62 protein-coding genes and 2 tRNA genes are annotated in these 57349 nt (G+C 44.9%); 53 read left to right on the forward strand and 11 right to left on the reverse strand.

What is annotated here, in order from left to right; all coding sequences use genetic code 11:
* Positions 1-239: 239 nt before the first annotated feature.
* Positions 240-656, reverse strand: a complete 417-nt coding sequence (locus HOP45_RS19490) for a GNAT family N-acetyltransferase (protein WP_181351098.1) — start codon at positions 654-656, stop codon at positions 240-242.
* A 216-nt stretch (positions 657-872) separates the two neighbouring features.
* Here HOP45_RS19490 and HOP45_RS19495 point away from each other — a divergent pair, with 216 nt between their 5' ends.
* The 4 genes from HOP45_RS19495 to HOP45_RS19510 all read left to right on the forward strand — a co-directional run bounded on the left by HOP45_RS19495 (position 873) and on the right by HOP45_RS19510 (position 2494).
* On the forward strand, positions 873-1040 hold the full coding sequence (locus HOP45_RS19495; RefSeq protein WP_181351100.1) for a DUF6366 family protein: 168 nt from the start codon (positions 873-875) through the stop codon (positions 1038-1040).
* 86 nt (positions 1041-1126) lie between these two features.
* A complete protein-coding gene (locus tag HOP45_RS19500; RefSeq protein WP_181351102.1) occupies positions 1127-1501 on the forward strand; it encodes a GNAT family N-acetyltransferase in 375 nt (124 codons plus the stop codon).
* 159 nt (positions 1502-1660) lie between these two features.
* Complete coding sequence (locus tag HOP45_RS19505; protein ID WP_181351104.1) at positions 1661-1972, forward strand: GNAT family N-acetyltransferase; 312 nt, start codon at positions 1661-1663, stop codon at positions 1970-1972.
* A 111-nt stretch (positions 1973-2083) separates the two neighbouring features.
* On the forward strand, positions 2084-2494 hold the full coding sequence (locus tag HOP45_RS19510) for an NUDIX hydrolase (protein ID WP_370458072.1): 411 nt from the start codon (positions 2084-2086) through the stop codon (positions 2492-2494).
* Positions 2495-2814: 320 nt separating this feature from the next.
* Here the strand turns inward: HOP45_RS19510 and katG are convergent, their stop codons facing one another.
* The 4 genes from katG to HOP45_RS19530 form a co-directional block, all read right to left on the reverse strand.
* Positions 2815-5055 carry a catalase/peroxidase HPI gene (gene katG / locus HOP45_RS19515; RefSeq protein WP_181351105.1) on the reverse strand — a complete coding sequence of 747 codons (2241 nt, stop codon included), beginning with the start codon at positions 5053-5055 and terminating at the stop codon, positions 2815-2817.
* Positions 5056-5435: 380 nt separating this feature from the next.
* Positions 5436-6242: an AAC(3) family N-acetyltransferase gene (locus HOP45_RS19520; RefSeq protein ID WP_181351106.1), complete on the reverse strand. Its 807-nt coding sequence runs from the start codon at positions 6240-6242 to the stop codon at positions 5436-5438.
* A 566-nt stretch (positions 6243-6808) separates the two neighbouring features.
* The gene (locus HOP45_RS19525) at positions 6809-7135 is read right to left on the reverse strand and encodes a DMT family transporter (protein ID WP_181351107.1); all 327 of its coding nucleotides are present in this window, start codon (positions 7133-7135) and stop codon (positions 6809-6811) included.
* The gene (locus tag HOP45_RS19530) at positions 7111-7479 is read right to left on the reverse strand and encodes a DMT family transporter (protein WP_181351108.1); all 369 of its coding nucleotides are present in this window, start codon (positions 7477-7479) and stop codon (positions 7111-7113) included. The genes HOP45_RS19525 and HOP45_RS19530 overlap by 25 nt, the downstream gene beginning before the upstream one ends.
* Positions 7480-7579: 100 nt before the next feature.
* Between HOP45_RS19530 and HOP45_RS19535 the strand changes: the two genes are divergently transcribed.
* The 12 genes from HOP45_RS19535 (at position 7580) to rsmI (ending at position 16696) form a co-directional block, all read left to right on the forward strand.
* Entirely contained in the window at positions 7580-8419 is an 840-nt protein-coding gene (locus HOP45_RS19535; RefSeq protein ID WP_181351109.1) for a LysR family transcriptional regulator, read from the forward strand.
* Positions 8420-8616: 197 nt separating this feature from the next.
* Positions 8617-8802: a sigma factor G inhibitor Gin gene (locus HOP45_RS19540; protein ID WP_181351110.1), complete on the forward strand. Its 186-nt coding sequence runs from the start codon at positions 8617-8619 to the stop codon at positions 8800-8802.
* A 106-nt stretch (positions 8803-8908) separates the two neighbouring features.
* Positions 8909-10336, forward strand: coding sequence for an aminotransferase class I/II-fold pyridoxal phosphate-dependent enzyme (locus HOP45_RS19545; protein ID WP_181351111.1), 1428 nt, complete (start codon positions 8909-8911; stop codon positions 10334-10336).
* 22 nt (positions 10337-10358) lie between these two features.
* Positions 10359-11000: a dTMP kinase gene (tmk, locus tag HOP45_RS19550; RefSeq protein WP_181351113.1), complete on the forward strand. Its 642-nt coding sequence runs from the start codon at positions 10359-10361 to the stop codon at positions 10998-11000.
* A 51-nt stretch (positions 11001-11051) separates the two neighbouring features.
* Positions 11052-11381 carry a cyclic-di-AMP receptor gene (locus tag HOP45_RS19555; protein WP_181351115.1) on the forward strand — a complete coding sequence of 110 codons (330 nt, stop codon included), beginning with the start codon at positions 11052-11054 and terminating at the stop codon, positions 11379-11381.
* Between the two features lie 723 nt (positions 11382-12104).
* Positions 12105-12545 (forward strand): YaaR family protein, encoded by a 441-nt coding sequence (locus HOP45_RS19560; RefSeq protein WP_181351117.1) that lies wholly within the window; start codon positions 12105-12107, stop codon positions 12543-12545.
* Between the two features lie 12 nt (positions 12546-12557).
* Positions 12558-13544: a DNA polymerase III subunit delta' gene (holB, locus tag HOP45_RS19565; protein ID WP_181351119.1), complete on the forward strand. Its 987-nt coding sequence runs from the start codon at positions 12558-12560 to the stop codon at positions 13542-13544.
* Between the two features lie 4 nt (positions 13545-13548).
* Positions 13549-14376 carry a PSP1 domain-containing protein gene (locus tag HOP45_RS19570; protein WP_181351120.1) on the forward strand — a complete coding sequence of 276 codons (828 nt, stop codon included), beginning with the start codon at positions 13549-13551 and terminating at the stop codon, positions 14374-14376.
* 16 nt (positions 14377-14392) lie between these two features.
* Positions 14393-14737: a DNA replication initiation control protein YabA gene (gene yabA, locus HOP45_RS19575; RefSeq protein WP_181351121.1), complete on the forward strand. Its 345-nt coding sequence runs from the start codon at positions 14393-14395 to the stop codon at positions 14735-14737.
* A gap of 87 nt (positions 14738-14824) precedes the next feature.
* Positions 14825-15577, forward strand: a complete 753-nt coding sequence (locus HOP45_RS19580) for a tRNA1(Val) (adenine(37)-N6)-methyltransferase (RefSeq protein ID WP_181351122.1) — start codon at positions 14825-14827, stop codon at positions 15575-15577.
* Positions 15558-15830 carry a GIY-YIG nuclease family protein gene (locus HOP45_RS19585; RefSeq protein ID WP_181351123.1) on the forward strand — a complete coding sequence of 91 codons (273 nt, stop codon included), beginning with the start codon at positions 15558-15560 and terminating at the stop codon, positions 15828-15830. Before HOP45_RS19580 ends, HOP45_RS19585 begins: the two co-directional genes overlap by 20 nt.
* A complete protein-coding gene (gene rsmI / locus HOP45_RS19590; protein WP_181351124.1) occupies positions 15827-16696 on the forward strand; it encodes a 16S rRNA (cytidine(1402)-2'-O)-methyltransferase in 870 nt (289 codons plus the stop codon). The genes HOP45_RS19585 and rsmI overlap by 4 nt, the downstream gene beginning before the upstream one ends.
* A gap of 110 nt (positions 16697-16806) precedes the next feature.
* On the opposite strand, the gene HOP45_RS19595 is transcribed toward rsmI, so the two are convergent.
* Positions 16807-17082 carry a transition state genes transcriptional regulator AbrB gene (locus HOP45_RS19595; RefSeq protein WP_181351126.1) on the reverse strand — a complete coding sequence of 92 codons (276 nt, stop codon included), beginning with the start codon at positions 17080-17082 and terminating at the stop codon, positions 16807-16809.
* A 417-nt stretch (positions 17083-17499) separates the two neighbouring features.
* Here HOP45_RS19595 and metG point away from each other — a divergent pair, with 417 nt between their 5' ends.
* The 3 genes from metG (at position 17500) to HOP45_RS19610 (ending at position 21822) form a co-directional block, all read left to right on the forward strand.
* Complete coding sequence (gene metG / locus HOP45_RS19600) at positions 17500-19461, forward strand: methionine--tRNA ligase (RefSeq protein WP_181351128.1); 1962 nt, start codon at positions 17500-17502, stop codon at positions 19459-19461.
* Positions 19462-19540: 79 nt separating this feature from the next.
* Positions 19541-20311, forward strand: coding sequence for a TatD family hydrolase (locus HOP45_RS19605; RefSeq protein WP_181351129.1), 771 nt, complete (start codon positions 19541-19543; stop codon positions 20309-20311).
* Positions 20312-20538: 227 nt separating this feature from the next.
* Entirely contained in the window at positions 20539-21822 is a 1284-nt protein-coding gene (locus tag HOP45_RS19610; RefSeq protein ID WP_181351131.1) for a G5 and 3D domain-containing protein, read from the forward strand.
* An 87-nt stretch (positions 21823-21909) separates the two neighbouring features.
* Here the strand turns inward: HOP45_RS19610 and HOP45_RS19615 are convergent, their stop codons facing one another.
* The gene (locus HOP45_RS19615; protein WP_181351133.1) at positions 21910-22257 is read right to left on the reverse strand and encodes a DUF3139 domain-containing protein; all 348 of its coding nucleotides are present in this window, start codon (positions 22255-22257) and stop codon (positions 21910-21912) included.
* A gap of 241 nt (positions 22258-22498) precedes the next feature.
* Between HOP45_RS19615 and rnmV the strand changes: the two genes are divergently transcribed.
* The 14 genes from rnmV (at position 22499) to mfd (ending at position 35910) form a co-directional block, all read left to right on the forward strand.
* Positions 22499-23062, forward strand: a complete 564-nt coding sequence (gene rnmV / locus HOP45_RS19620) for a ribonuclease M5 (RefSeq protein WP_181351134.1) — start codon at positions 22499-22501, stop codon at positions 23060-23062.
* Entirely contained in the window at positions 23052-23924 is an 873-nt protein-coding gene (gene rsmA, locus HOP45_RS19625) for a 16S rRNA (adenine(1518)-N(6)/adenine(1519)-N(6))-dimethyltransferase RsmA (RefSeq protein ID WP_181351135.1), read from the forward strand. Before rnmV ends, rsmA begins: the two co-directional genes overlap by 11 nt.
* Before the next feature lie 66 nt (positions 23925-23990).
* Positions 23991-24860, forward strand: a complete 870-nt coding sequence (yabG, locus tag HOP45_RS19630) for a sporulation peptidase YabG (RefSeq protein WP_181351136.1) — start codon at positions 23991-23993, stop codon at positions 24858-24860.
* 190 nt (positions 24861-25050) lie between these two features.
* Positions 25051-25308, forward strand: a complete 258-nt coding sequence (veg, locus tag HOP45_RS19635) for a biofilm formation stimulator Veg (RefSeq protein ID WP_181351137.1) — start codon at positions 25051-25053, stop codon at positions 25306-25308.
* Between the two features lie 155 nt (positions 25309-25463).
* Positions 25464-25637 carry a small, acid-soluble spore protein, alpha/beta type gene (locus HOP45_RS19640; RefSeq protein WP_181351138.1) on the forward strand — a complete coding sequence of 58 codons (174 nt, stop codon included), beginning with the start codon at positions 25464-25466 and terminating at the stop codon, positions 25635-25637.
* 79 nt (positions 25638-25716) lie between these two features.
* Positions 25717-26586 (forward strand): 4-(cytidine 5'-diphospho)-2-C-methyl-D-erythritol kinase, encoded by an 870-nt coding sequence (gene ispE / locus HOP45_RS19645; RefSeq protein WP_181351139.1) that lies wholly within the window; start codon positions 25717-25719, stop codon positions 26584-26586.
* 55 nt (positions 26587-26641) lie between these two features.
* The gene (gene purR, locus HOP45_RS19650; RefSeq protein WP_181351140.1) at positions 26642-27460 is read left to right on the forward strand and encodes a pur operon repressor; all 819 of its coding nucleotides are present in this window, start codon (positions 26642-26644) and stop codon (positions 27458-27460) included.
* A gap of 197 nt (positions 27461-27657) precedes the next feature.
* Positions 27658-27948, forward strand: coding sequence for a septation regulator SpoVG (gene spoVG / locus HOP45_RS19655; protein ID WP_181351142.1), 291 nt, complete (start codon positions 27658-27660; stop codon positions 27946-27948).
* A 208-nt stretch (positions 27949-28156) separates the two neighbouring features.
* Positions 28157-29536: a bifunctional UDP-N-acetylglucosamine diphosphorylase/glucosamine-1-phosphate N-acetyltransferase GlmU gene (gene glmU, locus HOP45_RS19660; RefSeq protein WP_181351144.1), complete on the forward strand. Its 1380-nt coding sequence runs from the start codon at positions 28157-28159 to the stop codon at positions 29534-29536.
* Positions 29537-29551: 15 nt separating this feature from the next.
* Entirely contained in the window at positions 29552-30505 is a 954-nt protein-coding gene (locus tag HOP45_RS19665; RefSeq protein ID WP_181351145.1) for a ribose-phosphate diphosphokinase, read from the forward strand.
* A gap of 73 nt (positions 30506-30578) precedes the next feature.
* A complete protein-coding gene (locus HOP45_RS19670; RefSeq protein WP_181351147.1) occupies positions 30579-31232 on the forward strand; it encodes a 50S ribosomal protein L25/general stress protein Ctc in 654 nt (217 codons plus the stop codon).
* Positions 31233-31459: 227 nt separating this feature from the next.
* On the forward strand, positions 31460-32023 hold the full coding sequence (gene pth / locus HOP45_RS19675; protein WP_181351149.1) for an aminoacyl-tRNA hydrolase: 564 nt from the start codon (positions 31460-31462) through the stop codon (positions 32021-32023).
* Positions 32024-32104: 81 nt separating this feature from the next.
* Complete coding sequence (gene fin / locus HOP45_RS19680; RefSeq protein WP_181351151.1) at positions 32105-32335, forward strand: anti-sigma-F factor Fin; 231 nt, start codon at positions 32105-32107, stop codon at positions 32333-32335.
* 35 nt (positions 32336-32370) lie between these two features.
* Positions 32371-35910 carry a transcription-repair coupling factor gene (mfd, locus tag HOP45_RS19685; RefSeq protein WP_181351153.1) on the forward strand — a complete coding sequence of 1180 codons (3540 nt, stop codon included), beginning with the start codon at positions 32371-32373 and terminating at the stop codon, positions 35908-35910.
* Between the two features lie 197 nt (positions 35911-36107).
* On the opposite strand, the gene HOP45_RS19690 is transcribed toward mfd, so the two are convergent.
* Positions 36108-36320 (reverse strand): hypothetical protein, encoded by a 213-nt coding sequence (locus tag HOP45_RS19690; RefSeq protein WP_181351155.1) that lies wholly within the window; start codon positions 36318-36320, stop codon positions 36108-36110.
* Between the two features lie 203 nt (positions 36321-36523).
* Between HOP45_RS19690 and spoVT the strand changes: the two genes are divergently transcribed.
* The 8 genes from spoVT to HOP45_RS19730 all read left to right on the forward strand — a co-directional run bounded on the left by spoVT (position 36524) and on the right by HOP45_RS19730 (position 42302).
* Complete coding sequence (gene spoVT, locus HOP45_RS19695; RefSeq protein ID WP_181351156.1) at positions 36524-37057, forward strand: stage V sporulation protein T; 534 nt, start codon at positions 36524-36526, stop codon at positions 37055-37057.
* A 108-nt stretch (positions 37058-37165) separates the two neighbouring features.
* Complete coding sequence (locus HOP45_RS19700) at positions 37166-38749, forward strand: putative polysaccharide biosynthesis protein (RefSeq protein WP_255437769.1); 1584 nt, start codon at positions 37166-37168, stop codon at positions 38747-38749.
* A 2-nt stretch (positions 38750-38751) separates the two neighbouring features.
* On the forward strand, positions 38752-40221 hold the full coding sequence (gene yabN / locus HOP45_RS19705; RefSeq protein WP_181351160.1) for a bifunctional methyltransferase/pyrophosphohydrolase YabN: 1470 nt from the start codon (positions 38752-38754) through the stop codon (positions 40219-40221).
* A 5-nt stretch (positions 40222-40226) separates the two neighbouring features.
* Positions 40227-40484, forward strand: coding sequence for an RNA-binding S4 domain-containing protein (locus tag HOP45_RS19710; RefSeq protein ID WP_181351193.1), 258 nt, complete (start codon positions 40227-40229; stop codon positions 40482-40484).
* Between the two features lie 56 nt (positions 40485-40540).
* Positions 40541-40840 carry a sporulation protein YabP gene (yabP, locus tag HOP45_RS19715; RefSeq protein ID WP_181351162.1) on the forward strand — a complete coding sequence of 100 codons (300 nt, stop codon included), beginning with the start codon at positions 40541-40543 and terminating at the stop codon, positions 40838-40840.
* Positions 40837-41427 carry a spore cortex biosynthesis protein YabQ gene (gene yabQ, locus HOP45_RS19720; protein ID WP_181351163.1) on the forward strand — a complete coding sequence of 197 codons (591 nt, stop codon included), beginning with the start codon at positions 40837-40839 and terminating at the stop codon, positions 41425-41427. Before yabP ends, yabQ begins: the two co-directional genes overlap by 4 nt.
* A gap of 18 nt (positions 41428-41445) precedes the next feature.
* Positions 41446-41823 carry an FtsB family cell division protein gene (locus tag HOP45_RS19725; protein ID WP_181351165.1) on the forward strand — a complete coding sequence of 126 codons (378 nt, stop codon included), beginning with the start codon at positions 41446-41448 and terminating at the stop codon, positions 41821-41823.
* Positions 41824-41903: 80 nt separating this feature from the next.
* On the forward strand, positions 41904-42302 hold the full coding sequence (locus tag HOP45_RS19730) for a S1 domain-containing RNA-binding protein (RefSeq protein WP_181351167.1): 399 nt from the start codon (positions 41904-41906) through the stop codon (positions 42300-42302).
* A 404-nt stretch (positions 42303-42706) separates the two neighbouring features.
* On the opposite strand, the gene HOP45_RS19735 is transcribed toward HOP45_RS19730, so the two are convergent.
* The 3 genes from HOP45_RS19735 to HOP45_RS19745 form a co-directional block, all read right to left on the reverse strand.
* Positions 42707-42778: transfer RNA gene (locus HOP45_RS19735), tRNA-Glu, on the reverse strand.
* Between the two features lie 22 nt (positions 42779-42800).
* Positions 42801-42874, reverse strand: a tRNA-Met gene (locus HOP45_RS19740).
* Positions 42875-42977: 103 nt separating this feature from the next.
* The gene (locus tag HOP45_RS19745) at positions 42978-44402 is read right to left on the reverse strand and encodes a Na+/H+ antiporter NhaC family protein (RefSeq protein ID WP_181351168.1); all 1425 of its coding nucleotides are present in this window, start codon (positions 44400-44402) and stop codon (positions 42978-42980) included.
* A 289-nt stretch (positions 44403-44691) separates the two neighbouring features.
* Here HOP45_RS19745 and spoIIE point away from each other — a divergent pair, with 289 nt between their 5' ends.
* The 12 genes from spoIIE (at position 44692) to HOP45_RS19805 (ending at position 57240) form a co-directional block, all read left to right on the forward strand.
* Positions 44692-47139: a stage II sporulation protein E gene (spoIIE, locus tag HOP45_RS19750; RefSeq protein ID WP_181351170.1), complete on the forward strand. Its 2448-nt coding sequence runs from the start codon at positions 44692-44694 to the stop codon at positions 47137-47139.
* A 61-nt stretch (positions 47140-47200) separates the two neighbouring features.
* A complete protein-coding gene (locus tag HOP45_RS19755) occupies positions 47201-47935 on the forward strand; it encodes a VWA domain-containing protein (protein ID WP_181351172.1) in 735 nt (244 codons plus the stop codon).
* Positions 47907-48836 (forward strand): serine/threonine protein kinase, encoded by a 930-nt coding sequence (locus HOP45_RS19760; protein ID WP_181351173.1) that lies wholly within the window; start codon positions 47907-47909, stop codon positions 48834-48836. The genes HOP45_RS19755 and HOP45_RS19760 overlap by 29 nt, the downstream gene beginning before the upstream one ends.
* A gap of 91 nt (positions 48837-48927) precedes the next feature.
* Entirely contained in the window at positions 48928-50328 is a 1401-nt protein-coding gene (gene tilS, locus HOP45_RS19765; RefSeq protein WP_181351176.1) for a tRNA lysidine(34) synthetase TilS, read from the forward strand.
* An 11-nt stretch (positions 50329-50339) separates the two neighbouring features.
* A complete protein-coding gene (gene hpt, locus HOP45_RS19770) occupies positions 50340-50879 on the forward strand; it encodes a hypoxanthine phosphoribosyltransferase (RefSeq protein ID WP_181351178.1) in 540 nt (179 codons plus the stop codon).
* Between the two features lie 120 nt (positions 50880-50999).
* The gene (gene ftsH / locus HOP45_RS19775; RefSeq protein WP_181351180.1) at positions 51000-53054 is read left to right on the forward strand and encodes an ATP-dependent zinc metalloprotease FtsH; all 2055 of its coding nucleotides are present in this window, start codon (positions 51000-51002) and stop codon (positions 53052-53054) included.
* A gap of 181 nt (positions 53055-53235) precedes the next feature.
* Complete coding sequence (hslO, locus tag HOP45_RS19780; RefSeq protein ID WP_181351182.1) at positions 53236-54120, forward strand: Hsp33 family molecular chaperone HslO; 885 nt, start codon at positions 53236-53238, stop codon at positions 54118-54120.
* A gap of 142 nt (positions 54121-54262) precedes the next feature.
* Positions 54263-55189, forward strand: coding sequence for a cysteine synthase A (gene cysK / locus HOP45_RS19785; RefSeq protein WP_181351183.1), 927 nt, complete (start codon positions 54263-54265; stop codon positions 55187-55189).
* Between the two features lie 164 nt (positions 55190-55353).
* Positions 55354-56178, forward strand: a complete 825-nt coding sequence (folP, locus tag HOP45_RS19790; RefSeq protein WP_181351184.1) for a dihydropteroate synthase — start codon at positions 55354-55356, stop codon at positions 56176-56178.
* 2 nt (positions 56179-56180) lie between these two features.
* Positions 56181-56543, forward strand: coding sequence for a dihydroneopterin aldolase (gene folB / locus HOP45_RS19795; RefSeq protein WP_181351186.1), 363 nt, complete (start codon positions 56181-56183; stop codon positions 56541-56543).
* On the forward strand, positions 56543-57070 hold the full coding sequence (gene folK, locus HOP45_RS19800) for a 2-amino-4-hydroxy-6-hydroxymethyldihydropteridine diphosphokinase (RefSeq protein WP_181351188.1): 528 nt from the start codon (positions 56543-56545) through the stop codon (positions 57068-57070). The genes folB and folK overlap by 1 nt, the downstream gene beginning before the upstream one ends.
* Positions 57022-57240 carry a helix-turn-helix domain-containing protein gene (locus HOP45_RS19805; protein ID WP_181351190.1) on the forward strand — a complete coding sequence of 73 codons (219 nt, stop codon included), beginning with the start codon at positions 57022-57024 and terminating at the stop codon, positions 57238-57240. Before folK ends, HOP45_RS19805 begins: the two co-directional genes overlap by 49 nt.
* Positions 57241-57349: the final 109 nt, after the last annotated feature.

Genomic DNA, 57349 nt, shown 5'->3' on the forward strand with positions numbered 1-57349 from the left:
CTCCAGCGCCGATGGTAGTCGGGTCGATCCCCGTGAGAGTAGGACGCCGCTAGGTCAACATGTATCAGCCCAGGAGTCATCATTGACTTCTGGGTTTTTGTATTTAACAACTTAAAAAGGGTTGGATAAAAGGGGAATGACCTACACAAAATGCCGAACTGATTTCAGCGAAATCGTTCGGCATTTTGTGTACCAAGAAGGCGTACAATTACAGCTGCTTAATCGGAAAGCAGTATGACCTATAAACGCTTATGTAAAAAATATTGGTTGAAGCCTTTGGGATGATCTTCGATTGTGCCAAAAACCTCATACCCCTTCTTTTTGTAAAATTCAGGGGCTTGGAAGCTGAATGTGTCTAAGCTGATAAACCTGCAATGTTTCTCTATTGCCAGCTGCTCCAATTTTTCTATCAGTTGGGTGCCATATCCTTTTGCCCTAACCTTTTTATCCACCCAAAAGAAATCGATGTGCATATGATGCCAAAACATGTTGGCAGTAATCCCGCCAATCAACGTACCTGTGTCATCCTTCAGTACAAAACTAATCGATTCATTTGGCGTTTTCAGTTTGTCCGGAAGGTGTTCCATATTATGTTCGATCATTTTTTTTCTAATTAAATCACTGTCATCCTGGTTCCATTGCTGAACAATTTCCACTTTATCATCTCCTCTGTACCAGTTTATCGCAAAAGTAGCCGTTAGTCTTCTGTTCTTATTTCATAAATGATGTAAGTGATTCGTCAAAGAGGATTGTTGAATAAGCTGAAACTTAATATTGAATTACATCTTAGAATATTAAAAGAGTGATTATTAGATAACACTCCGGTTCAATAAAATAGCAGAATATATAAGAATGTTCTAAGGAGGTATAAAATGAGTAAAGATAATTCAACTATTGAAGGAAGAATGAAGAATCAAAGGCAAATAAGAGAGAGGCAGAAACAATATAATATACTGACTAGTTTGGGTTGGAAAAGTGCAGGAATGCTGCTTCTTGTACTAATAATAGCTATTGTAGTTTATGCTGTATTCTTCCGTTAACGGAGGAGTTATCTGGAGACTGAGTCTTAATTGTATGAAACATATTTAATAATTCTATCAATCAGGTTAAAGAGGATGGTATGTGTATGGTAAAAATCCAGCAACACAGTAATCTTACTGATCTTGCAACGTTTATTGCACAATTAAATTCTCATACAGAACACCATATTGGTTATTGTGGAAAAAAAGCGGGGAAGATTTTGAATACCCTTGAAGAAGAATTCTCAGATATACCGGCATATAAAACATTTTTTGTAGCAAAAGAAGATAATAATATTGTCGGCGTGTGTGGATTTGATGCGGATATCAAAAGAGGGAATGCGGAAGTGTGGGGACCTTTTGTAGATCATCCCGATGCATTACACGTATCTAAAAAAATGTGGAGATCGATGTTTGAAGTTATACCAAATAGTATCCATACCATTCTTTATTCCCTGACGACAACAACAAAACGGTGGTAACTATTGGGTATGAGCTATTATTTAATACGATTAGTAACCAAACTATTTTGACATGTACAAAACAATCCTTTATTGCAAAAAACAGGAACCCCGTCATAACATTATCAAGTCATCATAATTCCCAATACGTACTTATCAGGTGAGGAGATGGTAAGGGGGTTGCATGAAGAATCAGTAGCTCTTGGAGTGGTAGACAAAAATAGAAATTTACTAGGATATCTTTACGCTGAAGCTGAACCTAAGTTTGCTGAAGGAAGCATTGAATTTTTTGGTGTTATTTCGTCTTCACGTAACAAGGGGATAGGTGCCGCTCTTCTCGCATCCGGACTACAATGGCTGTTCTCTTTCCCTACCATTGATGAGGTTTCTCTTTGTGTTCAATCTGATAATTTGAAAGCTATTCGCCTATACAAGAGTTTGGGCTTTCAAGTTGAGCATGAACTTACACTTTTCGAAAAGTCATTGCAATAAAGTCCACCATAACTTTTGTTAAATACCTTGATCTCAAGTCCTTAAGAATCGGTTGATATAATGGAATAAGGGAAATACTGGTTCACACACGAAGCATTAAGGAGTGGGCGTATGGAAACGTGGGATATTTACGACAAGGAGAGAAATCTGACGGGAAAGCAAAGGAACCGTGGGGATACGTTTGAACAAGGTGCTTATCATTTAGTTATTCACGTTTGTTTATTTAATCAATTTGGAGAAATGCTGATTCAACAGCGTCAGCCTGATAAGGAAGATTGGAAGAACATGTGGGACATCACCGTAGGAGGTAGCGCTATAGCAGGGGAAACCAGTCAACACGCAGCGGAAAGAGAAGTAAAAGAAGAAATTGGTTATACATTGAACCTTCGAAATAGTCGCCCTTCACTAACCATTAACTTTGAAAATGGATTTGATGATTATTATCTTATTGAATCCGATGTAACCATCTCAAACCTCTCACTCCCGACTGAAGAAGTTAAGCAGGTAAAATGGGCATCATAGGATGACATCGTCAATATGATGTCCGAAGGTTTATTTATTCCCTATCATGGCTCGTTGATTGCATTATTGTTTGATATGAGAAAGAACATGGGAGCGCACAATCAACAATAATGTTAGGAAAAACATACATAAAGGCAATCGACCAATATAAGCAAGATTGATAAAGGCTATAGAACAAGTCCTACAATTTACCAATATTTTTATTGATGAAAAATAGATTTCAATAGTTGTAGCAGATCGGCTATGTTATAAGAGGTTATGTAATGTGAAAAGCACCTTACCCAACGCCACCTTCTGGCAACGGGATAAGGTGCTTTTAGTTATACGTTTTGGTACATCAAATCTTTGTTTACTTTAAGATCGAAGCGGTCAGCGTTCATAACTTTCGCCCATGCGTTTGCAAAGTCACGCACAAATTTTTCTTTATTATCGTCTTGTGCATAGACTTCCGCGAGAGAGCGCAGGACGGAGTTTGAGCCAAATACCAGGTCTACACGCGTCGCGGTACGTACGAGTTCACCTGTTTGCCGGTCGCGTCCTTCGTATAAGTTGTAGTCTGACGGCTTCCATTCGATCCCCATGTCAAGCAGGTTCACGAAAAAGTCGTTCGTTAGTGCCCCTACATTGTTCGTGAAAACACCGTGTTCTGTGTCTTGATAGTTTGCGCCAAGTACACGCATACCACCGATCAAGACCGTCATTTCTGGGGCAGATAAGCCAAGGAGTTGGGCTTTGTCTACTAAGAGTTCTTCCGGGCTCAGTGTGTAGGCCTTTTTCTCGTAGTTACGGAACCCATCTGCCATTGGCTCTAGTACTTCAAAACTTTCTGCATCTGTCTGTTCTTGAGTGGCATCTCCGCGCCCTGGAGCGAATGGGACCGTTATGTCAACGCCTGCATCTGTTGCTGCTTTTTCTACCGCTGCATTCCCGCCAAGGACAATCAAGTCAGCGATGCTGACCTTTTTATTGAGTTTACTTTGGATGTCTTCATAGACCGTAAGCACTTTTTCTAACATTTCAGGCTCGTTTACTTCCCAATCCTTCTGTGGTTCCAAACGAATGCGTCCACCATTTGCTCCCCCCCGATTGTCGGATCTGCGGAATGTGCTTGCAGACGCCCATGCCGTTTTAATTAGTTCGCTTACTGATAAACCAGTATTAAGAATTTTCCCTTTTAATTCTTTTACTTCTTCATGTGTCAAATCATAATCGACCGCAGGGATTGGATCTTGCCAGATGAGGTCTTCTTCTGGCACTTCAGGTCCAAGATATCTCGATTTAGGTCCCATGTCACGGTGAAGAAGCTTGAACCATGCACGTGAAAAAGCATCTGCGAATTCATCAGGATTTCTGTGGAAATGACGCGAGATCTTTTCATATTCAGGGTCCATTCTTAGCGCCATATCGGCGGTGGTCATGAATGTAGGAACCTTTTCAGACGGGTCTTCTGCATCCGGGGCAAGGTCTTCATCTTTAGGGTTTACTGGAGCCCACTGATTCGCACCAGCTCGGCTCTTCGTACGTTCCCATTCGTAGCCGAACAATAGGTCGAAGTAGCCGTTATCCCATGTCGTTGGGTTAGCTGTCCAAGCGCCATCTACACCACTTGTGATGGCGTCACGGCCTTTACCGCTCCCGTGTTTGCTGTGCCAGCCGAGACCCTGTGCTTCAATATCAGCCGCTTCTGGTGCTGCGCCGACTTTTTCAGGGTCTCCTGCGCCGTGTGCTTTACCGAATGTGTGACCACCGGCAATTAGTGCTACGGTCTCGTAATCGTTCATTCCCATACGCGCGAATGTTTCACGGATGTCTCGTCCACTGCCCAGCGGATCCGGTTCCCCGTTTGGACCTTCTGGGTTTACATAGATAAGACCCATCTGAACGGCAGCAAGCGGATGTTCAAGCTCACGGTCTCCTGAGTAACGATTGTCAGCGAGCCACTCTTTTTCCGTTCCCCAATAAACATCCTCTTCCGGATGATAGATATCTTCGCGTCCTCCGCCAAAACCAAATGTTTTCAATCCCATGGACTCAAGGGCAACATTACCAGTAAGTACGAGCAGGTCTGCCCAGGAAATTTTGTTTCCGTATTTTTGTTTGATTGGCCATAACAAGCGGCGGGCTTTATCGAGGTTCGCGTTATCCGGCCAACTGTTCAGTGGCGCAAAACGCTGATTACCTGTCGCTCCACCACCGCGTCCGTCACCTGTACGATAAGTACCTGCTGCGTGCCATGACATGCGAATAAAAAGCGGACCATAGTGGCCATAGTCCGCTGGCCACCAATCCTGGCTGTCTGTCATCAGATTATGAAGATCTTGCTTAAGGGCGTTATAGTCTAATTTCTGGAATTCTTCTTCATAATCGAAGTCTTCTCCCATGGGGTTGGTTTTTTTATCATGCTGACGCAGGATGTCTAAATTCAGCTGGTTTGGCCACCAATCTTTATTGGTTGTGCCAACTTTTGCAGTCGTTACCGCACTCTCTTCCTCCGTTTTGTGGTGCGTTACAGGGCATTGCTCAGCGCCAGCTTTACTTTCGTGCATTTCATTCTTGTCCATGTGTATTTCTCCCTTCTAATATGTGTGAATAATGATTATAACCTCTATTAGATTATAATTATAATAAACTGGTACTCAAATTGGAAGCAAGAAGCACTAAACATTCAATAATAGGTTTTCAATTAGGTGAAAAAGAAGATTATAAAAGTTGTTTGTGGGGTTGATTAAAAGTACTCTTAATTCTTATCTTAACAAATTTTCTGAAAATAAAGTAGATTTTACTGTTTTTTAACGATGGTTTAATAATGATTAATCAAATGATTAATCTACTTAATATCAATTTTTTCTTATGGATAATCGTAACACAATCTAGATTATATGTAAGCGCTTAACATTTAAGGTATAAGGTAAGCGAAAATAATTCCCGCTTTCAAATTCATCTATTTAACATGTTGAAGCAGCCAGTTCTCGGCAAAATTTACCGCTTCAGGTTGACTCAACAAGACGGATGAGGCTGACCCGACTTTACCCCTTTTGACGGGTATCTGTTGCTCAAATTCCGTTCCCATTTGTTCAAAGCAATCTGAATCCAAGTCGGCTTCTTCAAAGGTTTTCCAAACACGCTGGTTATTCTCTATAATCGGTGCCCCGTTCCTAACCTTATTTCGCACGCCGGATCGGGTTTCGCCGAGATGAAACGATGTGTTGGTGCTATACCCTGTCCCTATGAATAACACCTTGCCATTCTCCTCGTAAACGCGGGCGAGTGGAGAACCTTCTCCCATTCCATAATCCAAGGGTTGATTGGCTGTTACCTTTTTCGCATCCTTTCCCCATGCTGCCATGGAATAGATCGGGTGACTGCTCCGCACGACGAAAGGAAACGTTCGAAATGTCTCCACGATCGCGCCCATTCCGGCAGTTGGCGTAATTTGTGGGTCATAAGCCGGCATCGTCTCACGAATTTCCTCATGCCACGCTTGGGGAAGGGGAGGGTTTCCCATGTTGATGGGGTCCGAAATCGGAAATGTGTGTGTCGGCATGACGATTGTTCCTTTTTCAGTGACGACATCCATGAGCGCTTGTACCACAGCTATTGCACCACCCGAAATCCAACCGATCGAACGGAGTGAGGCATGGACTATCACCGTCATTCCTGGTTCCAGTCCAAGTTGTTTCAGGTCTTCTGCTAGACTTGCACGTGTCCGTAATTTAGGCGTATTTTCAATAATTGATTGTTCATTCATACTGTTCTTCCTTTCAAATCGAATGTCTGCTCTTTACGTCAAAATGTAGAGCATTAGGTTTCCTCTTCAAAACTATTTAATAGTTTATATATCAGTATTTGTATGAAGAGAAACATCCCTACCAACCCCCATAAGCAAAACCTGACATAGGCGGCTGATAAGTATTCGTTCCAATTCAGATACAAAAGGGAACTGGTTGTTATGTGAGGAACAATGATACTGTAAAGTAAACTCACCCCTAAAAACATATACTTCAGTGATCGCCTCGTGATAATTGATCGTTCGTACGAATTCGCAATAATAAGTGCTATGAAGGAAATAGAAATATGAAGGCCTATTATGATGCCTAAATTAGTATCATGAAAACTTATATGTTCCAAACGTATCCTCTTTCCTTTTTATCTTTTCATCACCCAGACAACATCGTCATTATTATTTCAAATCGCCATCATTTTCGCAATCTTTGTATAGAAGTGTGATCACTGACAATTCAGAGGGCTTTACTATTAAACAAGCAAAAAAAGCAGTCCCTGTGTAAAGGACTGCTAAAACGTGCAATACAATTCTTATGACGTCAGAATAGACGCCATGTTCAGGCAGACCACGCCCAGGATGATGAGCGCGATCGAAGAGTATTTTTGAATATGGCGTGATTCTTCAAAGAACACGATGCCAAGCAATGTTGTGAATGCGATTGTTGCGCCTGACCAGACGGCGTAGACGATGCCTACTTCAATATACTGTACGGTAACGCTGAGCAAATACGTGACAAAGCCATAGGTGATGAAGGTTAAGCACGTATATAGAGGGCGTGCGAACCCTTCTGATAATTTGACAAAGAAATTGCCAATAATGCCAAAAATAACGGTTAAGCCGAGGAGAATGAATCCCATGTTGCAGCCCTCCTTTGTTTAAATCCAAAATCTACATTCAGACCGACCACGCCGGCCAAAATCAACAGGATGCCGAGTATTTTCACCATTGATAACGCTTCGTTGTACATCATCATGCCTGCAACGACGACGAGAGCAGTACCAAATGCTGACCAAAGGGCGTTGATGATGCCGAGCTCGGTAAGTTTAGATAAATATACATATAAGACCAATGAACTGCCATATGAGACGACAGCGATAATAGAAGGGACCAGGTTGGTGAAGCCTTCAGTCAGTTTCATATTTGTCGTTCCGATCACTTCTAGGATGACGGAAATTGCTAGAATGATATACATATTTTTCATTGTTTATCCCTCCTACATTTACATGGTTATTGATTCAATTACGCGGGTTGGCAATGCTATAATTAACGTTACTAATCACAAAGTACAGGGGTGGGTCGGCATGGAATTGAAACTGTTGCATTACTTTATAGAAGTGACGAAAGAAAAAAGTTTTTCAGTCGCTGCGGAAAAGCTCTATATTTCTCAGCCTGCGCTCAGTAAACAAATTAAGAAGCTGGAATCCATGATTGGATTTGCTTTGCTCACACGTTCTTCGCAAGGAATTGAGTTGACAAGCAAAGGGCAGGAACTTTACCACGGCATTCAACCTCACCTTGTCCAAATCCAGCGTAAACTGGAGAATTTGAAAGACAATGTGGACATAAGGTTTGGAGCGACGCCGTTTTTAGCCACTTACTATTTACCTCAATACTACGAGGCACTGGCGAGTGAGAATTTCCGCATCACGGCGATTAAAGATAATGGAGAAGAATTGACGGAGTTGCTGGAGCGCCAAGAGATTGACGCTGCGATCGTGCAGGACCTTCCTTCTTATCCCGGGCTTTTTTCGCGGTTCTTGTTTGACGACCATTTTTATGCTGCCGTCCCGACCCATCACCCGCTTGCCCAGAAGATGGTGGTCTCGATCGATGAATGCTTATCGGAAACACAGATCATCCCGCCGTCACCTTCTCCTTTAAAAAACAGGATTCAGTCGCTCATGAATCAAAATAATATTAAACCTGAGCACATCATTGAAACGCCTTATCATGCTATTATCGGTTGCGTCGCGATGAATATGGGCGTTTCGTATTTCCCGAGTATCGCCGTGAAGTACATGCAATATCATGGTGTGACGTTTCTTCCTTTGAAGGACGCCCCCTTAAAACGAAGCATGTATTTGTATGCGGTAGCGCCTGATATCTTAGATCAACTGACGAACAAACTATCGAATGCTTAATTTTCTTTCCTACACCCATATGGTATAACGAGCTGGTCTACTCACGGAAATACCAAAATGGAATAGGATTATATACAAAAGTTATAAGGAGCAGGAGCACGTTACGGAGACATTTCTTCGCTCATTAAAAACTTTTCAAAGAATGTGTGCATAGTTTTACTAGATTGGGAGATACTGAGTTTAGGGAGGTGGATGACATGAAAAATCGAATTGATCATTGCGGGGTTTGTCATCAAGAAAAAGAAGCGGGCGTCTATCTTTATAAGCTGTATATTTGTCCTGAATGTGAAAAAGACATCATTCAAACGGCTCCCGAAGACGAACGCTATCAGTATTATGTTAAACAATTAAAAGATATCAGCTCTTCTGTGATCCATTCATAGTTGAGGTGAATACAAGACCAGCTTTCTTCTAGAGGAAGTTGGGTCTTTTTTTTATGTGCTGAACCGTTATAATTAAAAGAGAGCGATGACGATGAGGGGGCCATTAATGAAGCACATTCAAAATCGAACCCCGTTGTACGATGCCCTGGTCCATTTTAGAGCCCAGCGACCCGAATCTTATCATGTGCCAGGTCACAAACATGGGCAGGTGTTTGCCAATGTTGGAGCCGGGGATTTTCAGACCATTTTATCGTTGGATGTCACCGAATTACCGGGTCTGGATGATTTGCATGCTCCGCAAGACGTGATCAAGGAAGCGGAAGGACTTGCATCGTCTTTCTTTTCGAGTGACCACACTTTTTTCCTTGTAGGTGGAAGCACGGCGGGAAATTTGGCGATGGTGTTGGCGGCTTGCGTTCCAGGGGATGTTATCATCGTTCAACGGAATTGTCATAAATCCGTGATGAACGCGATGGAGTTGGCAGGAGCTAAGCCCGTTTTTTTGGCACCGGAATACGAATTGGAAACGGGGCGTTATAGTAAAGTCACTGTTTCTGCTGTCCGTAGGGCACTCGCTCGTTACCCTGAAGCTAAGGCCGTCGTTTTGACGTATCCTGATTACTTCGGGCGGACGTATGACTTGAAAACCATCATCGACGAGGTGCATCAATCTGAAATCCCAGTGTTGGTAGATGAGGCGCATGGCGTTCATTTTCATCTGGGTGCTCCGTTTCCTGCGCCCGCGTTAAAATTAGGGGCTGATGCGGTCGTTCAGTCTGCGCATAAAATGGCGCCTGCGATGACGATGGCTTCCTATTTACATATTCAGTCCGACTACGTGGACAAGCAGCAAGTGGCTTCTTACTTGCGCATGGTCCAGTCGAGCAGCCCCTCCTACCCATTACTCGTAAGCCTTGACTTAGCTCGCTATTATTTGGCCAATATGTCCGAGAGCGAACGGGAAAATTGGCAGGAGGGCATGCATAACGTGCGGATCTGTTGGAAGAATAGTCCATATTGGGATGTGCTGCCGTTATCAAAACATGATGATCCCATGAAGCTGACCCTTTCAGCAGCGAGTGGGGTGACAGGTTTTCAAATTGCCAATGCCTTGGAGGCGGAAGGGCTTTACCCCGAAATGGCTACTCAGGATCAGGTGCTGCTTATCCTGGGACTGGAATTGGATGCTGAAAATTCCCATCTTGAAGAAATCATAGGCAATGTGAATCACCAATTAAAAAACAGTCCCGCAAATGCTACAATAAAGAGCAGGTCGATTCCCTTTCCTCACATGCAAGAATTGGATATGGCCTACGCAGAAATGAAGCAAAAGAAGAGCACCTTCCAAGCGTGGAGTAAGGCCATAGGGTGTATTGCAGCACAGCCCGTTATTCCGTATCCTCCCGGTATCCCGATTGTGGTGAAAGGAGAACGGATCACACATGAGCATGCAGCTCAGGTCAGCGCTCTGCTGGGAAGCGGGACGAACTTTCAAGACGCTGCCATTCAGGAAGGCATTCACGTATATACATAGTAAAGCATAAAGGAGAATGGATGTGAGCGGATTATTTATTACGTTTGAAGGCGGTGAAGGGGCTGGGAAAACCTCGATGTTAAAGGCATTGCAGCATCGTTTAACCGAGGAAGGCTACCCTGTATTAGCAACCCGAGAGCCAGGAGGCATCGAGATAGCTGAAAAAATCCGCCATATTGTCTTGAATCCGGAACATAAATCAATGGATGCGCGTACTGAAGCGCTGCTATACGCGGCAGCCAGACGTCAGCATTTGGTGGAGAAAATCATACCCGCATTGGAAAAAGGCCAAATCGTCTTATGCGACCGCTTCGTAGACAGCAGTCTCGTTTACCAGGGGTATGCGCGCGGTCTTGGCTTAGATGAAGTGTTTAAGATTAATGAATTTGCAATAGAAGGCTGCATGCCGGATTTGACGTTATTTTTTGATATTAACCCGGAAGACGGGCTTGAGCGTATTAGTGCAAATAAAGGCCGAGAACAGAATCGACTGGACTTAGAGCATCTCGATTTTCACAAGAAAGTCTATGAGGCTTATCAAAAATTGATTGAACGTTTTCCTGAGCGGATTCAAGTGATCGATGCTTCTGCACCGATTGAGCAGGTTGAAACATCAGCTTATCAAGTACTGACAGCACGCATGGATGAATTCATGCATGAGTAAAGCAAGAAAAATCTGTTATAATAGAAGAAACAATAATGGGAGGATATATCCATGAAAATGATCATTGCGGTTGTTCAGGACAAGGATACTAACCGTCTGACCGATGCTTTATCTGACCACGATTACCAAACTACAAAGCTATCGACAACAGGTGGATTCTTGAAAGAAGGCAACACTACCTTGATGATCGGTTGTGAAGATGATGACGTGGATAACGCTTTAGATATTATCAAGAAGAACTGCAGCCAAAGAGAGCAAATGGTGGCACCGATTTCGCCAATGGGAGGCAATGCTGATTCCTATATCCCGAAACCGGTCAAGGTAGAGGTCGGAGGAGCAACCGTCTTCATTCTACCAGTTGAATCATTTTTTAAATTTTAGACTCTGTTAAACATTATGGTTGATTTATTATAGAACGTTATGAAATGCACGGTCGTTTATTTGTAGAGGTCGATATTGAAATTGAAAAACCGTTTGGGCGTTCAGGCAAGCCTCTTATCGTTTCCCCTAACCTTTGCCCTATAAGGGTTCTGGAAACCATATAGGTCTGATTCTGTTCTACGATGGAGAGTCACGTATCGCATTATTGGTGCGATTCAGACGTCGTATACTTTCTCTTATAGAAGGTCTGTTTATCCCAATATAGATGGGTTGGCTGGGAAATGACGAGACTCCCATCTGAAAGCGGAGGCGTCTTGGTCAGCGGCGTATGGACTGGACTGAGCTGGAGGAGATAAAGGAAACACGAAGAACACCGTGATTCGATGTTGACTTATCGTACAGAAGCGAGGGAAGTCTCACTAGCCGCTAGACGCCGGAGCTGGATAGATCAAATACGGCAGAGCTTCCATCCAGAAGACAAATTCCCAGTTAATTAGCGGGAGAAGGGGCCTGGCAAGACCCCACAGGGCGTGAAACGACCTAGGAGGCTTGCCAATTCCCCCGCAGGAAAGCGAGTTATTTCCCAGCCAACCCCAGTTCACATATCATAAAGGACATAAACGATCTCGCATTCTAGTCTCCTAAAATTGGGAATTTATATGAAAAACCACCCAAAGAATTAACAGAACCAAGTTTTAAGGAAGGCGGAGGGGGCGAAAAGCAGTGAAAATCAGCCAGGAAGTACGTACGCAAATGGAATCGGCTCAAAAACAGCCTAACGCACCTGCGAAAGGGAAGCAGAACTTTGATGCCCTTGTCCATTCTCAAAGTCGTCAAATGCAAGAAGAACAGCTGAATAAACTGATGCAGGACATCACGGCCCAAGGCGAACGCGTCCTGAGATCGCGATCGTTCCGTGATTTAGCCAAATATAAACGCTTGATCAAAGGCTTCGTCGAGGAGTCTGTCCAATACGGCAAGAATCTGAAGCATTCCCATACATGGAATATGGAAGGGCAGAATCGCAAACTTACTATTGTGGAATCAGTCGACGATAAGCTGGAGGACTTAACAGAAGCTGTCATGGACCAGGAAAAAAAGTCCATCGACCTGTTGGGTATCATGGGAGAAATCAAGGGTTTGCTTATTAATTTGTATAGTTAAGGGCGGAGAATCATGCAAACGTGGACAGAGTTGAAAGAGATACAGCCGCTTGCCGGCCAAATGCTCGTCAATAGTTTTAAAAAGAACCGGATTTCCCATGCCTACCTTTTTCAAGGCCCTGAGGGGACGGGAAAGCGTGAAGCGAGCATATTGTTTACCAAGGGTCTTTTCTGTGAACAGCTCGATGGCGCCGAACCCTGTCACCAGTGTCGAAATTGCATCCGGATCGATTCAGGGAACCACCCCGATGTGCATTGGATTGAACCAGACGGGCAATCCATCAAAAAAGAACAGATCCTTCATTTGCAAAAAGAATTTACGTATACCGGTATGGAGTCGAACCAGAAAGTCTATGTTGTCGTCGACGCTGATAAAATGACGACGAATGCATCGAACCGGTTACTGAAATTCTTAGAAGAACCGACACAACAAACGACAGCGATGCTGCTTACTGAAAATGGCCAGGCTTTACTCAATACGATTCGCTCCAGGTGTCAGCTGCTTGCTTTTCAACCGCTTCCACCCCATCGTCTTCAACAAAAGTTGAGTTCAGAAGGGGTCTCCGAATCAAACGCGCGACTGCTTTCAGCTTTGACGAATGATTTGACCGAAGCGCTTGATATGAATAAAGATGAGTGGTTTGCTAATGCTAGAAAACTAGTGATACAATTAATTGAAGTGCTTCAATCCAAGCCAAACGAAGTACTCCTATTCGTCAACCATCAGTGGATGCCTCATTTTAAAGAACGGGACCAAATGCAACAAGGTCTGGACCTTCTCGTGTTGTGGTTTCAGGATTTGATCAACCAGTTTGTAGGGCGTGAAGAGGAAGTCGTATTTGTTCAGGAGAGAGAGAAAAGAGAACAAGCTTCCATGCAATGGTCACGGCAGACAGCAACGGACCAGTTGTCCCATATTTTAGAGGCGAAACGAAAAATAAATCAGAATGTCCATCCCACGCTTGTGATGGAGCAACTTACTCTCTATTTGAAGAGGTGATAAAGTGATCGAAGTGATCGGCGTCCGTTTTAAACAGGCTGGGAAGCTGTACTATTTTGATCCCGGCACGCTCCAATTGACGACGGACGATTACGTTATAGTAGAAACCGTACGTGGCATAGAATTCGGTAAAGTCTACATTTCCAATCGTCAGGTGGATGAAGAGGATATCATCCTTCCTTTGAAGAAAGTCATTCGCGTTGCGGATGATAAAGATAAATTGACGGTAGCTGAGAATCACGAGAAGTCCGAGGAAGCCTATAATGTATGTCAGGCTAAAATCAATGAACATAAATTGGACATGAAGTTAGTGGAAGTAGAATACACGTTTGACCGTAATAAGATCGTGTTTTACTTTACGGCTGATGGACGTGTCGATTTCCGTACCCTCGTCAAGGACTTAGCATCCATATTTAAGACCCGGATCGAACTGAGACAGATTGGTGTGCGTGATGAAGCCAAGATGCTAGGCGGTATTGGTCCTTGTGGGCGCATGCTTTGCTGTTCGACGTGGTTAGGCGATTTTGAACCCGTATCGATCAAAATGGCCAAAGACCAGAATTTATCATTAAACCCTGCGAAAATATCAGGCTTGTGCGGCCGTTTAATGTGCTGCTTGAAATATGAAAATGATGAGTACGAAGAGGCGAAGAACGAACTTCCTGACTTGGGTAACGTGATAACCACATCGATTGGCGAAGGGAAAGTCGTCGGCTTGAACATGCTTGAACGTCTGGTACAAGTAGAATTCCCTGATCGAGAAGGTATATTAGAGTACACCCTGTCAGAATTAATCGACGAAGGAGTCGTTTCTGTCGAAGCCACAGAATGATGAGGTGGAACCTGCCGTGAATAAGAAAGAAATCTTTGAACAAGTCTCGCATTTGGAAACACAAATTGGAGAGCTGTACCAGCAATTAGGTGATCTGAAAAAACAGCTTGCTTACCTCCTGGAGGAGAATCAACATTTATCGCTAGAAAATCATCACTTGCGAGAACGTTTGGATCATGACACGCAGGAGTCAGAAGCGGCTGAAGATGAGGGCAAAGGCACTCGAGCGGTGGTTGGAGAAGGCTACGACAACCTTGCGCGTTTATACGAAGAGGGGTTTCATATTTGCAATTTGCACTTTGGAAGCCCTCGTGATGAAGATTGCTTGTTTTGCCTATCGTTTTTAAACAAGAATAAATAACGTTATGTTACGCCTTTCCTGCTTTCGAGGGAGGGCTCTCTTTTTATCTACACACGCGATTAGGAAAAATGGGAAAGGACAATCAACATGGTCGCTTTATATGGAGATGAACGGATAGATTACTTATTGGCTGAAGACAAACTGCGTATCATACAAAGCCCTTCCGCGTTCGCTTTTTCACTTGATGCCGTTTTATTAGCTAATTTTACATATGTACCGATCAAGAAAGGCCGTATTCTTGATTTATGCACCGGAAATGGTGTGATTCCACTCTTTTTATCGCGTCGTTCGTCTGTCAATATTACCGGGGTTGAACTGCAGGAAAGGCTGTATGACATGGCTGTTCGCAATGTGGAATTGAACAGCCTTGGCGATCAGCTTTCCATGATCCACGGGGATGTGAAGAATATGCCGGATCAACTGGGACACGGTAAATTTGATCTCGTTACGTGCAACCCCCCTTATTTTCCAACACCGAAGAAAAACGAACTGAACTTAAATGAATACGTGGCCATCGCCCGCCATGAAATCCACTGCTCCTTAGACGAAGTCATCAAGGCGTGCAGCCAATTGACCCGTCCTGGCGGCAAAGTGTCGATGGTGCATCGCCCTGGGAGGCTAGCGGAGATCATTGCTTTATTTCGCCAGTATAAAATCGAGCCGAAACGGATTCAGTTTGTGCATCCGAAGCGCAACCGCGAGGCGAATATTCTCTTGATCGAAGGGATTCGGGACGGGAAAGCCGATATGAAGATTCTTCCCCCCTTATACGCTTATACGGAAGATAACACCTATACCCCGGAAGTAAAGGAGATCTTGTATGGACACGATTCAACATAGCGTTTATATATTGAGGTGCAGGGACGGGTCCCTTTATACCGGTTATACGAATGACTTAGAGGCGCGGATTGATAAGCATGCGTCAGGGCGAGGGGCTAAATATACACGAGGAAGAGGCCCGTTTGAATTGGTCTATCACGAGACATTCGCAACCAAAACGGAAGCCCTGCAGCACGAGTTTGCCATCAAACAGCTTCCGAAATGGAAAAAGGAAGAGATTATCGCCAAACTCCAGGGGGTGGATGCCACATGAAGATCCAAAAGAGTTTTGCTGAAGCCGCTGATACGGGGCGGTTATACCTCGTTCCAACTCCGATAGGGAATTTGGAAGATATGACATTCCGTGCGGTAGCCTGTTTGAAAGAAGCGGATGTGATAGCGGCAGAAGACACACGTAATACTCGGAAATTACTGAATCACTTTGAAATTGATACCCCGATGCTCAGCTATCATGAGCACAATAAATACAATCGCGAAGCCCACATTCTTGATCGCCTCTCACAAGGAGAGCAAATCGCCCTGGTCAGTGATGCGGGCATGCCGGGGATATCGGACCCCGGCGCAGATATAGTCTCCGCTGCTATTGGAGCGGATTATCCGGTGATTGCCCTGCCGGGTGCGAATGCTGTTTTGCCCGCTCTCGTCGGCTCAGGATTACTGACAGATACCTTCCAGTTTTACGGGTTTCTTCCGAGAAAAAAGAAGGATCGAACCGCTGAACTCGAAGGCTTGCAATCCGTGCCTGCTACACTCGTATTTTATGAATCCCCTCATCGGTTAAAAGAGATGCTTTCGGCTGTGAGGGATGTGTTTGGTAACCGAAATGCGGCCATAGCCAGAGAGCTGACCAAACGGTACGAGGAATATATTCGAGGAACGCTGGAGGAGTTGGTAGCGTGGAGTCAAGACAACCAGCCTCGTGGAGAATTCTGTATCGTTGTGGAAGGCGGTGAGCCTCTTCCGGAAGCCGAGGCATGGTGGCAAGAGCTGACGCTGAAAGAACACGTCGAACGCTACATGGCTGAAGCGGAGATGAGCAGCAAACAAGCCATCAAGCAAACCGCACAGGACCGGGAGCTGCCAAAACGAGAAGTTTACCAGGCCTATCACATTGATTGAATAATAAAAGCCCCTTATTGCCAGGTTGAGCAATAAGGGGCTTAAGTTTATGAATTGTCCGGGGTATGACGTCCCGTGTGTGTTAAGTTAACCTGTCGTATTTTCTCTGTCTATTTTAAGTTGCTTTGAATTTCCTTTAGGAGCATCTGGGCTCCTTCTTGGCTGAGTACCATGTTTCCGTTAGCAAGTTTCATGTTATCTTCGGAAACTTCCCCCGTGATTTGGCACGTCATGTTGGGCTTGTACTTTTTTAGTACAATTCTGTCGTCGTCGACGTAAATCTCCAGTGCGTCCTTTTCATTGATTCCTAGAGTACGGCGAAGTTCGATCGGTATGACAACACGACCGAGTTCATCCACCTTTCTTACGATACCTGTAGACTTCATGTTTACATTCTCCCCTCACTCAAAAGTTTCGTCACACTTCGACATATGTTTCGTTTCTATAGTACCAACCATTCCCAGAAGTGTCAATTCACTAAATTACCATTTTTATATATTGAGTGAATCTGAACGCGGTATATTTTTCCCTGATGTGGCAATGCTTTTCTAATATAAAGTTTAGGCAATGGAATTATTTTCAATGGAAAAAGAGCAACGAAATCTTTTCCCGTTTAGTGTACTAAATCATCAGGTTTTGTCGAAAAATATTTATATTTTGACAGGATAAGGTGCTGTTCGGTATATTTTGGTGTTAGGATTGGAAAATCAGGACGTAAATAGATACAATGGAACAATAATAGCATTATTTTATGTACAACCTCGTTTTCGTCGGTTGTCGCAATTTGTTTAGGAGGGAAAAGGATGGCTGAGGAAAAGAACACCTTTTATATTACCACCCCCATTTATTACCCAAGTGGGAATCTTCATATAGGGCACGCTTATACCACGGTAGCTGGGGATGCTATGGCACGGTATAAACGGCTGCGCGGCTATGATGTCATGTATTTGACCGGGACGGATGAGCATGGCCAGAAAATCCAGCGTAAGGCCGAGGAAAAAGGTCAAGATCCTCAGGCGTATGTAGATGATATTGTCAGTGGGATTAAAGATCTCTGGCAGCAATTAGACATTTCCCATGATGATTTCATCCGCACCACAGAAGAACGCCACAAAAAGGTTGTCGAAAAAATATTTGATTACTTGATGGAAAAGGGCGATATTTACTTAGGTGAGTATGAAGGCTGGTATTGTACGTCATGTGAATCGTTCTTTACCGAAAGACAGCTGGATGAAGGTCACTGTCCAGATTGCGGCGGTCCCGTGGAAAAGGTTAAAGAGGAATCCTACTTCTTTAAAATGAGCCAATACGTGGATCAATTGCTGGAATTCTATGAAAACAATCCGACGTTCATCCAACCGGAAAGCCGTAAGAACGAAATGATTAATAATTTCATTAAGCCGGGTCTGGAGGATTTGGCGGTCTCCCGTACGACGTTTAATTGGGGGGTCGGCGTTCCTGGTAATCAGAAGCACGTTATTTATGTGTGGATCGATGCGCTAAGCAACTACATTACGGCGCTAGGTTATGATACTGATGATGATGAACGGTTTAAAAAGTACTGGCCGGCAGATGTTCATTTGATGAGTAAAGAAATTGTGCGTTTTCATACCATTTACTGGCCGATTATGTTGATGGCGCTTGATCTGCCCCTTCCTAAGCAAGTGTTTGCTCATGGTTGGATTCTCATGAAGGATGGAAAGATGTCGAAATCAAAAGGGAATGTCGTCGATCCGGTGCAGTTGAGTGAGCGTTACGGATTAGATGCGCTTCGTTACTATCTTCTCCGTGAAGTGCCATTTGGCTCGGACGGGGTGTTTACACCGGAAGCTTTCGTTGAACGCACCAATTATGACCTTGCGAATGACCTCGGGAACTTGCTTAACCGTACCATCGCGATGATCAGCAAGTATTTTGACGGCCAAATTCCAGCGATCGAGCCTGGCGAGGAAATTTATGACGAGCAATTGCTACAGATGGCTGCCGATACGAAGCAAAATGTCGAAAACGCAATGGACAACATGGAATTTTCCATCGCCCTCTCGACTCTCTGGCAGTTTATCAGTCGCACAAATAAATATATAGACGAAACACAGCCCTGGGTTCTGGCGAAGGACGACAGCAAGCGCCAACGTCTGGGGAATGTAATGGCTCACTTGGCGGAAGCGCTGCGCCATATTGGCATTATGCTGCAGCCGTTCTTGACGCGCACACCGGGTCATATGTTCAGCCAGCTGGGTATTAAAGAAGGCGACTTGACTGCGTGGGATAGTTTGACAACGTTTGGCGCCATTCATGCTGGTACGACAGTCCAAAAAGAAAAGCCGATCTTCCCACGTTTAGAAGTAGAGGAAGAATCCCAGATCATTAAAGAGATGATGAGAAAATCTACCCCTAAACAAGAGGAACCCGCTGAAGAGCAGGCGTCTGATCAGTCTGGTGAAGTTACGATCGATGATTTCGCTAAGCTTGACTTCAGGGTTGCTCAAATTACGAAAGCCGAACCGATGAAAAAAGCGAATAAGCTGCTCCGTATTCAGTTGGATCTTGGCAGCGAAAGCCGTCAAGTCGTCTCAGGTATTGCCGAGCATTATCAGCCTGAGGATTTGATCGGGCGCAAAGTGATTTGTGTAGCAAATCTTAAGCCGGTCAAACTACGAGGCGAATTATCACAAGGCATGATTCTGGCCGGTGAAGATGACCACGGAACCCTATCATTGGCTTCTGTGGACGCCAATCTGGAAAATGGAGCAAAAGTTAAATAAAGCCATAAAAAGGGAAGCTCTCACTAAGCTTCCCTTTTTATCCGTTCATCACATATTTTGAAAAAGGTGGTTTTACGTTATGTTATTTGACACGCACGTACACTTGAACGCCGATCAGTTTGATGAGGACCGCGAGGAAACCATCCAACGTGCCGAAGAGGCCGGCGTTACTTATATGACCGTGGTAGGGTTTGACCGCAAAACGATCCCATTAGCCATTGAAATTGCCGAGACCCATGAGCATATCTATGCTGCGGTGGGCTGGCATCCCGTTGATGCCGTGGATATGACGGATGAGGAGCTTGACTGGATTGAAGAGTTGTCGGCTCACCCGAAAGTCGTCGCAATCGGCGAAATGGGGTTGGACTATCATTGGGATAAATCCCCGGCAGATGTGCAAAAGACAGTATTCAAAAAGCAAATACGACTAGCCAAGAAAGTGAACATGCCGATTATTATTCATAATCGTGATGCGACAGAAGATATCGTAGAGGTTTTGAAAGAAGAAAACGCTGAAGAAATCGGCGGCATTATGCACTGCTACAACGGCCCCGTAGAAATTGCTGAAGAATGTGTCAAAATGAATTTCATGATCTCACTCGGTGGTCCGGTGACGTTCAAGAATGCTAAACAACCTAAAGACGTTGCAGCAGCAATCGACCTTGATCACTTGTTGGTCGAAACGGATTGTCCTTTTTTGGCGCCCCATCCTAATCGGGGGAAACGCAATGAGCCTGCTTACGTAACGCTGGTTGCTGAAAAAGTCGCAGAAATCAAAGGACTATCGTATGAAGAAGTGAGTGAAAAAACTATGTCAAATGCCTTGGATTTTTTCGGCATCAACCGCTAATTTTCGCTAAAAGAGGGTCTTTTCTACCCGTTTGTAATACTTTTGCCATATGATTGTATGTGAATTGTAATCTCCCTGTTATGTTCTTTCACTAGGTACTTGTGCATAATTGAAGGAGTCAGGCAGAGACCGGCTCCTTCACCAATTTGTGGTAAATTGGTGAGTTGACGTGCCTGTACCGAATCGAAAAGGACACTCCTAATTTTTTTAGGAGGCAAGGAGGAGGCATGCAATTGTTTTCCGTGTTGAAGTCAGTTTTCAAATCAAAACTGACGATGATTGTGTTGAGTACCGTAGCATTTATCGCGTTTCTTGGAGTTTTAACGTTTGAAGTCACCAAAACATCCGTACAGGTTAGCCACGATGGTGAAACCTCCCTTATTCGCACTCATAGTAATACCGTTGGTGATCTTCTGGATGAAATGAACATGAACGTAAAAGCTCAGGATCGCCTGTCACACGAACTAGACACCCCCATTACTTATGGCATGAAAGTAGATTACTTAGCTTCTCAGCCAGTAAACGTAGCAATAGATGGAGAAAAGACCGAGTATTATACCACGGCGTCAACCGTTGGAGAATTGCTGGAAGAGAAAGAAATCAAGCTGAAAGAGCATGATGAAATGTCTCATCAGCCTGAAGCAGCAGTTAAGCCAGAAATGACAATTGATATTAACAAAGCAATTGAGCTTGCCGTCAATGATGGCGGAGACAAAGCAAAAGTATGGACAACAGCGTCAACAGTCGGGGAGTTCCTTCAGGAAGAAGATATCGACTTGAATAAGCTGGATGAAATTAAGCCGGCTAAAAAAGCGGAACTCACAGCTGATACGTCACTGGCCATCACGCGTGTGGAAAAAGTGACGGATATTGTTGAGGAAGACGTGGTCTATTCAGTTAAGAAGAAAAGTGATAGCTCTTTAGAAAAAGGTAAAGAAAAAGTCGTCGCTTCCGGACAAAAAGGGGTCATCGAAAAAGAATACGAAGTGACGTTGAAAAACGGCAAGGAAGTGGACCGTGAGTTAGTTGAAGAACGCACGAAAGAAGAGAGCGAGCAACGCATTGTTGCCATTGGAACGAAAGTCGAACAATCATCCAGAAGCAATTCCAGCAGCTCTAACACCGCGTCAGCTTCAACTACGAGCTCAAGCTCCAATTCAAGCTCAAATTCCGGTTCTAGCAGCGACAGCAGCACGGTATCTCGTGGGGAGCCGAGCGGAACAAAAACACTCTCCATGAGTGCCACGGCTTATACCGCTAATTGTGGTGGCTGTTCTGGTATCACGGCTACAGGAATCAATTTGAAAGCCAACCCGAATAAAAAGGTGGTAGCCGTCGATCCAAGTGTGATTCCACTAGGCAGCCGTGTTTGGGTAGAAGGATACGGTTATGCTATTGCAGGTGACACAGGCGGCGCAATTAACGGGAACAAAATTGATCTATTCATCTCGTCACAAAGTAAAGCCCAAAGCTTTGGACGCCGTACGGTTCAAGTCAAAGTCCTTGATTAAAGATTTTGGAACCGGCAAAAGCTCTCGAGACTCATCTCGAGAGCTTTTTTTACTGCTTAGGAAACTAGAAAATTCGGGCCTTGAAGTTTAAAGTTGTTTATCGAGATTCTTTAGTTCTTCTTCATTTATGCCTTTATGTTCCTCATCCGTAATTTTATAGTCAAACTGTATGACTTCATTGTGAGCAAAATAAGTGTATTCAACATACGGTTCATTTTCGAAAATGACTGTTGTATAAAATGGTGGCATCTTTAACCCAATAACACCTTCTACTGAGGCAATTTCTTCTTTGTCATACCCTTTTTCTTCAAGAAGATAATGATTCACTCTATTTTCATATACATTCTTGTTAACTTCCACATAAATAAATGGTGAAACGATCATGGCTAAAACAATAATCGAAACAATTAGAGCGATTTTATGGAGTCTGGGCATATACTTGACCCTCCTTTTATTCAGATTGAGATAAAAAAGGATCCTGGATAATTTAAGTGTATCATGCCATGGCAGCACGCCGTTAAATCGTCTTGAGAAACGTGGAATTCTTACTCAGGCGTCTCCTGGTTTAATCCGACCGAGCCAGGCCCGCAATCTGTAGAAAGATTGTTTTTTATTCACGCTACATCTCGTGGTATGCTATCTGTGATAAGCTTGTCTGATAATGGAGGAACAATCCGTGAAAATAAAAGAAATCATCGTAGTGGAAGGAAAAGATGATACAGCTAAAATCTTGCAGACCGTCGACGCTGACACGATAGAAACGAATGGATCAGCCATTGATGATGCGATCATTGCCCAAATCCGACACGCTGAACAGAAGCGGGGCGTCATCATTTTTACGGATCCGGATTACCCTGGCGAACGGATTCGTCACATCGTTGCTCAAGCTGTACCCACCTGTAAGCATGCATTTTTGCCCAAAGACCAGGCGCTTGCTAAACATGATAAAGGTGTCGGGATTGAACATGCATCCTCAGAGGATATTAAAGCGGCCTTATCAGCTGTATATGAATTAACTGAGCAAATGCAGCCGGTCTTCACGAAACAGGATTTGCTGCGCTATGGGCTGCTCGGACACCGGCACGCCGCTGAGCGCAGGAGGATACTAGGGGAAAGGCTGAATATTGGCCAGACTAACGGCAAACAGTTACTCAAAAGGTTGAACATGTTCAATATTACCCATCGTGAATTCGATAACACGATGCAGGCGATCATTCAGGAGGAAAAAAATGAAGGATAAGGCGATTGCGACTCCGACTCGAACGAAAGACATTTTAAGCCAATATGGTTTCGCTTTTAAAAAGAGTTTAGGTCAGAATTTTATCATAGATGTAAATATACTCGAAAACACGATCAAGCATGCAGGAATTGGTCAGGATGCCGGTGCTATTGAGATTGGTCCAGGAATCGGAGCGTTGACTGAGCAGCTTGGACGTTTTGCTGACAAGGTCGTCGCTTTTGAAATCGATCAACGGCTCATACCGATCCTGTCTGAAACGCTGGAGGGCTACGACAACATTACGATTGTCAATGAGGATATACTAGCCTCCGATATCCACGACGTGATTCAAAGCCAGTTTGACCCAGGTCAGCGCGTTCACATTGTCGCGAATTTACCCTACTATATTACAACGCCCATTCTCATGAAGCTGCTGATGGACCGCCTCCCGGTTCAGAACATAACCGTCATGATTCAAAAAGAAGTAGCAGAGCGCATGGCGGCCCAGCCGAATACCAAAAGCTATGGGTCATTGTCGATCGCCGTGCAGTATTATACTGAAGCGAGGGTCGTGATGAATGTCCCGAAAACGGTATTTATGCCCCAGCCGAATGTTGATTCTTCCGTGTTGCAGCTGACATTGCGCGAGGCCCCTCCTGTGAACGTCAAAGATGAGCCGTTTTTCTTCGAAGTGGTCAAAGCGACATTCGGTCAGCGCAGAAAAACGTTAATGAATAATCTATCGCGGCATTTTACAGGACAGACAAAAGCTGAGTTGAAAGATGTAATGATGGCAGTGGACATTGATCCCGGACGCCGCGGAGAATCATTGTCGATGGAAGAGTTTGCTGTTTTGGCAAATCAACTTTACGACGTAACATAAACGAGACAGACACGACTTGCCCACCTGCACATACACTATCGTAGTGTCAGTTGTGAGGTGGAGCAAATGATTGTAAACGGTGATTTAGTTACGCGAACATCCTACAAGCACGACTTGATTTTCAGAGTGCAAGCGGTCAAACAGGACAGTGTCACCTTATTTGGTGAAGACTATCGACTCGAAGCAGACGCTCCCTTAGACGACCTGAAAAAAGTGTCCGGGGAAGAGTATAAGCGTAAGAAAAAACATGTCCACGAGCAGGAAGCGTACTCCTATCGTTTGTTTCGTCAGGATTATCAACTGCTGAAGGAAAAACGGGATGTGGAAACAGAGCAAATGTACGATGAAGAACCCCGTTATTTCCAATTAGCACCGCGTGTGCTTCATATTGATGGTGATCCGGTTTTTTTAAAAAAATGTATTGAACTATATCGTCAGCTTGGTATCCAGGTCCACGGAAATTATGTCAGTGAAAAAGAAATGCCGGAAAAAATCGGTGGACTGATTGACCGGATACAACCTGAGATCATCGTGATTACAGGGCACGATTCTTATTCCAAGAGCAAGGGATCCATTCGCGATTTGGGAGCGTATCGCCACTCGAAATATTTTGTCGACACGGTGCGTGCAGCTCGAGAGAAAGCGCCCAGTTTGGATCAACTCGTCATTTTTGCTGGAGCCTGCCAGTCTCACTTTGAATCCCTCGTTAGAGCAGGCGCTAATTTTGCTAGTTCACCGGGTCGCATTAACATTCACGCTTTAGATCCCGTTTACGTGGTAGCGAGAATCGCTTATACATCGTTTATGGATAAAGTGAATGTTTGGGAAGTGCTTCGCAATACGTTAAGCGGAAATAACGGTCTCGGTGGCGTTGAAACGAGAGGTTTACTTCGCGTTGGAATGCCGTACCCAAAAGAAGAAGTTGAAGAATCATGAGTGCGAGACGTTGTTTCACGAGAAGAGGCAACGTCTTTTCACATAAATTTCCTTTTGCTGGGTAAATTAAATAAATAGCGTCTGCAGCAATATTTTGTTGACATTAATTTTGTCATACTGGTATAATATAAGATTTTATTGACACGGATCACAGCTTGTGTTAATATTATATATAGTGAGGTGGAGTGTAGTGGCTAAAACGTTATTTGAAATTAAACAATCGTTGGAAGGTCAAATTGGCAAACGCTTGACTTTGAAAGCAAACGGGGGTCGCAGAAAAACCATCGAACGCTCTGGAATTCTAGCTGAAACGTACCCTTCCGTATTTATTATTGAGCTTGATCAAGAACAGAATGCATTTGAACGTGTATCTTATAGCTATGCCGATGTACTTACAGAAACAGTTGAATTAAGTTTTGAAGGCGCTTTGGCACTGGGTGAGCAGTAAACTTTTGTTTACTGCTTTTTATTTTGACATCAAACCGGACAAACTATACAGAGAAACTTTCCCATGCTTACATACAACTGACAGTATGAAAGAAACGAGGCTCCATAAACTAAGCTTGTCGCAGCTGAGTGATTAGCGAAAGGGGCTAACATGCTATGTCTAGACGAAAAGGGATTATGTCGGACAGTTTGAAAGAAGAAATTGCAAAAGAACTCGGTATTTACGACACGATTCAGCGCGAAGGCTGGGGAGGAATTTCAACACGGGATGCGGGGAATATGGTTAAAAGGGCTGTTCAAATGGCAGAAGAACAGATGAGTAGGGATTAAACCTTCAGGGGTTTATCCCTTTTTTTATGGAAATTATGATACAATGCTTGAAGATAAGACGTTGAAAAGGGTGTTTTCCATGCAAATTTTTGAAAAAGCACCAGCAAAAATCAACTTATCCCTCGATGTTCTTTATAAACGGGGGGATGGTTATCACGAAGTAGAAATGGTGATGACTACGATTGATTTAGCGGACCGGCTTGACCTCTCGCTTCTTGCGGAGGACCGGATTATCATCGAATCTGAGAGCCGTTTTGTTCCGAATGATGAAAGGAATTTAGCGTTTCGAGCGGCTAAATTAATGAAAGATACGTATCATGTCCGCCAGGGCGTGCGTATTATCATTGAAAAAAACATTCCTGTTGCAGCGGGTTTAGCTGGCGGTAGCAGTGACGCTGCGGCCGTTTTACGCGGGCTGAACCGTTTATGGGAACTTGGTTTAACCGAAAAGCAGCTGGCTTTGCTTGGAAGTGAAATTGGCTCGGATGTGGCGTTTTGCGTATACGGGGGCACGGCACTTGCTACCGGACGGGGAGAACAAATAGAGCACCTCCCGACACCGCCGCCTTGCTGGGTGATTTTAGCCAAGCCTGAAATTGGTGTGTCAACGCAATCCATTTATGAAAATCTTGATTTGAGTGATGCCCCACACCCGAATACGAAGGCGATGATCACCAGTTTGAAGGAAAACGACTTTGGGCAGTTGTGCCAACATGTCGGGAATACGTTGGAATACGTGACGATTGACCTGTATCCGGAAGTTGAACATATTAAGACACAAATGAAGCAAGCTGGAGGCGATGCCGTTCTGATGAGCGGGAGCGGCCCGACTGTTTTTGCGCTAGTCCAATATGACACGAGAGCACGCCGTATTTATAACAGCCTGAAAGGGTTTTGCGACGAAGTCTATCGGGTTCGTCTACTGGGAAATCGCGCCGATACTTGCTAGAAACCGTACAAATCTGTTATATTTAGTGAAAATATTCGGATTTCGAGGTGTGATGATGAAAAGAAGTGATCGGTTGGTCGCTATGACCAATTATCTAGTTGATCGCCCTCGTGAACTGGTGTCGCTGCCGTTTTTCTCAGACAAATACGATGCAGCCAAGTCATCTATAAGCGAGGATTTGACCATAATTAATTCAATGTTTCAGCATGAAGGGATCGGCCACCTTCAAACCGTCTCAGGTGCTTCAGGCGGCGTCAAATACATCCCAACTTTTTCGGATGCTTACAGCAGGACGTTTGTCACGCAGTTATGCCGGCAATTAGAAGATCCTGGCCGAATTCTGCCGGGTGGCTACTTGTTTATGAGCGATGTGCTTGGCGACCCGGGCACGGTGCGAGACATCGGTCGGTTGTTTGCATCGGCTTTCTCTGACCGCCAAGTGGATGTTGTCATGACGGTCGCTACGAAAGGCATACCGCTCGCTTACGCTGTGGCCGCCTATTTGAATGTGCCGGTTGTCATTGCCAGGCGTGATCCTAAGGTGACAGAGGGCGCCACGGTAAGTACGAACTATGTGTCTGGCTCAACTAGAAAAATTCAGACCATGGTACTGACAAAACGAAGCCTTGAGGAAGGCTCCCGTGTATGTATTATTGACGATTTCATGAAAGCCGGGGGAACAATCAACGGCATGAAAAATTTGTTAAAAGAGTTTAACGCTCATGTAGCCGGTGTCGGCGTGCTTGCTGAAGCAGAAGACGAAGAAGAGGAGCGCGTGGTCCACGACTATATATCACTCGTTCAAATTTTGAATGTTGATGATCGCAATCAAACCATCGACGTTCATCCAGGTAATTTACTGGAAGAAATTTAAAGAAATTTTTTGAAGTAGAATCCAGTTTTATAAAGCCTTCATCCCTTGCGATGAAGGCTTTTTTTGGCCATGTAACACCATGAGGGAAGCGCATCCAAATCTATGTTATTGAAAATTTTTTGGAAAATAAGCAGGAATTTTTTACGTTTTGTGGAATTTAGTTTATAAGTTCTTATAGGGAAAAGGTGGTGAACATAATGGAAGTGACTGACGTGAGACTGCGACGCGTTAATACTGAAGGAAGAATGCGAGCAATTGCTTCTATTACCTTGGATCAGGAGTTTGTAGTCCATGATATTCGTGTGATAGACGGAAATAACGGTTTGTTTGTGGCTATGCCAAGCAAGCGTACGCCTGATGGCGAGTTTCGGGATATTGCACACCCGATCAACTCCGGCACTCGCGGAAAAATTCAGGATGCAGTACTGGCAGAATATCATAATGCCGGTGAAGCAGAGGTTGAATATGAAGAAGCTGGAGCTTCTTAAAAGGCTATTATAACAACTAAGACCTAATCTTTAGAGATTAGGTCTTTTTTTATTGAGGCAGGAGGCTTGCCAGTTCCGCCGCAGAAAAGTGTATTGTTACGCTGGTCAGGAGTGAGCGAGGCGCTTTCGCTTTTTTGGACCTGTTTGTTGAAATAAAGCGCATTTTAAGATATTATTCATAATGGATAAATAGGATGGAGGTAACTTAATGGGCAATCGATATGCGATCGTGCTAGCTGCTGGCCAAGGCACACGGATGAAGTCAAAATTGTATAAAGTACTGCATCCCGTTTGTGGTAAGCCGATGGTTCAGCATGTGGTCGATCAGTTAAATAGAGTGCAGTTGAACGAGCTTATAACGGTGGTTGGTTTCGGCGCGGAGAAAGTCCAGGACCATCTAGGTGAGCAAAGTCATTATGTAATTCAGGAAGAACAGCTGGGGACAGGCCATGCGGTCCTGCAGACATCTGACATTTTGGCTGATAAACAAGGGACCACCCTTGTCGTTTGTGGCGATACCCCGCTCTTGACGAGTGAAACCCTCCAACATTTGTTGGATCATCACGAAAAAGAAGGGGCCAAAGCAACGATTTTAACAGCGCATGCTGAAAATCCTGCGGGTTATGGGCGTGTCGTTCGCAATTCATCTGGGGATGTCGAGCGAATCGTTGAGCACAAAGACGCGACAGGGGAAGAGCGTTCCATCCAGGAAATCAACACGGGCACGTATTGTTTTGATAACGCCTTTTTGTTCAATGCTTTGAACAGTGTATCAAACGATAACGTTCAAGGGGAATATTACCTGCCTGATGTGATTGGTATCCTTAAGCAGGAACAGGAAAAGATAAGTGCTTATCAGACACCGGAGTTTACGGAATCTCTCGGCGTCAACGACCGGGTTGCATTATCTCAAGCTGAAAAGATGATGAAGCAGCGGATCAATGAACATCATATGAAAAATGGGGTCACCATTGTAGACCCGGATAACACCTATATTGCACCCGATGTAGAGATCGGTCAGGATGTAACGATACATCCCGGGTCGATGATCGACGGCGTCTCAGTGATTCAAGACGACGTGACCATCGGGCCCCATTCTACAATCTCGAATTGTGACATAGGGACAGGCACTGAAATCACACAGAGTGTCGCGCGTGATAGTCAGATTGGTGCCCGTGTGTATATTGGCCCATATGCACATATCAGGCCCCAAGTGAATGTCGATGACGATGCGAAAATAGGTAATTTTGTGGAAGTCAAGAAAGCTTCTGTAGGGAAGGGAAGTAAAGTATCCCATTTGAGTTATATTGGAGATGCCAGCATTGGAAGCGGAGTCAACCTGGGTTGTGGTACAATAACAGTGAATTATGATGGCCACAACAAGCATCTGACTACCGTGGAGGATGACGCTTTTATCGGGTGTAATTCGAATTTGATCGCGCCGGTTACAGTAGGAAAAGGCGCCTATGTAGCGGCAGGCTCGACGATCAACAAAGATGTACCGGCAGAGGCGTTGTCCATTGCCAGGGCCCGTCAAACGAACAAAGAAGGTTATGCCAGCAAAATTAAAGCCACGAAAAAAGATTAATGGAGGGTTTATTCCATGGCATCTGGATACAAGGATTCGTCTTTAAAAGTGTTTTCGTTGAATTCCAACCCGGAATTGGCGGAAGAGATCGCAGACAACATCGGTACAGAATTAGGTAAATGTACGGTGACGTCATTTAGTGACGGCGAAATTCAAATTAACATTGATGAGAGCATTCGCGGATGCGATGTTTATGTGGTCCAATCGACATGTGCTCCTGTGAACCAGCATATTATGGAGCTGCTTATCATGATTGACGCACTGAAGCGCGCTTCTGCTAAGACGATTAATATTGTCATGCCTTACTACGGTTACGCTCGTCAAGATCGAAAGGCACGGGCACGCGAGCCGATTACAGCTAAACTCATGGCAAATTTACTAGAAACGGCAGGAGCAAGCCGGGTCATTATGTTGGACCTTCATGCTCCGCAAATTCAAGGTTTCTTTGACGTACCGATCGACCATTTAGTCGGCGTACCGATTTTGTCTGATTACTTTGAGAAGAAGTCCTTTGAAGATATTGTCATTGTCTCTCCTGATCATGGTGGGGTTACACGAGCCCGCAAAATGGCTGATCGGCTAGAAGCACCGATTGCGATCATCGATAAACGACGTCCCCTTCCGAACGTCGCGGAAGTCATGAATATTGTCGGTAATATAGAGGGCAAGACAGCCATCATTATTGATGATATTATTGACACAGCTGGAACAATAACGCTGGCCGCTAATGCGCTTGTTGAAAATGGTGCCAATGAAGTATACGCGTGCTGCACTCACCCCGTGCTCTCGGGTCCTGCTATGGAGCGAATTGAGAATTCCATGATCAAAGAACTCGTTGTGACGAACACAATTCCGCTCAGTGATGATAAGCTTATCGACAAAGTCACGCCGCTCTCGGTTGCTCCTTTAATCAGTGAAGCGATTATTCGCGTGCATGAACGTCAATCCATCAGCATGTTGTTTGATTAATGACAGGTTTGAAAGTGCTTGAAATAGGGAAAAAGAATATATTAGATAGTTATATCTATGGAGGTTGAAAATAATGGCAGTAAAATTGAAAGCGAATCAAAGACAGAATTTAAAACAATCCGTAACGCGTCAAATTCGTCAAGAAGGCGATGTTCCAAGCGTTGTATATGGCAAAGCTAAAGACCCGGTGACTATATCTGTTAACAGCATTGAATTGCTTAAAACAGTCCGCGATCAAGGTAAAAACGCGATCATTTCACTTGATATACAGGACAAAGAACCTGTAGAAGTTATGCTTCATGATTATCAGATCGATCCTCTTAAGGACGAGCTCCTTCATGCTGACTTCTATATCGTTGACATGGCAGAAGATATGGACGTTGAAGTACCGGTCCGCCTCGAAGGAGAAGCTTTCGGTTCCAAAGAAGGCGGCGTCCTTCAGCAGCCGTTGTATGAGCTATCCGTCCGCGCTAAGCCAAATCAAATTCCTGAAGAAATCACAATTGATGTAACGGATCTTGATGTGGGTGACAGCATCATGGTGAGCGATTTGAAGCAAGGTCGTAACTATGAAATCATTGAAGATGAGAACGCGACCATCGTTTCTGTAACGCCGCCAGAAGAAATGCCGACAGAACCAGAAGCTGAAGATCCAGATGCAGAACCAGAAGTCATTAACGAAAAAGATGAGGAAGGTTCTCCTGAAGAGGACGAAGATAAGTCCTAAATCGTATGTGATGGATTGATAGAGAGGAAAGGGCGTGACCATGTGTTGCGTCCTTTTTTATACGTGTTGAAGTCTTACGCCAGAGGAGCTAAAGCAATCTCCCCCTAGGGGGAAAAACGCCCCATTGCGATTTTGCTTAAGCTTGTCGGGGATAAACGGGCGCTTGCGCTTTTTATTTGTTATAATATTGGAAATATGAATATGATAGTGAAAAGGAAGTTGTGATCGTGAAATGTATTGTAGGGTTAGGCAACCCTGGTAAAAAGTATGCAAAGACCAGGCACAACATCGGTTTCATGATTATCGATGAGTTAGCTGAGCGGAATCACTGGGAACTGCAAAAAGAAAAATTCAAAAGTTTCTATACCGTCGAACATGTGGCGGGAGAAAAAGTTCTCATCGTTAAACCGCAGACCTATATGAATTTGTCTGGTGAAGCCGTTCGGCAATTCATGGATTATTATGAGCTTGATGTGGAAGATGTGCTCGTGATTTACGATGACCTGGATCTGCCTCCGGGTAAAATTCGCCTGCGACAAAAAGGTGGACATGGCGGTCATAATGGGATACGGAACATTATTGAACAGGTTAATGCAAAGGATTTTAATCGGCTTCGTGTTGGAATCGGAAGACCAAAAGGGCCGATGTCGGTTGTCGATTATGTCTTAGGCATGTTTGATTCGGAACAAACCGAACAAGCTGCAAAGAGTGTGGAACAAGCGGCGGAAGCTTGCGAAACATGGATGGAAAAACCCTTCAATGAAGTCATGAACACGTTTAACCAAACGTAAACTCACTCAAGTGGGTCTTCGTATAATTGATTTTAATGGCGGCTACACTAAATACAATCGATTAAAGGAGGTTGTATTTAGATGTCAATCATCTATGTGTGCCGTCATTGCCAACAAACTGTGGGGGAACTCAATCATTATGACACCGATACCTCAAGGCTTGGCCTTGAGCGTTTAAGCGCGGAGGACCATCGGGAAATGGTGGAATATCACGGTAACGGGGATATATCCATCCGTATAACATGTGAAGATTGTGAACAAGCCCTCACCGATCATCCGCAGTATCATGAGCTTGACTTTTTTATTCAATAAACCATGGCAATGGCTATGGTTGTGGAGGAATTGGTATGCGAGGTATAAAGGATTACTTATATTCAAGTGATGATATCCACTCGGTCATTTCCGGATTCGAGTCCGGAATGAGGGAGCAGATGGTATCAGGTCTCTCAGGCTCGGCGCGAGGTGTGCTCGTATCGTTGCTTGAGGAATCCTTGAATAAACCAGTGCTGGTTGTAACGCATCAACTCATACAAGCCCAATCCTTGTATGAAGATATCCAAGAATTATCGGAACATCGACATCATGTTTCTTTATATCCTGTTAACGAATTGATTGCTTCTGAAATTGCAGTGGCAAGTCCCGAACTTCGCAGCCAACGGATTGAAGCGTTGACCCGCTGGTTCAGCCAGGAATCGGGGATATTGATTGTGCCTGTAGCGGCCCTGAAACGTGTGATGCCTCCGCGTTCTTATTGGGACGAATACCAGCTTCCGTTTCAAGTTGGGAAAGATATAGCATTGGACGACTATTTGTCACGGTTGGTTGATATGGGATATGAACGATCTGACATGGTCGCAACGCCGGGGGAGTTTTCCTTACGGGGCGGCATCCTGGATATATATCCCTTAACAGCCGAGTTCCCCTATCGGATTGAGCTTTTTGACACGGAAGTCGATTCCATTCGAACATTTGATTCTGAATCGCAGCGCTCGATTGAAAAATTCGATCATGTTCATGTCGGTCCAGCCACGGAAATGTTATTAACGGATGAAGATTTTGCCCGTGCTTCCCAAAAGCTAGAGGACGCTCTGGCTCATTCCCTGCAGAAGCTGTCCTCGACGGAAGCCAAACAAACATTAAGCCAGCATGTGGAACATGATTTAGAACGCTTAAAAGAGCGCAGTCGTTTTCAGGAAATGTATAAATATATTAGCTATTTTTATGAACATCCGTCTAGTTTACTAGATTATCTGCCATCCGACGGCGTGATCGTACTTGACGAAATGAGTCGCATTCAAGAAACAGCGAAACAGCTTGATCATGAAGAAGGTGAATGGTATCAAAACCTGTTAGAATCGAACCAAATGGTGCGTGATCTCTCCATCTCTTACGATTGGCATGATGCCTGGGAGATGATGAAACAGCCCCGCCTGTATCTTTCTGTGTTTTTACGGCATATTCCGTCGACCCAGCCGGAGAATGTCGTTAATTTGTCATGCCGTCAGATGCAGCAGTTCCATGGGCAGATGAATTTATTGCAAAATGAAATGGAACGGTGGCACAAACAGAACGTATCGGTCTTGATCATGGCCCCTGATGATTCACGCAGCGAGAAGATCAAATCGGTTCTCGAGGATTATGGGATGGAGGCAGTTATCGCACAGGGAGAAGTGGAACTTCCTGTTACGATGCCGACAATCATTAATGGTAACGTCAGTACAGGGTTTGAACTGCCGTTGCATAAATTAGCTGTTTTAACCGAGAATGAGCTCTTTAAAAAACGGACATCCAAGCCGAAACGAAAGCAGAAGCTTTCTAATGCAGAACGGATTAAAAATTATCAGGAGTTGAAAGTCGGCGATTACGTCGTCCATGCCAATCACGGCATCGGCAAATACCTCGGTATTGAGACGCTGGTCATGGGCGGGGTCCATAAAGATTTCCTGTTAGTCAAATACTCAGGGGATGACAAATTATTTGTTCCCATCGACCAAATTGATTTGATCCAAAAGTATGTAGGCTCGGAAGGTAAAGAACCTAAAGTATATAAATTAGGCGGCAGTGAGTGGGCTAAAGTCAAGCGCAAAGTGCAATCCTCCGTAGAAGATATCGCTGATGATCTGATCAAGCTGTATGCAGAACGAGAAGCAACCAAAGGGCACGCGTTCGCTAAGGACGATGACATGCAAAGTGAATTCGAAGCGGCTTTTCCCTATCAGGAGACAGAAGACCAAATCCGTTGCATTGAAGAAATTAAAGAGGACATGGAAAAAGTCCGCCCAATGGATCGGCTCCTGTGCGGAGATGTCGGTTACGGAAAAACGGAAGTGGCTATCCGTGCAGCTTTCAAAGCGATTACGGATAACAAACAAGTCGCCTTTCTCGTGCCAACGACGATTCTCGCTCAACAACATTTCGAAACGCTGCAAGAGCGATTCCAGGATTTCGGTATCAATATTGAGTTGATGAGTCGCTTCCGCACCAGGAAACAACAGAAAGAAACGACAGATCGCTTAAGAAAAGGACTCGTTGATATTGTGATCGGCACGCATCGCATCCTCTCCCAGGACGTTCAATTCAAAGAACTGGGCCTTTTGATCGTTGATGAAGAGCAACGCTTCGGAGTGAAGCATAAAGAGAAAATCAAACAGATGAAAGCGAATGTCGATGTGCTGACGCTGACGGCCACGCCTATCCCCCGTACGCTCCACATGTCGATGCTGGGCGTCCGGGATTTGTCTGTGATTGAAACGCCGCCTGAAAACCGCTTCCCGATTCAGACTTATGTGCTTGAGTATAACCCTGTTTTCATGCGCGAAGCGGTGGAACGGGAAATGTCGCGTGGGGGCCAAGTCTTCTTTTTATTCAATCGAGTGGAAAACATCGAACGGATGGCACAGGATATTTCAGCTCTCGTGCCTGATGCAAGAGTAGCTTTTGCTCATGGGCAGATGAATGAAACGGAGCTTGAGAATGCGATGTTTGCGTTTTTAGAAGGCGAATATGATGTCCTCGTCAGTACAACGATCATTGAAACGGGAGTCGATATCCCGAATGTGAACACCTTGATTGTTTATGATGCTGACAAGATGGGGTTGAGTCAGCTTTATCAGCTGCGGGGTCGCGTAGGGCGTTCCAATCGTGTCGCTTATGCCTACTTCACCTACCAACGTGATAAAGTGCTGACTGAAATTGCTGAGAAACGGCTGCAAGCCATTAAGGAATTTACTGAACTTGGCTCTGGATTCAAGATCGCCATGCGGGACTTATCAATCCGTGGTGCCGGGAATCTGTTAGGCGCCCAGCAGCACGGCTTCATTGACTCAGTCGGTTTTGATATGTACTCTCAGATGCTCAAAGATGCTATTGAAGCAAAAAGGCAAGGGACAGAACCCGAAGCTATCCAGCCGTTCCAGCCTGAGCTTGACTTAGACATCGATGCTTATATTCCCGATACGTATATTCATGATGAAAAACAAAAGATCGACATCTACAAGCACTTCCAAGCAGCTGAATCAGTGGAAGATATTCATGATTTACGTGATGAAATCATTGACCGGTTCGGAGATTACCCGGAAGAAATCGAAAATCTGTTCCACGTGACATCGCTGCGTATCCACGCGAAAAAAGCACGGGTCGAGTCCGTCTCAGAAGATAAACGGAAAATTCAATTCCTAATGGAAGCAGAGACAAGCCAGCAAATTGACGGATCGAAACTGTTTGAGTTTGCCAATCAGTATGGGCGCATCGTTCAATTAGGTACAGAAGATCAGAAATTGAAGGTTACCTTTAATTGGGATAAAGATTCCAAACCGCGTCGCTATGAAATCGTCATCGAATTCCTGCAAGCTCTGCCCGGGATGATCCGTGCCGTGAATACCGCTTAGGTGATTAAATATCGTCGGACTGATACCTGTGTGGGTGGACCGATATCTACTTCTATTAGACCGATAAAATTGGGATTTGACCGATATTTGGTTGCTGGACTGATAAAATTGGAATTAGATCGATAAATGAGGCGACTTGACCGATAAGGTGCTCAACTCGACTGATATGTAGGTGCGTCAGACCGATAAAATGAAAATCAGACCGATATCCTGCCGGCGGACCGATAAAATAGGAGTTGGGCCGATAAATGAGCAGTTTTGACCGATAAGCGGCCCGACTCGACTGATTTATTGCTGCGTAAGACCGATAAAATGAGACCGATATTTGGCCGCTGGACCAAAAAATGCTGTGTCAGACGCTTCGCCTGATATATGTCTTCTTTTCCAGCCAAATCACAGCTTTCATGCAAAACACGAGCACCATTTTACCCAGCTAAACCATAAAATTGTCAAAAAAATACGGTTTTCCCTTAATTTCTAACAAAAATCCATACTTAGGGTGTATAGGTTTTTCCTGCTGAATCATACTAACCTCATCAACTGTTAATTCTGCAATTTATACTTGCGGATGAACTAGGAAAGTTTTAATCACAGAAAGTGAGGCTGCTCAAGTATGAAAGCAACAGGAATAGTACGTCGTATTGATGATTTAGGGAGAGTAGTCATCCCAAAAGAAATTCGCCGCACCCTTCGTATTCGGGAAGGGGATCCGCTGGAAATCTTCGTGGATAGAGAAGGCGAGGTTATATTGAAGAAGTATTCACCTATTAACGAGCTTGGTGATTTTGCAAAAGAGTACGCAGAGGCATTATTTGAATCATTAGAATTACCTGTACTTATATGTGATAGAGATGAATACATCGCTGTCGCTGGAGGATCCAAGAAAGATTATTTAAATCGGAATATCAGCACGAAGGTTGAAGAAGCGATGGATGAGCGTAAAACGATTTCTGAAAACAAATCGGAAAAAGTGGAGCTTGTTCGCGGAGCGGAGGAAGAGGTCGAAGGGTACTTGCTCACCCCGATTATTGCTCAAGGTGATCCGATCGGCTGTGTCGTTGCGTTCAGTAAGAATGGGGCGTTGTCAGAGGCTGTTATGAAATCGGTGGATACAGCGGCAAGTTTTCTCGCCAAACAAATGGAATAACTAAACGATTAATCAGACCCTTGCTGAGGACATGAAGGGTCTGATTATTTATTTTGTGCTATAATGGGAGCTCGAGATGAGATAAACAATGAGAAAGGTCAAGGTTTGATGAGTCCTCAGAACGAAACGAAACAAGTATTTAAAGGAGCCTTTCTCCTGACGGTCGCTGCTCTTGTGGGTAAGCTTTTAAGTGCAGGATATCGGGTTCCTCTGCAAAATATCACAGGTGATCTTGGCTTTTACATTTATCAACAAATATATCCGTTTTTGGGTGCTGCTTTGGTTTTATCCTTGTATGGCTTTCCCGCTGCCATATCCCGGATTGTGGCGGAATTGAAACAGCAAGGGTATGGTTTGTCGCTGCGTTCGTTTTATATGCCGGTCTTCTTAATCTTAATGGCGGTGTGTACGTTCATGTCGGTGTGTCTTTATTTCGGTTCAGAGCACATTGCTTACATAATGGGTGACAAGCAGCTGAAGTCTTCGCTTCAGGCTGCGTCTGTGATTTTCCTTTTGCTCCCGGCCGTGTCTATGTTCCGCGGGGTGTTCCAGGGGTCGGGTGACATGGTCCCCACGGCTCACTCGCAACTAATAGAGCAGCTATTCAGGGTGACCATCATCATTGTGACTGCGCTTTATGTGACCTCTTCACGTGAGTTGTATAACATTGGCACAGGGGCGGCCTTAGGCTCGCTTGCCGGCAGTCTTATCGCAGGTTTGTATCTGGGTATGCGCTTTTGGCGGAGACACCCGTGGACGCATGAGCGTTGGCCAGTAGCTTATACGCATTATCTTACGACCGTGGCCCTCTACGGTTTATTCATGTGTTTGAATTACATGCTGCTGCTTCTGTTCCAACTGGCTGATGCGTTTACACTGGTTACCTCGCTCCAGGATTACGGGCTTGCACATGGTGAGGCGAGACAAGGGAAAGGCATTTTTGACCGGGGTTATCCGTTGATTCAACTCGGTGTGGTGCTGGGCTCGTCTCTCGCTTTATCATTAGTGCCGTCGGTTACACCCTCACGCTTTAAAAGCCGTCCATGTCGGGTCCGTTTCTATATACGTGCGTTATTGAAGTTCAGCTTCGTGATTTCGGCAGGCGCCACGCTTGGATTGGCTTTGTTATTTCCGGAGGTTAATCAGGTGTTTTTCCGAAATAGTGCGGGCTCTTCGCCGCTGCGTTGGATGATGCTTGCGATTGGATTCGGCGCTCCTGCTATTTGCGTTGCCTCTATCCTGCAAGGGTTAGGCCGTGTTTATGTATCGGCTGGGATGGTGGCAGCCGGTTTTATGTTGAAATGGGGGTTGAACCTGTGGCTCATCCCGTTATTCGGGTTGAAAGGGGCCGCAGCAGCGACTGTTATAGCAACGTTATCTGTATTGGGAGGCAACAGCTACGTCCTTTTGAAAACATTGCAGGAACCCTTGTTAAAATTTCGGACTTTCGTAAAGGTGCTCGCTTGTTTATCCGGTATGGCCTTATGGGTGCTCAGCTTAAAAAGAGTCGAAACAATGATCGGGCTGGATAGTACGCGTGTCGGGCTTTTAGCCTTTATCCTTTTTGCCGTGATGACGGGGGCGTTGCTTTATTTCGCATTATTGCTTGTGAGCGGCAGTTTGTCCCGGCGTGAAATCCTGCACGTGCCCTATGGCGGCAGTGTTGCCCGATTACTACCAAGGAGGAAATGAACATGCATTCGATTGAAATCATCGGACTGGGCGGAGGAGATATTGACCAGCTTCCGTTAGGTCTTTATAAAAAACTCATCTCACAGGCTCAGCCCGTCTACGTGAGAACCGAGGACCATCCTGTCGTGGCGGCGCTCGAAACCGAAGGCGTCACCTTTAAAGGCTTTGATGAAACGTATCAAAGGCACGATCAATTTGAGCCTGTTTATCAGGATATCGTGGAACAATTGATCCAAGCGTCAGAGACTCAGGCCGTCATTTATGCCGTTCCGGGACACCCGATGTTAGCGGAAAGAACGGTGCAATTACTGCTCGAACACGGGAAAGAAACTGACCTTCATGTGACGTGTACCGGCGGACGCAGTTTCTTAGACGACCTATTTAACGCGCTCCAAGTTGACCCCATCGAGGGTTTTCAATTATTGGATGCCACGTCATTTAAACGCAATCAACTGGACTATCGCAGTCACCTAATATTTTGCCAAGTTTATGATAAAATGATTGCATCAGAAGTGAAGCTGTCCTTATTGGACGATCTTGCCCCCGAAACCCCCGTTACCATTGTGTCAGCAGCAGGCAGTAATGAGGAGACACGCTTGAGCATACCTTTGGAAGAATTGGACCGCGCTGTCGAGCTTGATAATCTGACGACGGTTCATCTCGCGCCTATCACTGATATGAATCAGCTGAATCATCAGTTTTTCCGGCTGCGGGAGGTGATCAGCGAATTGCGAGGGCCTGACGGCTGCCCTTGGGATAGAGCGCAAACGCACGAATCCCTTCGCAAATATTTAATTGAAGAAACGTATGAGTTTATCGATGCGGTCAATCGTGCTGATGATGTTAACATGACTGAAGAGCTCGGTGACATTTTACTGCAAGTCCTTTTACATAGCCAGATTGGTGAAGATGAAGGATTTTTTACGGTGGATGACGTAATAGTAACCGTAACCGATAAAATGATCCGACGGCATCCTCACGTGTTTGGTGATCATCAAGCCGAGACGGCAGAGGATGTCGTGCAAAGCTGGGATGCGATTAAACAGAACGAGAAATCCGGCCAGCATGTCGCTCTGTTGGATCACGTTCCTAAAAGCTTCCCTGCTTTATTGCAGGCTGAAGAAATCCAAAAGAAGGCAGCTAAAGTCGGATTTGATTGGGGCGATCCTGTCCAAGTCATTCGGAAAGTGGAAGAAGAATGGCAAGAATTTGAGGTTGCCAGACGCCAGCAGAATGTAAGGGAAATGGAAAAAGAGTGGGGCGATTTACTGTTCGCCCTGGCCAATCTCGCACGACACTATAAGTTATCGAGTGAAAGCAGTCTGGAGCAAACCAATGCAAAGTTCAGGAAGCGGTTTGCTTACGTGGAAAAGAAGGTCGTGGATAGCGGACATCAGTGGCATGATTTTACATTGGACGAATTAGATGGTTTTTGGGAACGAGCCAAAGCCGAATATAAAGGGGAAGAATAAATATGATGAGACTTGATAAATTCTTAAAGATATCTCGTTTGATCAAACGCCGTACGCTTGCAAAAGAAGTGGCTGATCAGGGGCGCATTACCATTAACGGGAATCAGGCGAAAGCAGCCAGTACGCTGCAAGTCGGCGATGAATTGCGTATCCAATTCGGTCAAAAGATATTGACGATTGAAGTGAAGTCGCTGCGGGAGACAACGAAGAAAGATGAAGCGCAGTCCCTTTACGAAATCATCAAAGAAGAGCCCGTACACTAATTGTTCTAAAAGCTCCCTCTGACTCATAGCTTGTACCATAGAGGGGGGCTGTAATTATGGAGTACAATGACAGGAATCAATCCGTACGCGTGCAGGCAGAACATCATGTAAAAATGAGCAATCGCCGCACCTTGGAAATTACAGGTGTTAAGGAAGTTGACAGTTTTGACAGTGAAGAGTTTTTATTGCAAACCACCATGGGTTATCTCGTTATTCGTGGGGAGAATCTCCAGATGAAAAACCTCGATGTTGAAGAGGGTGAAGTCTCTATCAAGGGAAAAGTTCATGAATTAACGTACCTTGATGAAAACCATGGAGAAAAAGCTAAAGGATTATTTAGCAAGCTCTTTAAATGAGTTTAAGTGTTCAGTTCCTCACCATGGTGACGATGATTGCCAGCGGGATTTACCTTGGTGCGGCGGTCGACACGTTTCATAAATTGACAAAAGGCTACCGCAAAAAGGTCGTTTTGGATTATGCGTTGGTACTTAGCTTTTGGATGTTTCAAGCCTTATTTCTGTTTTTAATTTTGTATCTGTCTAATTATGGAGAGCTCCGTTTTTATATTTTAGTTGCGGTCATTTGCGGCTATGCAGCTTACCGCGCCTTATTCAGAGCACGATTTTTAAGCGTTCTGGAATGGGTCTTTCGTGTGGTTGCACGCATTGTTTCAATCGTCCGTCAAACGATTCATATTCTCATCATACAGCCGATTGTATGGATTGTGCGCACGATTTTCTATATCGTGCTATGGGTTTTATCGTTGCTCGGATCGGGTATTATAGGGATATTGAAATTAATTTATTTTCTCTTAACCCCTTTAGGGAAAGGGGTTTGGTGGCTCCTTCCTAAAAATATGAAAAAATTCTTACATCATATAGCAGGATTTTGCGGTAAAATAAAGAATAGGTTACTGACATGGTGGAAAAGTTTTAAAAAATAACAAGGAGGCAAACGAGCGATGGCCGATAAACAAAGAGTAACGCGGTTAGAATCTACATACATGCAGCACTACGATGCTTATATGGACAGAGAAAAGAAAAAGAAAAAGCGTCTCTTTCGTCGCCTGACCCTCTTTGCCCTAATCGTTGCTGTGGTAGCTGTATCTATGGTGACTTATCAAATGAGACAACAAGCTTTATATAACGAAAAGCAGGAAAAATATGAGCAGCTTCAGGAAGATATGTCTGCCTTGAAGCAAGAAGAGAAGGATCTTAACCAGGAAATTGAACTGCTGCAGGATGAAGACTATGTCCTTCAAATCGCCCGTACAAATTATTTCTTCTCTAAAGAAGGCGAAATAATTTTTAATATGCCTGAGGAAGAGCCTTCATATTGACACTCTTTTCGTTGCTTATATATAATATGTAATAAGGATAATTTTCTTTATCGAACATTCTAAGGAGGAGCATTTTTTTTATGTCAATTGAAGTAGGCAGCAAGCTGCAGGGTAAGGTAACGGGAATCACTAATTTCGGAGCATTCGTCGAGCTCCCTGATGGTCAGACGGGGCTGGTTCATATTAGTGAAGTTGCCGATAACTATGTCAAAGACATTAATGAACATTTGAGCCAGGGCGATCAAGTAGAGGTCAAAGTCATTAATGTGAAAGAGGGTAAAATCGGGCTTTCCATCAAGAAAGCCAAAGAAAACTATGGTCGCCGCAAAACGCCTAACAAGCCAAACAATAGTCGCAAATCCCCTGAATCATTTGAACAAAAAATGAACAATTTCCTGAAGGATAGCGACGAACGTCTAGCATCACTGAAAAAGCATACTGAATCTAAACGCGGAGGCCGAGGTGCTAAAAGAGGCTAGCTTGCTGTCTATATACCAATATAAATAAGGTGCAAATCTGATAAATGGCTTTGCACGATGACCGATCCCTGCTCAACACGAGCGGGGATTTTTTCATAGTGTTTTATTAGGTCCTTTAAGTCATGAGAGCTAGGGTTGGCTTGGAAACACCTCGCTTTCCTGCGCTAAAATTGTTGCGTTATTACAAGTGGCTCACACCATACTAACGCATGATCTCACCTATGTGGTTCGCTCATTTAACAGGCAAGGGGCCCTCGCTCCAGTGTGAAGTGACTACTACCCGCAGTTCCTTTAAATCTCGAAACCTATTCTTTTAAAAGAACTCCTAGGCAAAGCTTAGATGACAAAAAAAAATCACGCTACCTTTAAAAGGTAGCGTGATTCAGGACAAAAATGTGGTGCGATGACCCGTACGGGACTCGAACCCGTGTTACTGCCGTGAAAGGGCAGTGTCTTAACCGCTTGACCAACGGGCCAGACTCGTAAAATTATGTAGAGTGGCGGTGGAGGGGATCGAACCCCCGACCTCACGGGTATGAACCGTACGCTCTCGCCAGCTGAGCTACACCGCCAAATGACTTGTTGAAGTCACAAAAAATATAGTACACCATGTGCAAAATGGTGTCAATAAGTATTTGAAAATCTACGCACCATCCCAGGCAAAAACATCCTTTCTTAGGAGAAAATAAACGTGGCCACGCCGTAAAGGACGGTCGCTATTCCAACGGCTATCAGTGCAGGCCCCAATTTGAATCGTGCGTATTGGATCACTTCCAAGTTCAAAATTTTCGCAATGGTATTCGTATTGTCACTAAGAGGGGAGGCGAAAGCGCCAAATGCCCCGCTAGCGAATACGGCACCAATTACGAGGGGTAGCGAAGCGCCCGATGTGTGGCCGAGAGAGATAGCCAACGGCATGATGATCCCCCAGGTGCCCCAGGATGATCCAATGAAATACGAAACAAGGGAACCTAACAAAAACAACACAGGTGGGATGAGCATAGAAGGGATCCAATTCACGTTAGTTGTCACAAACCCTGAGAAGCCCAAATCTTCTGTCGCCGTAGCCAGTCCCCACACAATAGCCAAAAGTAAAATAACGGCCATCAACTCATTACCGCCATGGATAAAATGCGTCATCATCTCTTTTAATTTATTGTGTTGAAAACGCAGAAACACTAACGTCACGATCAACGTAATAATGAGTGCGAGCACCATCGCATTCAATACATCCGCTTCGATAAACGCTTGAAAGAAACCGTTCGTTTCACGCGACCCGTCCCACCAGGTCAGAAACAGCGTAAGGCCGATGATCAGGATGAGCGGAATGACTAAGTTCCAGGGACGTGCCGGGAGTTCTTTTGATACAGCCGGGTGGCAATCTCGCCAGTCGTTCTCATCGTCTTCCTCTTTCACCTCTTTACTCGTGCCGCCGACATCTGTTTGCGGCTTGTCGGAATGATGGAAAAAGCTCAGATAGATGCCGATCAGGATCATGACGATAGAAAAAAAGTTGAAGGGGATGCTTTGAATGAAAAGTTGATAGGCATCGGCTTCTATCCCTTCGTTATTCAAGGAAAGCTCGATTACCGATACCATGTAGCCCACTGATGCTGTGGCGATAGGAATTAAGACAATCAACGGAGCAGCTGTCGTTTCAATTACAAACGCTAATTCTTGTTTGGACATGCTTATCTTTTTTAGTAACGCTCGCATAATAGGCGCTACCGTCACAATGCGAAAGTTCGGGGCACTGAATGTACCGAGGGTTGAAATCCATGTCAAAAACAGTGCGCCCCGTTTCGTTTGAATACGTTCAGACGCCTCTTCGACAAATCCTTTTATTCCCCCCGATATTCGTATGACTCCGACAAGCCCAGAGAATATATAGAGGAAAGCAATGATTTTGATATTGCTTTCATCCTGCAGACTTACTACGACATATTCCAACGCCTTCTGGATTCCTCCGAGTAAATGGGGTTCAACTAAATAAGCGCCTGTCAATAAGCCAAGCGCTAACCCGGGAAGAACTTGTTTGGTAATAATGGCAACAGGTATAACGACAAGAAACGGTAGGATTGAAATCCAGGCACTTTCCACAAAGATCCCTCTTTCCAAACGACTCTATTCTCTAGCTTGCTGGAAAAAGGGGATTTTATGCTCAGTTCTTCCTGACATTTTTCTTCCACATAAACGGGTGTTCACATGAGTATTCGACCTGGAAATGGTATCATTTCGCTCGTTATAGTGGTCCCTTCGAGCAATTTTTAACAAAACGACTTTAAACCGGGAACGTAGTCGAACTTTTGGTTACGGCAGTTTTGTTGTTTTGACAAATTGTTTAAGTTTTCTGTGATTTAATGAGAATAACTTAAAAGGAGTGGTGATCATGCAAGGAACGGTGAGAAATCGTGCGGAAAGGCGTTTAACGTGGGGATTCAACTCAGCACATGCGATGTCTAGAAAGCTTCTGAACAAGCTTTCCTATGTGCTCATTGATAAGGGAGTACTCTTAATGATAATCGCTTTGTTGCTGGGACGAGCTGTAATCCTTTCTTCCATGGCGCCGTTTGGAGTGGCGCTGATTGCGTCAGTGTGGTGGATGAGGCGGTCTATGGTCGTACCTGTCTTATTGTTTATGATTGGCGGAGCCGTCACTGTGGGAGTTGGCCAGGCCGCCTTTGTGGCGGGGTCCGCTCTGACATTCATGGGGACAGCGATGATTTTACATAAAGCTAAGCAGCCTCAGAAGCTGCTTCCCTGGATGGCTTTATTAGCTTGTGTGGTTCCCCGGATGATTACGCTCGCGTTACTGGATCGTTGGGAGCTGTATGATTTAGTACTAGTCGGGGCTGAAGGCGTTTTAAGTGCCATCCTTGTCCTTATATTTATGCAAAGTCTTCCTTTGATATCACCAAAAAAATATCGGCCGGCATTAAAAAACGAAGAGATCGTGTGCATGATCATATTATTAGCTTCTATATTAACGGGGACGATCGGCTGGCAGGTGCAAGGCATTGCGATTGAACAGGTTCTTTCCCGTTACCTGGTTTTATTTTTAGCTTATATTGGTGGAGCTGCAATCGGAGCCACCGTCGGGGTTGTGACCGGATTAGTATTAACCTTGGCCAGTGTCGCTCAATTTTATCAAATGAGTTTGCTTGCGTTTGCAGGGTTACTTGGCGGTTTATTGAAAGAAGGGAAGAAGCTGGGCGTCAGTGCTGGTTTGCTGGTCGGAACCTTGCTGATTACGATCTATGGGGTTGAGACATCCGGACTTGCGACGTCCATGTGGGAATCGGGGGCAGCGGTCTGTTTATTTTTGGTAACCCCGGAGCGTTGGATTCGAACGCTGTCCCGTTATGTACCAGGTACGCAGGAGCATACGCATGAACAGGAGCAGTATTTGCAAAAGGTGAGGGATGTGACGGCTGTTCGGGTCGGGAAGTTTTCTGATGTGTTCCAGGCGCTCTCGCGTAGTTTTTCGCATTTGGACAAGCAAGCTGATCACCAGGAGGAAAAGGAATTTGATTATTTTCTGAGTCACGTTACAGAAAAAACCTGTCAGACGTGCTTTAAAAAAGATAAATGTTGGGCGCGGCAATTCGATGAGACGTATGGGTTAATGTCAGATTTGATGATGGAGCTCGATCAACAAAATGAGCCCTCACGGGTGATGCGAAAGGATGTGGAGCAATACTGTGTAAAACCGCAGAAGTTGATTGACACGATGAAGCATGAGTTATCGTTTTACCAGGCGAATCAGCAATTGAAGAAACAGGTGTTGGAAAGCAGGCGGTTCGTGTCTGATCAATTGCGTGGTGTTTCTGAAGTCATGGAGAATTTTGCTAATGAAATCGTCAAAGAACGGGAGCACCACGAGCATCAAGAGCATTACATTCATGACGCGCTGGAAAAAATGGGGTTCGATATTGAAAAACTCGATATCTATACGTTGGAACCCGGCAGCGTTGATATTGAAATGGATGTCTTGATCGATGATTATCGTGGCGAGGGGGCCAAACTGATTGCACCGGTGTTATCGGATATATTAGAAGAGACTGTGATTGTGAGCCAGGAGGATATCTCACCGTTTCCGAGCGGCCGATGTCACTTAGAATTTCGTTCTGCCCAGCAGTTCAAAATTACCTCCGGCGTAGCCCATGCTGCCAAAGGGGGCGGTTTTGTCTCCGGGGACAGCTATTCGGTTATGGAACTGGGAACCGGTAAATTTGCGCTTGCTATCAGTGATGGAATGGGGAATGGAGAACGGGCTCATGAAGAAAGCGTGGAGACGCTGAGGTTATTGAAACAAATCTTGCAATCCGGGATCAAAGAGGAGGTGGCTATTCAATCGATCAACTCGATTCTGGCGTTACGGACAAGTGATGAAATCTTCTCCACGCTTGATTTAGCCATTATTGACCTGCATCAGGCAAGTTCGAAATTTATTAAAATTGGCAGTACACCTAGTTTTATTAAGAGAGGGTCGAAAATTTTAACGGTGGAGTCCGGAAATCTGCCGATGGGCATTATTCAAGATGTAGATGTTGATATGATCAGCGAACAGCTGAAATCAGGCGATCTGTTGATCATGATGAGTGATGGGATGATGGAGGGTCCCAAGCATGTGGAAAATGTGGAGTTATGGTTAAAGCGTAAAATCAGAGAAATCAACAGTGAAGACCCTCAGACGATTGCTGATGTGTTGTTAGAAGAAGTCATTCGTTCCCAATCAGGCGGGATCGTGGATGATATTACGGTGCTCGTAGCGCGTATTGACCATCACATTCCAGAATGGGCTGCCATACAAGTCGGTCAGAAACAAGCAAGATAAAACGTATATCCCTCTCTATTTTCGGCGATGATGGAGGTAACGGAAACAGGAGGGATGCAGGATGAAAAATGGGAAAATCAAACAAATCTTATTGTTGACGGATGGATGTTCCAACCACGGCGAGGATCCTATTGCTGTGGCGGCATTAGCGTACAATCAAGGCGTGACCGTCAATGTCATCGGTGTTCTGGATGACACGCAGACGGAGCAGCCTAAAGGTCTTGACGAAGTGGAGTCTATTGCAGAAGCGGGGGGCGGAGTCAGCCAGATCGTTTATCAAAAAGCGCTGTCCCAAACGGTTCAAATGGTGACACGTCAGGCGATGACCCAAACCCTGCAAGGTGTCGTGAATCAAGAGCTTCAAGAAATTCTCGGGAAAGGACAAACCTTAGAAGATCTTCCACCGGAACAACGGGGTGAAGTGATGGAAGTGGTGGATGATTTAGGTGAGACATCACAATTGGAAGTGCTCGTACTGGTTGATACGAGTGCAAGTATGCAGCATAAATTGCCGACTGTTAAAGATGCGTTACTTGATTTGTCTCTGAGTCTCAATGCACGGACAGGGAAAAACAGCTTCAGCGTCTATACCTTTCCGCATAAAAAGAAAACCATATCCCAGCTTGTGGCCTGGACCCCTGACTTGGATGCCATTGACAAAGTGTTTCCGAAGATTTCAAGCGGTGGCATGACCCCGACAGGTCCTGCGCTCAAGGAATCTTTGTATCAGTTTGGTAAAAAACGATTGTTCAGAGGGATGAGAAACGATGAACCATTCGAAGAATCAGGCTCCTGAGCTTGCTTATGGAACGGTGATCACAGGGAAATGGCATAAACAGTCTTATCGGATCGTTGGAAAGCTGGGATCTGGCGCGTGTGGGACCGTGTACTTGTGTGAGCATAAGGCGGTCCGTTTTGCTTTGAAACTGAGCAGTGATCGGACACGAATAACGAGTGAAGTTAACATATTGAAGAAGTTCCGTAAGGTCCAAGGGCAACACCTTGGACCTTCTTTCGTCGATGTCGATGACTGGGAACGGCCCGGATACGGCCCCTTGTCTTACTATGTGATGGAATACTTACAAGGCAAATCGGTCGCTCAATTTTTGACAGGTAAGAAGCAGGAGTGGCTGGGTGTTTTTATCATGCAGCTTTTAAGTGAACTAGAGAACCTCCATCAGGCTGGCTACATCTTTGGCGACTTGAAATCCGACAACTTGCTGGTGACGGGTTCTCCAGCTCACGTGAGATGGATAGATGTCGGCGGGGTGACAGCCAAGGGGAACGCCATCAAAGAATACACGGAATTCTATGACCGTGGTTATTGGCAAATGGGCAGCAGAAAAGCGGAGCCGACCTATGACTTATTCGCCCTGACGATGGTGATGCTTGAGACTGCTTACCCAAAACGATTTGAACGAGGCAAGGATCCGAGAAAAACGTTGTATCAGAAATTAGAGGCAGCTCCGTCGTTAAAAGCGTATAAATCTTTAATGATGAAGTGCTGGCGCGGAGACTACCAATCTGCATCTCACATGAAAAAGGATGTGGTGGATCAGATGATGGCCCTTCCCAAGGAGAACACCAGAGTGGGCCGGAAACGGGCGAACGAGAAAGCGTTTCATTGGTATGAGATAGGCGCCACCTCCATGTTCGCTGTTATTTTTTATTTGATTTCAGTTTTAATGCGTTTTTAAAGTCAATAACTTTTGCAGTAAGCAAGAAAATAATGATACGATATATAATGGTGTTCAGTATTGATCATGCAATCATTTGGAGTGGAAACCAATGAAGGAATCGGTTGATTTATTTATCCGCCGGCACGGCATATTACATTCAGGAGAAACCGTTCTCGTTGCTGTATCCGGTGGTGCAGACTCATTGGCGCTGCTTCATTATCTTTCTTCGATTCGCTCGCAATGGAGGCTGCGCATTATGGCGGTGTCTGTAGATCATCAACTGAGGGGGGATCAATCGAGAGCGGATGTACAATTTGTAAAGGATGTTTGCCGTGAATGGAATATCGACTTTGTAGATATGTCTGTCGATGTTGCTTGGTATAAGCAACAACATGGAAAGGGTACACAAGAAGCGGCACGCGAACTGCGGTATCAAGTCTTCAATAGGGTGATGAATACCTACCAAGCGGATGTACTTGCTTTAGGTCACCACGGCGACGATCAAATTGAAACGGTGTTGATGCGGCTTGTCCAACGTTCCCGATCGGGAGCGGTGACAGGGATGCCCATCGCACGGCCATTTGGAAGAGGCCGGTTGATTCGTCCTTTCCTGAGTGTTTCTAAGCAGGATATCCTGCAATACTGTGCCAGTCATCACATCGATTATCGAGAAGATCCCACTAATCAAGATCCAGCCTATACACGGAATGCGTTTCGTCTCCAAGTGTTGCCGTTTTTAAAAACACAAAATCCTCAGTTACATAGGCATATTCAATCGTATAGCGAGCGCGTTCGAGCAGAGGAAGAATACCTTGACTCCCAGGCGGAGAAGGTTCTGGACTCCTCGGTTACATTCACTGAAAAACCGGTAAAAGTTGAATTGAAAATTCCTGAGTTTTCAGCGTTTCCGTTTGCTTTACAAAGGCGTGCCTTTCATCTAATATTAAATTATCTTTTCCGTGGAGCTGCTCCCGAACTTTCCTACGCACATGAGGAGTCGTTTTTTTTGTTGTTAAGCAGCGAAAAACCGAATGTGTCATTGGATTTTCCGAATGGTCTACATCTGATTCGGGAATATGACCACGGTATCTTCCAATTTACATCTGTACAGGAGCCGGAAAGCTATGCGTACAGGCTCCAGGCAGGTGAAGAAGTACGACTTCCGGACGGATCCAGACTTCGTGCTGATTTGACGGAGGAGCTTGATAAACAAGAAGGACCGTTTGTTTATCTATGTGATTCGCATCACGTGAGCTTCCCGTTATATGTTCGAACGCGCAAAGATGGAGATAGAATCCGCCCGATGGGAATGAAAGGGTCCAAAAAAGTAAAGGATATTTTTATTGATGAAAAAATTCCAGCTGCTAAACGGAAGACTTGGCCTATCATAACCGACGCCAATGGGAACATTCTTTGGATAGCCGGTTTGAAAAAGGGTGAAGCATGGAAGACAGCAACAGCTGGCACATGGCTTCGATTACATTATCACAAAAGGGAAAAAGATTTGTAGGAGGAGCGGAGATGCATAATGAAATTGAACATATCCTGATCTCTCAAGACGAAATCCAGTCGAAGTGTGAAGAGATTGGGATGCAATTGACCGAAGAGTACGAAGGGAAGTTCCCTCTGGCCATAGGCGTTCTGAAAGGTGCACTGCCCTTTATGGGGGACCTGTTGAAACGGGTCAATACACATTTGGAAATGGATTTCATGGATGTTTCCAGCTATAATGGTGAAATGAAATCCTCAGGTGAAGTTAAAATTGTTAAGGACCTTGATACACAAGTGGAAGGTCGTGATCTGCTCATCATTGAGGACATCATTGACAGTGGCTTGACTTTGAGTTACCTCGTGGATTTATTTAAATACCGCAAAGCGAATTCCATAAAAATTGTGACCCTGCTGGATAAACCGACCGGACGTAACGCCCATGTTAAAGCGGATATCATAGGTTTTGAAGTCCCTAATGAATTTGTGGTGGGCTATGGTCTCGACTATCAGGAAAAATATCGTAATCTTCCGTATATCGGGGTGTTGAAGCCAGAGGTATACGGCGGTTGAAAAACACTTGAGTAATAAGGACTCATCCATCACATAAAATGTAAGGGGAATTAGTTGTGAAGCCAGTTTTTAGTGTGGTACTATTTTATAGAGTTTTTCTTGCTTGGGAGGAGGTAGGCAATGAATCGGATATTTCGTAATACTATATTTTATTTACTTATCTTCCTCGTAGTTATCGGCGTGGTCGGTCTATTTAGAGGACAAGGTGAGCCAGAAACATCGTTAAATGTTAATGAGTTTTATAATAAATTAAACAATGGTGAGATTGAAGAGATGACGATCAAGCCTGTTAATGGGGTGATCCAGGTTACGGGTCAGCTCGCTGGTGAAGGAGAAGACAATTCATTCACATCAAAGATACCTCAGAATGAACAGGTCATTTCCGATATTACCCAACAGGCTCAAGAACAAAGCACGTTAACGGTTGAAGAGGAAGAACAGCCGAGTGCCTTTGTCTCGTTCTTGACCACGATGATTCCATTTGTCATCATCTTTATTCTATTCTTCTTCCTGCTTAACCAGGCTCAAGGCGGCGGAAGCCGAGTGATGAACTTTGGTAAAAGTAAGGCGAAGATGTACAGTGAAGATAAAAAGAAAGTCCGCTTTAAGGACGTAGCCGGAGCCGATGAAGAGAAGCAGGAGCTTGTGGAAGTCGTCGATTTCCTCAAAGATCCGCGTAAATTCTCTCAGGTAGGCGCCCGCATTCCGAAAGGTGTCCTGCTTGTAGGGCCGCCCGGAACAGGTAAAACCTTGCTTGCACGTGCTGTAGCAGGTGAAGCTGGCGTTCCATTCTTCTCAATCAGTGGTTCTGATTTCGTTGAAATGTTCGTCGGTGTTGGTGCTTCACGTGTCCGTGACTTGTTTGAAAACGCTAAGAAAAATGCCCCGGGCATCATTTTCATTGATGAACTTGATGCTGTCGGCCGCCAGCGTGGAGCTGGACTTGGCGGCGGTCACGATGAACGTGAACAAACCTTGAACCAATTACTAGTCGAAATGGACGGATTTGGCGCAAATGAAGGCATTATCATCATTGCTGCAACGAACCGTCCTGATATTCTTGACCCAGCCTTACTTCGTCCAGGGCGTTTCGACCGTCAGATAACGGTAGATCGACCTGATGTCAAAGGACGACAGGAAGTCCTGGCTGTTCATGCTAAAAACAAACCAATGAGCGACAACGTAGATGTCAAAACCATTGCTATGCGCACACCAGGGTTCTCGGGTGCTGACCTTGAGAACCTATTGAACGAAGCTGCTCTGGTTGCAGCCCGTTCTGATAAGCAAGCAATTGATATGGAAGATGTCGACGAAGCCATTGACCGCGTGATAGCTGGACCAGCGAAGAAGAGCCGTGTTATTTCTGAAAAAGAACGCAACATCGTTGCCTTCCATGAAAGTGGTCATACCGTTATTGGCATGGTGCTGGACGATGCGGATATGGTGCACAAAGTGACGATTGTTCCGCGTGGTCAGGCTGGCGGTTACGCTGTGATGCTTCCTCGTGAAGATCGCTACTTCATGACCAAACCTGAGTTGTTTGATAAAATCACAGGACTCTTAGGAGGTCGTGTAGCTGAAGAAATCATCTTTGGTGAAGCGAGTACCGGCGCGCACAATGACTTCCAACGTGCCACAAGTATCGCTCGCAAGATGGTGACCGAATACGGGATGAGTGAAAAACTTGGTCCGCTTCAGTTCGGTTCCAATTCTCAAGGCCAGGTCTTCTTAGGACGCGATATTCAAAACGAGCAGAATTATAGTGATCAAATCGCTTATGAAATTGATAAAGAAGTTCAGAACTTTATTAAAGAGTGTTACGATCGCGCTATGAACATTCTGACCGAAAACAAAGATAAATTAGAATTACTGGCGAAAACGTTGCTTGATGTTGAAACGCTTGATGCTACTCAAATCAGGTATCTATTTGACAAAGGACGCCTTCCAGAACTAGAAGAACTGGAGGAAATCGCTAGGAAAAATAATAAAGATGTCGTGAACCTGACAGGTGAAGAAGAAAAAGAAGGTAAAGACGACAAAGATGTTCGTGTAAACATCCAATCAAAAGAAGATGAAGAAGCTCGTGAAGAAAACGAGGAACACGAAGAAGAACGCGAACATGAAGAAACGCATGGATCAGATGATGAGACGAACGATCGAAACGATAACAGGTAAAACTATCATGAGATCACGCTGCTCGGCAAAGGGCAGCGTGATTTTTTGCGGCGTTACGCGCTTTTTTGTATGATGAAAGTGTGGGTTCAGTTAAAACGAGACAGATTGAATGAAAAAGGTTTAAGCGTCGATTAAAATAGGCGCAATAAGTGAAAGAGGTTGTAAAGGAGAATGATGAGTTATGTCAGACTATTTAGTCCGCGCAACGGCTTTTGAAGGGAAGGTGCGCGCTTATGCCATCCAATCGACGCGTGCTGTAAGTGAAGCGCAACAACGGCAGGATACATGGGCGACAGCGTCAGCCGCATTAGGGCGTACGCTGACCATCAGCGCGATGATGGGGGTCATGTTGAAAGGTAAGGATAAATTGACGATCAAAGTTGAAGGTGACGGACCAATCGGGGCGATCATTGCCGACTCGGATGCTAACGGGAATGTTCGCGGTTACGTTGGAAACCCTCACGTCGATTTTGATTTGAATGTAGCTGGAAAGTTAGATGTTGCACGAGCTGTAGGGACAAACGGCACGTTGAGCGTCGTGAAGGACTTGGGCATGCGCGATCATTTTACAGGGCAGGTTCCGCTTGTAACCGGAGAAATCAGTGAAGATTTCACCTATTATTTTGTCAACTCCGAGCAAATACCCTCAGCTGTAGGGGCTGGCGTTCTGGTTGACACCGATCATAGCATTTTGGCCTCAGGAGGATTCATCGTGCAAATGATGCCAGGGGCTGATGATGAGTTGATCGACAGCATCGAGCAGAAGTTAGGCGCCATGTCTCCCATCTCCTCTCTGGTTCGTGATGGACACAGTCCAGAGGAAATGTTGCATCACGTTTTAGGAGAGGGGAACGTCGAGGTGCTGGATACAGTGCCGATCCAATTCAAGTGCCAATGCTCCAGAGAACGTGTGGAAACAGCGATTGCGAGCCTCGGAGATGAGGAGATTCAACGTATGATTGAAGAAGACCAAGGAGCAGAAGCAAAGTGTCACTTTTGTAATGAAGATTATCAATTCAATGTCCAGGATTTACAGAACCTCAAGTCGATATCCGGGACGGAATAAAGGGAGCACCTCACGTAATAGTGGACGCTGTAATGAAATAAAGTTATTGTAATTATATAGTTGAAAAAGTTTGACAATTTAGCTTATGTTAAGTAAATTAGAAACAAATCCTATTAAAATACTTGGTTTTAGGAGTGAGGAAATGAGAATTGCGAATAATATCAACGAATTGATCGGTCAAACACCGGTTGTGAAACTGAACGGGAGTGCAGACGAAGGCAGTGCCGATATTTATTTGAAACTCGAATTTATGAATCCCGGCAGCTCCGTCAAGGACCGTATTGCCCTTGCCATGATCGAAAAAGGTGAGGAAAAAGGAGCGCTTAAAGCAGGCGATACAATCATCGAGCCGACGAGTGGTAACACAGGTATCGGTATTGCGATGGTCGCAGCAGCGAAAGGTTATAAAACGTTGCTCGTTATGCCGGACACCATGAGTCAGGAACGCCGTAACTTACTGCGTGCTTATGGGGCTGAGCTTGTGTTGACACCGGGCAGTGATGGCATGAAAGGCGCGATTAAAAAAGCAACCGAACTGCAGGAAAAACACGGTTACTTCATGCCTCAGCAGTTCAATAACGAAGCAAACCCTGAAGTTCACGAACAGACAACGGGTCCTGAACTCGTCGAACAAATGGGTGATCAACTCGATGCCTTTATCTCTGGGATCGGAACAGGTGGAACCATCACGGGTGCTGGCAAAGTACTCCGAAAGCATTACCCGAACGTGAAGATTTACGCGGTTGAACCCGAAGCTTCCCCTGTCTTGTCAGGCGGCGAACCGGGACCTCATAAAATTCAAGGAATTGGCGCTGGCTTCGTGCCCAGCATTTTAGATACGGATATCTATGATGAAGTCATTCAAGTTTCCAACGAAGCATCCTATGAAGCAGCGAGAGAAGCTGCACGCAAGGATGGCATTTTGGGAGGTATTTCTTCCGGCGCTGCCATTCACGCTGCCAAACAAGTTGCCAAAGAATTGGGCGCAGGTAAGAAAGTGGTCGCCATCATTCCGAGTAATGGTGAGCGTTATCTTTCCACACCGTTGTATCAATTTGATGATGAATAATGGAATCACTCGATTCAAAGCTGTCTCACACGTGTTTGTGAGACAGTTTTTTTACGAAATCGTGTACCGGGACATCATTGTTTTACGTTTAGGCATGATAGATGTTCAACAATGTTGTAAAATAGGAGAAAAGGATTCAATCGTAAATAAGGAGCTCATGCATCATGGCATTTCAACTTAAAACAGGTGTGAAACATTATAATATGGATCAGGAAACATTGGTTATGGGCATCTTAAATGTGACGCCAGATTCATTTTCAGACGGTGGGCATTATAATCGTGTAGACGAAGCTGTCGTTCAAGCCTTAAAGCTGGAAGAAGCGGGCGCTCATATTATAGATGTCGGAGGTGAATCGACGCGGCCGGGCCATAAACCCGTCGGGGTCCAAGAGGAGCTTAAACGTGTGCTTCCAGTCATTGAAGCCATTTCACATAAACTCTTGATTCCGATTTCAATCGATACGTATAAGTCACAAGTGGCTCGTCAAGCTGTACAAAGCGGTGCTTCAATCATCAATGATGTATGGGGGGCCAAAAAAGATCCGGCTATTGCTTCTGTGGCAGCGGATTTGCAAGTGCCGATCATTTTAATGCACAACCGAGATAACAAACAGTACCATGCGCTGATTGCTGACATGCTCGCAGATTTGAGAGAGAGTATTCACATTGCGCAACAAGCCGGTGTCCACGATGACCAGATCATACTCGACCCCGGGATTGGTTTCGCCAAAACACCAGAGGATAACATCACGGTTATGAGACATTTAGAACGGTTTAGTGAACTTGGCTTTCCGATATTGCTGGGGAGCTCACGCAAGTCATTTATCGGGCAAATTCTTGACTTGCCTGTCGATGAGCGAGTGGAAGGAACGGGCGCGACCGTTTGTTTCGGGATGACGAAAGGTGTACATATTGTGCGCGTTCATGATGTGGGACCGATCGCACGCATGACTAAAATGATGGACGCGATGCTGGGAAAAGGAGTATAACTATGGATAAAATACATGTAACGCAAATGGAATTCTACGGGTACCATGGCTTATTCCCCGAAGAGAATAAGCTGGGTCAGCGTTTTTATGTTGATTTGGAACTTGAATTGGATTTAAAACCGGCTTCCGTCAATGATGATATGAACGAATCCATTGATTACGGTGAAATTTATCAAGTGACTCGGACTATCGTAGAGGGGGAAGCAAAGAACTTAGTCGAAACGGTGGCAGAACGACTCGCTGAGCAATTATTAGGAACGTTTGGTAAATTATCGGCGTGTAAGGTGAAGGTAATTAAACCAGACCCCCCGATTCCGGGCCATTATGATGCTGTAGCCGTTGAAATTTACAGGAGCCGAACATAATGAAACATGCCTATATTGCACTCGGATCTAACATTGCACCCCGTGATGCGTTTCTTGCAGATGCAATTGCCTTGTTAGCTGAGCTTAAGACTGTTCATGTTGTGACGGAGTCGGCTGTTTATGAAACACCGCCAGTTGGTTACGAGGATCAACATGATTTTCTCAATATGGTCATTAACGTGCAGACATCGCTAAGCCCAATGGAGCTGCTCAGTCATTGTCAGGCGATTGAACAGGAACTGGGGCGCAAACGGGTAATCAAATGGGGGCCTCGTACAATTGACCTTGATATTTTGTTGTTTCAAAACGAAACAGTTAACACTGACCGGTTAACGATCCCGCATCCACGGATGCATGAACGTGCTTTTGTCATGGTACCGCTTGCGGAAATAGCCCCGACGGTTAACGTCACAGAAGATCACACGGTCAAAGATTTACTGAACAATTTACCCGATGAAGATATAAAAGGAGTTAAACGATGGAAGAAAAAAGATGGGGGAAACGGATCAAAGGATTCAGAAAGCTGAAAGGGATGACTCAAATACAGCTCGCCCATAAAATGGGCGTTTCGGTCTCTGTGTTGGGTGAACTGGAGCGAGGGAGCCGCTTGCCAGACGGTCCCGTCCTGGACAAAATTGCACATCAGCTTAATGTTACGTTAGAAGAACTTATGTCTAAGAAAGAGAATGACGTTTAAGATGGAAGACTTGAATGGTATGAGCAATGATGGACGGTAGGCATAGCCGAGACAACTAAAGCTATAAAGGATCACGATGCTAACCACATTGAAGGCCGGAGGCACCTCT

Origin of the sequence: Thalassobacillus sp. CUG 92003 (assembly GCF_013618635.1) — a bacterium.
In the GTDB taxonomy this organism is placed as follows: domain Bacteria; phylum Bacillota; class Bacilli; order Bacillales; family Halobacillaceae; genus CUG-92003.

Coding starts and splice junctions, on each gene's coding strand:
- HOP45_RS19495 (WP_181351100.1), top strand. CDS start 873: ATGAGTAAAGATAATTCAACTATTGAAGGAAGAATGAAGAATCAAAGG.
- HOP45_RS19500 (WP_181351102.1), top strand. CDS start 1,127: ATGGTAAAAATCCAGCAACACAGTAATCTTACTGATCTTGCAACGTTT.
- HOP45_RS19510 (WP_370458072.1), top strand. CDS start 2,084: ATGGAAACGTGGGATATTTACGACAAGGAGAGAAATCTGACGGGAAAG.
- katG (WP_181351105.1), bottom strand. CDS start 5,055: ATGGACAAGAATGAAATGCACGAAAGTAAAGCTGGCGCTGAGCAATGC.
- HOP45_RS19520 (WP_181351106.1), bottom strand. CDS start 6,242: ATGAATGAACAATCAATTATTGAAAATACGCCTAAATTACGGACACGT.
- HOP45_RS19525 (WP_181351107.1), bottom strand. CDS start 7,135: ATGGGATTCATTCTCCTCGGCTTAACCGTTATTTTTGGCATTATTGGC.
- HOP45_RS19530 (WP_181351108.1), bottom strand. CDS start 7,479: ATGAAAAATATGTATATCATTCTAGCAATTTCCGTCATCCTAGAAGTG.
- HOP45_RS19535 (WP_181351109.1), top strand. CDS start 7,580: ATGGAATTGAAACTGTTGCATTACTTTATAGAAGTGACGAAAGAAAAA.
- HOP45_RS19540 (WP_181351110.1), top strand. CDS start 8,617: ATGAAAAATCGAATTGATCATTGCGGGGTTTGTCATCAAGAAAAAGAA.
- HOP45_RS19545 (WP_181351111.1), top strand. CDS start 8,909: ATGAAGCACATTCAAAATCGAACCCCGTTGTACGATGCCCTGGTCCAT.
- HOP45_RS19555 (WP_181351115.1), top strand. CDS start 11,052: ATGAAAATGATCATTGCGGTTGTTCAGGACAAGGATACTAACCGTCTG.
- holB (WP_181351119.1), top strand. CDS start 12,558: ATGCAAACGTGGACAGAGTTGAAAGAGATACAGCCGCTTGCCGGCCAA.
- HOP45_RS19580 (WP_181351122.1), top strand. CDS start 14,825: ATGGTCGCTTTATATGGAGATGAACGGATAGATTACTTATTGGCTGAA.
- HOP45_RS19585 (WP_181351123.1), top strand. CDS start 15,558: ATGGACACGATTCAACATAGCGTTTATATATTGAGGTGCAGGGACGGG.
- rsmI (WP_181351124.1), top strand. CDS start 15,827: ATGAAGATCCAAAAGAGTTTTGCTGAAGCCGCTGATACGGGGCGGTTA.
- HOP45_RS19595 (WP_181351126.1), bottom strand. CDS start 17,082: ATGAAGTCTACAGGTATCGTAAGAAAGGTGGATGAACTCGGTCGTGTT.
- metG (WP_181351128.1), top strand. CDS start 17,500: ATGGCTGAGGAAAAGAACACCTTTTATATTACCACCCCCATTTATTAC.
- HOP45_RS19605 (WP_181351129.1), top strand. CDS start 19,541: ATGTTATTTGACACGCACGTACACTTGAACGCCGATCAGTTTGATGAG.
- HOP45_RS19610 (WP_181351131.1), top strand. CDS start 20,539: ATGCAATTGTTTTCCGTGTTGAAGTCAGTTTTCAAATCAAAACTGACG.
- HOP45_RS19615 (WP_181351133.1), bottom strand. CDS start 22,257: ATGCCCAGACTCCATAAAATCGCTCTAATTGTTTCGATTATTGTTTTA.
- rsmA (WP_181351135.1), top strand. CDS start 23,052: ATGAAGGATAAGGCGATTGCGACTCCGACTCGAACGAAAGACATTTTA.
- yabG (WP_181351136.1), top strand. CDS start 23,991: ATGATTGTAAACGGTGATTTAGTTACGCGAACATCCTACAAGCACGAC.
- HOP45_RS19640 (WP_181351138.1), top strand. CDS start 25,464: ATGTCTAGACGAAAAGGGATTATGTCGGACAGTTTGAAAGAAGAAATT.
- ispE (WP_181351139.1), top strand. CDS start 25,717: ATGCAAATTTTTGAAAAAGCACCAGCAAAAATCAACTTATCCCTCGAT.
- purR (WP_181351140.1), top strand. CDS start 26,642: ATGAAAAGAAGTGATCGGTTGGTCGCTATGACCAATTATCTAGTTGAT.
- spoVG (WP_181351142.1), top strand. CDS start 27,658: ATGGAAGTGACTGACGTGAGACTGCGACGCGTTAATACTGAAGGAAGA.
- glmU (WP_181351144.1), top strand. CDS start 28,157: ATGGGCAATCGATATGCGATCGTGCTAGCTGCTGGCCAAGGCACACGG.
- HOP45_RS19665 (WP_181351145.1), top strand. CDS start 29,552: ATGGCATCTGGATACAAGGATTCGTCTTTAAAAGTGTTTTCGTTGAAT.
- HOP45_RS19670 (WP_181351147.1), top strand. CDS start 30,579: ATGGCAGTAAAATTGAAAGCGAATCAAAGACAGAATTTAAAACAATCC.
- fin (WP_181351151.1), top strand. CDS start 32,105: ATGTCAATCATCTATGTGTGCCGTCATTGCCAACAAACTGTGGGGGAA.
- mfd (WP_181351153.1), top strand. CDS start 32,371: ATGCGAGGTATAAAGGATTACTTATATTCAAGTGATGATATCCACTCG.
- spoVT (WP_181351156.1), top strand. CDS start 36,524: ATGAAAGCAACAGGAATAGTACGTCGTATTGATGATTTAGGGAGAGTA.
- HOP45_RS19700 (WP_255437769.1), top strand. CDS start 37,166: ATGAGTCCTCAGAACGAAACGAAACAAGTATTTAAAGGAGCCTTTCTC.
- yabN (WP_181351160.1), top strand. CDS start 38,752: ATGCATTCGATTGAAATCATCGGACTGGGCGGAGGAGATATTGACCAG.
- HOP45_RS19710 (WP_181351193.1), top strand. CDS start 40,227: ATGAGACTTGATAAATTCTTAAAGATATCTCGTTTGATCAAACGCCGT.
- yabP (WP_181351162.1), top strand. CDS start 40,541: ATGGAGTACAATGACAGGAATCAATCCGTACGCGTGCAGGCAGAACAT.
- yabQ (WP_181351163.1), top strand. CDS start 40,837: ATGAGTTTAAGTGTTCAGTTCCTCACCATGGTGACGATGATTGCCAGC.
- HOP45_RS19725 (WP_181351165.1), top strand. CDS start 41,446: ATGGCCGATAAACAAAGAGTAACGCGGTTAGAATCTACATACATGCAG.
- HOP45_RS19730 (WP_181351167.1), top strand. CDS start 41,904: ATGTCAATTGAAGTAGGCAGCAAGCTGCAGGGTAAGGTAACGGGAATC.
- spoIIE (WP_181351170.1), top strand. CDS start 44,692: ATGCAAGGAACGGTGAGAAATCGTGCGGAAAGGCGTTTAACGTGGGGA.
- HOP45_RS19755 (WP_181351172.1), top strand. CDS start 47,201: ATGAAAAATGGGAAAATCAAACAAATCTTATTGTTGACGGATGGATGT.
- HOP45_RS19760 (WP_181351173.1), top strand. CDS start 47,907: ATGAACCATTCGAAGAATCAGGCTCCTGAGCTTGCTTATGGAACGGTG.
- tilS (WP_181351176.1), top strand. CDS start 48,928: ATGAAGGAATCGGTTGATTTATTTATCCGCCGGCACGGCATATTACAT.
- hpt (WP_181351178.1), top strand. CDS start 50,340: ATGCATAATGAAATTGAACATATCCTGATCTCTCAAGACGAAATCCAG.
- ftsH (WP_181351180.1), top strand. CDS start 51,000: ATGAATCGGATATTTCGTAATACTATATTTTATTTACTTATCTTCCTC.
- hslO (WP_181351182.1), top strand. CDS start 53,236: ATGTCAGACTATTTAGTCCGCGCAACGGCTTTTGAAGGGAAGGTGCGC.
- cysK (WP_181351183.1), top strand. CDS start 54,263: ATGAGAATTGCGAATAATATCAACGAATTGATCGGTCAAACACCGGTT.
- folP (WP_181351184.1), top strand. CDS start 55,354: ATGGCATTTCAACTTAAAACAGGTGTGAAACATTATAATATGGATCAG.
- folB (WP_181351186.1), top strand. CDS start 56,181: ATGGATAAAATACATGTAACGCAAATGGAATTCTACGGGTACCATGGC.
- folK (WP_181351188.1), top strand. CDS start 56,543: ATGAAACATGCCTATATTGCACTCGGATCTAACATTGCACCCCGTGAT.
- HOP45_RS19805 (WP_181351190.1), top strand. CDS start 57,022: ATGGAAGAAAAAAGATGGGGGAAACGGATCAAAGGATTCAGAAAGCTG.